Below are 55,381 nucleotides of genomic sequence, written 5' to 3'. Positions count from 1 at the left end.
GGGCATCAAAACCGCGAGCGCGACCATCGTTTCAATCGCCGCGCCAAATTGCGCAATGATGAAACTTGCGACCATCGCCGTGCCCAAATTGGCAATCAGCCAGCGGACGCGCGCCTTGTAGCTTTCCGAAATCGGCTCGTTAATGTCGCCTTCGCCAGCACCCGACAGGCGTAGGATATCTTCGTCGGCTTCTTCCTGCACAATATGGACAATGTCATCGGCGGTGATGACCCCCACCAACCGGCCAGAACCATCGACGACAGCCGCAGAAATCAGGGCATATTTCTGGAAACGTAACGCGACCTCTTCCTGATCCATATCGACCGGGATGAGCGTTTGTTCATGCATCATGATTTCGCTGACCGGCACCTTGCGCTGGCTGCGCATGATCCAGCTCAATTTGCATGTGCCAACAGGCTTATGCTGCGGATCGACGACAAAGATTTCCCAGAATTCGGTGGTCAGGTCTTGGCGATCGCGCAGATAATCGATGAGCTGACCCACGGTCATATGTTCCGGCACCGCGACCAATTCACGCTGCATGATACGGCCAGCGGATTCGTCGGGATATGACAACGCATCTTCAATGACGGCGCGGTCTTCGGGGTCCAGCTCGGCCAAAACGGCTTGCTGGTCCTCTTCCTCCATATCCTCGATAATCGCGACCGCGTCATCGGTATCCAACTGTCCGGCAAGTCCGGCAACTTGCGATGCGGGCAGGGCGTCGATGATGTCTTCGCGGACATAATCGTTGACCTCGGCCAACACCTCGGCGCTCATCAGGTCGCCTAGGCTAATGGCGAGTATACCGCGCCGTTCGGATGGCGTCAGTTCGAGAAGGTCGGCAATGTCGGCTTCGTGCAGGGGTTCCACAAGCCTGTAGACTTCGTCGAGATCGCCGTCGTCAACAGCGTCGAGAACGCGGTCAACATAATCGCGCGTCAGGCGATTGTCTTCGTCCAGCGTTTCCATGATTTCGGGGTCAATGATGGCCGGGTTGGCGATGTCGCTGGTCAATTGCGGGCCTCCCGTTTTTCAATCTGAGACGTTATAGTAAGAATTCGCCCCTCCTACGCAGGCGGCGTCAAAAAGCAATGATTTTGGCTTTGCACCTATGCGATGCATCCCCTAGGGCGGCCATCATCCATTTTAAAAGCCTGAAGGAATATCAATATGGCCGATGAAACACTTACCCTTTCGCTCGACAGCGGCGACGTTGTTATCAAGCTGCGTCCTGATCTTGCCCCCAACCACGTAGCCCGCATCACCGAACTTGTCGGCGAAGGTTTTTACGACGGCGTGAAGTTCCACCGCGTCATCCCCGGCTTCATGGCGCAGGGCGGTTGCCCCAATGGCACTGGCATGGGCGGTTCGTCGAAGCCAAATCTGAAGCAGGAATTTAACGCAGAACCGCATGTGCGCGGCGTTTGCTCCATGGCGCGGACCAATGATCCGAACACCGCCAATAGCCAGTTTTTCATCTGCTTTGACGATGCCAGCTTTTTGGACCGTCAATACACCGTCTGGGGCCAAGTGATCAGCGGTATGGAGCATGTTGACGCTTTGCCAAAGGGTGAGCCACCTGCGAACCCTGGCGTAATCCGCAAGGCGACCGTAGCTTAATAATCAAGACTATAAGCAAAAGCGCGCGGGAGGCTTATTGGCTTCCCGCGCGTTTTGTTTGCTTATAATCGGGTAGTGATTAGTCGCTGCCACCTTGTGTGGGCTCAGGCGGACGCATCGCGGCCATTGCGGCTTTCAATTCGTCCATTGAAATCTTGTCGTCCTTATCGGCATCAATATTCGAAAAATATTGCACCAACGGACCTTGCGCCTCGTCTCTGGCAATGAAGCCGTCCTTATTGGCATCGAGAAAAGCGAAAATCTGCTCTGGCTGTGGCCCGCCACCGCTTGGCGCGGGCGGCGGTGCATCTTGCGCCATTGCGGCGGATGAAAGCAGGAGTGCCGATACGACGGCGAATGACTTTAGCATGTTTGATCCTTTGAACTATGGAATGTCGTTGATGGTCAGCGCAAGCTGAACACGCCCTTTACTACCGTAAAACAATGGCCTGACAACCAAACTTTGTCATTCTCTAGCTGGCAACCCAAATATCCGCCGCGCGCCGATGCCTGATAGGCGGTGAAGCTGTCGCGGCCGAGCACGGATGCCCAATATGGCGCGATGACCGCATGGGCGCTGCCCGTGACGCTGTCTTCATCGACGCCTGCACCAGGCACGAATACGCGGCTGACGATGTCGGTGTCGTCGCCGCGTGCGGTGGCGGTGAAGCTGTCATCGCCCAAGGTCGCCAGCGCCTTCATATCTGGCTTGAGCGCCAATATTTCGGCTGCGGTGGCATAGACGAACATATTATAGCTGTCGGGGTTGCTGCGCATCGACAAAGGTGTGCCACCCATCGCCGCCATCATCTCCGCATTGTCGACTTGCTCGGTCGGAATGGCGGGCAGGGCGACAGCATAAGCATCGCCTGCGCGGCGCACTTCCAATATCCCCGCCTTGCGCGTGCGCAATGTCACGCGGTCCAACGCCGGGTTTTGGCTCAAAATGACATAGCCGCTTGCCAATGTCGCATGACCGCACAGGCGAATTTCCACGGCTGGGGTAAACCAGCGCAGTTCATAATCCGCCGCGCCCGTTGCGTCGGGCACATAAAAGGCCGTTTCGGCGAAGTTATTTTCCTCCGCAATCGCCTGAAGCACGGCGTCATCCAGCCATTTAGTCAGCGGCATAACGGCGGCTTGATTGCCCGTGAAGGGACGGTCCGCGAAAGCATCTACGTGGAAATACGGAAGTTCAGTCGTCATGTTTCTCGCCACGTTCTATGGTTTCCGCCGGGATATAGCCCATTTCATCCTTATGCCCTTCGGGGTCAGGGTGAATCAGGACTTCGACGCCCGGAAACGCGTCCATCAACGCTTGCTCCACCTCGTCCATGATATCATGTGCCGCCGCAACCGTCATATTCGGATCGACCCATGCATGGAATTGGCAGAAATCATGCGTGCCGCTGGAACGGGTGCGCATATCGTGAATGCCGCGCAATTCAGGATGACGCAGTGCGACTTCAATGAAACGCTGGCGTTTTTCTTCCGGCCATTCGCGGTCCAGCAACTGGTCGAGCGCCAAGCCCGCGGCGCGATAGGCACCCCATGATAACCATAAGGCAATCGCAATCCCGAATGCAGGATCAGCCCCGCGCACATTCAGCATATTGTCGAGCAGTATCGCAACGATCACCGCGATGTTGAGCAACAAGTCGCTTTGATAATGTACATGGTCGGCTTGAATCGCGATCGATCCGGTTTGGCGGACCACCTGCCGTTGATAGGCCAGCAAACCCAAAGTGGCGACGATGGCAATGACCGAAACGCCAATGCCATATTCGGGGTGGGCGGTCTGTTCCTGCGCGCCAAAGCGCACGATGGCGCGCCATGCGATCAATATGGCCGATACGGTAATCAACACGACCTGAAGCAGCGCAGACAGCGCCTCTGCCTTGCCATGGCCGAACCGGTGATCATCATCGGCGGGCATGGCGGCATAACGGACGCTGAATAATGTCAGCACCGATGCCAAAACGTCAAAGCCAGTATCCGCCAATGAGGCCAATAAGGCGACTGAGCCGGTTTCGGTTGCCGCAAATATCTTCAGCGCCAACAGAAACAAAGCTACCGATACGCTGGCTATGGCCGCGCGCTTGGTTAAATCACCATGCGCATGGTGATGGTGATTATGCGCAAGGCTCATCGTGATAATGTCATGGGTACAGCATGCCAGTGGTCCAGCCGTCCCCATCCCGTTCATACAGCCAGCGTTCGTGCAGGCGGAATTCGCGGTCTTGCCAAAATTCGATACGGTTCGGGCTGACCATCCATCCCGACCAATGCGGCGGGCGTGGGACGTCTTGACCGTCAAAACGGGCCTCTACTTCGGCAAAGCGTGCTTCAAAAGTGGCGCGGTCGGCAAGCGGGCGCGACTGGTCAGATGCCCATGCGCCAAGTTGGGAATTGCGCGATCGGGTGGCGAAATAGGCATCAGCGGTCGCATCATCGACTGGACTAGCCGCACCCTCAATCCGGATTTGCCGTCGCAAGGATTTCCAATGAAACAGCAAGGCGACATTTTTATTGTCGGACAATTGCGTCGCCTTGCGGCTTTCAAAATTGGTGTAGAATATAAATCCGCCATGCGTGCCAAGATCGCGGCCATGGCCTTTCAACAGCACCATCCGCACCGACGGCTGGCCATTGGCCCCTGTGGTGGCCAATGCCATGGCGTTGGAGTCATTTATTTCGCTCGTCCGCGCTTCGGCAAACCAGTCGTCGAACAGGCTATAGGGATCAGGTCTTTCCATAATCCACCGATAGGCTAGACTGATGCGGGTTAAAAGGGGCTAGGCAATAAAATGAACTGGGACATGATATTTGGGCTCGCCAATCTATGGGCGTTGCTGTGTTGGGTGATTTTGGCACTTGTGCCGAAACGCGAGATTATTGTTCCTTTGGTATTTTTTGCAGGCACGGTGTTGCTTGCATGTCTCTACGCTGGCTTGATCATTCCGTTGATGGCAGGCCTGATTTCGGATGGTGGACCCGTGGGGCGTCCGTCAGCGGATTTTACGACTTTGGCAGGCATAATGGCGCTGTTTGACTCGCCTGGCGGTGCAACGATTGGCTGGATCCATTATTTGGCCTTTGACCTGTTTGTCGGCATATGGATTGCGCGCAACGCCGACGCGCATAAAATATCTCGCTGGCTGCAGGCCCCGATTTTGTTTTTTACCCTGATGTCTGGACCGATTGGCTTGCTGCTCTATCTTCTGCTACGCCAATTAAAGGGTGAAAAACCCAATAATGCAGTGCTTCCAAGTTGAATCCCGGGGCTTTAATGCCAATCTAGAACGGGTATTAAGATAACAGGGACAAGAATGGCAGATCCTTATTCCATATTAGGTGTGTCCAAGGGCGCGGACGACAAGGCGATTAAGGTCGCCTATCGCAAGCTGGCGAAGGAATTGCACCCCGACAAGAACAAGGACAATCCCAAAGCGTCGGACCGGTTCAGCGAAGTGACGCAGGCTTATGATCTATTGTCCGACGCCAAAAAACGCGGTCAATATGATCGCGGGGAGATTGACGAAAACGGGCAGCCGCGCTTTGCGGGTAATCCTTTTGGCGGCGGTGGCGGCCATGGCCAAGGTGGCCCAGCAGGTGGCAATTTCGACTTCGGCAGCGGCGGCATTGACTTGGGCGATATCTTTGATGGTCTGTTTGGCGGCGGGGCCGGTGCACGTCCCGGCGCTGGTCCCGGCCCACGTCCGCAGCACGCACCGCCGCCCAAGGGCGCGAATATCGCCTATGCACATCTGGTGTCATTCACGGACGCGGCCACGCTTGCGCCACAACGCATGACGCTGGGTGAGGGCAAGACAGTAGAATTCAAACTGCCCGCTGGCATAGTTGCCGGACAGCAAATCCGTATTCCCGGCAAGGGACAGCCCGGCCCCGGCGGCCATGGCGACGCGATGGTGACGTTGAAAATCGGCAGGCATCCGCATTTGGTGCGGGATGGTGACAATATCCGTATCGACCTGCCGATTTCACTGAAAGAGGCGGTGGCGGGCGGCAAGGTCAAAGTGCCGACGGTTGATGGCGCCGTGATGTTGACCGTGCCGCCGCGCACCAATTCAGGTGCTGTCCTGCGGATCAAGGGGCGCGGCTTTACCCTTAAGACCGGCGCGCGGGGGGATCAGCTTGTGGCGCTCATGATATATTTGCCGACAGACCCGGCGGAACTTGCGCGGATAAGTGATGTTCTTTCGGACAGCCCTGTCAGGGAGAATATGGGTGTCTGAAATTTCGCCTCTGTCACCGGAGGCGCGGGCGCATCTTCCGGCGACAACGCATGCCGAGATAAGCGAAGCCACATGGTTTGCGCGGCTTGGCCTTCCGGGTCAGGTCGTTGAAGTGGCCAAGCGCGTTGGCATGGGCGTGTATAGTGACGGTTTCATTCATGCCGGCAATTTTGCCTATCTGTCCTTGCTGTCCTTATTCGCCTTTTGCGTGGTGGCTGCGGCGATCGCGGGTGCCTTTGGCCAAACCGAGTCTGGCCTTGCGTTAATCGAAGCCTTTTTTAAAACTGTGCCGCCAAGTGTCGCGAGCGCCCTTCAAGTCCCCGTCCAGTCCGCGATGACGGCGCGCTCGGGTCCGTTATTGTGGTTGAGTGCGGGGGTCAGCCTGTGGACGGCGGCCAGTCTTATCGAAACCTTTCGCGACGTTTTGCATCGCGCTTATGGTGCAACACCCAGCCGTGCGTTTTGGCATTACCGGCTGGGCTCGCTGGGTGCGATCATCGCTTCGGTCGTGCTGGCGATGGTCGCGTTTTCCGCGCAGGTGATGGTCACTGCGGCGGAGGATCTTGTCTATCGCTACATCCCCACGGCGCAGACGGTGGCGAGCTATTTTGCGTGGGGTCGTATCATTCCTTTTGTCGTTTTATGTGCGGCGATTTACGTCATTTTCGCTGGCCTCACACCGTCCAAATATCGCTCTGCCGATTTTCCAAAATGGCCTGGGGCCGCCTTTGTAAGCATTTGGTGGCTGGGGCTAACCGCGTTGCTGCCCATGTTCCTATCGAGCGTTAACAATTATGATCTGGCTTATGGCAGCCTAGCAGGCGTGATGCTGGCGCTTATTTTCTTTTACCTGATCGGCCTTGGCTTGGTAACAGGGGCGCAGTTGAACGCGGCGCTGGCCAACGCCCATGAAAATGGACTAAGGCAAGCCAACGCCAATATAGCTGATGAATGAGGATATTATGACCGGATTGATGGCTGGTAAACGCGGGCTGATTATGGGGCTTGCCAATGATAAGTCGCTCGCATGGGGTATCGCAAAGCGTTTGCATGCCGAAGGCGCGGAACTGGCCTTCAGCTATCAAGGCGAAGTGATGGAAAAACGGGTGCGGCCATTGGCGGCGCAGCTTGGTTGCGATTTCCTGATCGATTGCGATGTCGCTGACATGGCCAATCTCGACCGCGCGTTTGAAACGCTGGCGGACAAATGGCCAACTATCGACTTTGTGGTGCACGCCATTGGCTTCACCAATAAAGAGGCGTTGCGCGGCAAATATTTTGAGGTCGGGTTGGACGACTTCCTGATGACCATGAACATCAGCGTTTACAGCTTTACCGCCGTTGCCAAGCGTGCCGCCGCGTTGATGAAGCCGCTCGATCCCGAAACCGGCGAAGGCGGCGGGTCGTTGCTGACATTGAGCTATTATGGCGCGGAAAAGGTTATGCCGCATTATAATGTCATGGGCGTAGCAAAGGCTGCGCTGGAAACGTCGGTCAAATATCTGGCCAATGACGTGGGGCCGCAGGGCATTCGCGTCAACGCCATTTCGGCTGGCCCCATCAAGACGCTGGCGGCGTCGGGCATTGGCGATTTCCGCTATATATTGAAATGGAATGAGCTGAACACGCCGCTGCGCCGTAATGTCACGATTGATGATGTCGGTTCCTCGGCGCTGTATTTCCTGTCCGACCTTGCCGCAGGGGTAACGGGCGAAATCCACCATGTTGACGCAGGCTATCACACCGTCGGCATGAAGCAGGAGGATGCTCCTGATGTTGCTCTCTCCTAATGTTTGAGGGGCATAGCGTTTGGCGCATATGAAGAAAACGGAAACAGCAAATGAGCTTTAATACCTTTGGCCGCGTCTTCCGTTTTTCGACTTGGGGCGAATCGCATGGTCCGGCGCTGGGCGCGTTGGTCGATGGCTGTCCTCCGGGCCTTGCTTTGTCTGAGGCGGATATTCAGCCATTTTTGGACCAAAGGCGTCCCGGCACGTCGCGCTTCACCACGCAGCGGCAGGAACCCGATGCCGTGCGTATCTTGTCCGGCGTATTTGAAGGCCGGACGACAGGCACGCCGATTTCGCTGATGATCGAAAATGTCGACCAACGGTCGAAGGATTATTCCGACGTCGCAAAGGCCTATCGTCCCGGCCATGCCGATTACAGCTATGACGCCAAATATGGCTTTCGCGACTATCGCGGCGGTGGCCGGTCGAGCGCCCGTGAAACTGCGGCGCGGGTTGCGGCGGGTGCAGTGGCGCGCGCTGTCATTCCGGATGTGGGCATCATGGCCTATGTCGCCGAAATCGGCGGCGATGCGATTAATCGCGATAATTTTGAAGCATCACAAATTGATAAAAACCCGTTCTTTTGCCCCGATGAAGCGGCGGCGGGGCGCTGGGAAAAATTGGTGGATGAAGCGCGCAAGGCTGGCTCCTCCTTGGGCGCGGTCATCGAATGTGTTGCTACGGGCGTCCCCCCCGGTTGGGGCGCGCCGCTTTACGCCAAACTCGACAGCGAGCTGGCGTCAGCGATGATGAGCATCAACGCGGTAAAAGGCGTGGAGATTGGCGCAGGCTTTGGCGCAGCGCGGTTGCGTGGTGAGGAAAATGCCGACCGGATGCGGCCAGCCAGCGCAGGGTCAAACCATCCTGAATTTCTGGCGAATAATGCAGGCGGCATCGCGGGCGGCATTTCAACGGGGCAACCTATTTTGGTGCGCGTGGCGTTCAAGCCGACCTCTTCCATTCTTACGCCGGTTGAGACGGTCACGAACGAAGGCGAGGCTACGGACATCGTCACCAAGGGCCGCCATGACCCTTGCGTGGGCATCAGGGGCACGCCCGTGGTCGCGGCGATGATGGCGCTGGTGCTGGCGGATCAGAAGCTGCTGCACCGCGCGCAATGCGGTTAGAGGTGGATTAAGTAAAAGCACTCTCGATGCGGTCTATCGTCCATGGCTCTTGCGCTGCGGCGGCATAATATTGTTCCATCCATGGATGCGTCAGGATGGCGTCGGCATAGGCCTGGGCAAAGCCGGGAAGCGTAAAGCCGTACGTCACAAAGCGCGTGACCACGGGTGCAAGCATGATGTCGGCCGCGCTGAAGGTGCCGAACAGATATGGCCCTTCCTTGCCAAAGCGCGAACGTGCCTCTGCCCAGTTTTGCAATATGCGGACAGCATCGGCGCGGGTTTCTTCGGACAGTGTTACATCGGTAACCGTCCTGCGCGTGTTCATCGGGCATTCGCGGCGTAAGGACAAATAACCCGCATGCATTTCCGCAGCCATGGAACGCGCCATGCCGCGCGCGACTGCGTCCTTGGGCCAATAACGGTCACGCCCGACCTTGTCGGCGAGATAATCGATGATCGCAAGGCTGTCCCAGACCACCGCCTCTCCATCCCACAAAATGGGCACCTTGCCCGACGATGGCGCAAGGTCTGCCGCGCGTTTGCGCTCGTCCCAGTTCTGGTCAAATAAAGGAACAATGACCTCTTCAAAATGCAGGCCGGATTGTTTCGCCGCGAGCCAGCCGCGCAGCGACCAGCTTGAATAGGCTTTGTTGCCAATGATCAGTTTCAAGGTCATGCGCTTATTCATGGCGGCTGTTTGTGATTGTGTCGAGGGGCAGAAAAGCAAAGCCTGCGCAAATGTCGCCTAAGACGCCACGGCTTCCAACACCGCCGTGCGCAGTTCCTCAATCCCGCCGCGTTTTTCGGCGGAGGTCACCGATAGGTCAGGATACGCCGCAACATGCTTACGCAGCTTTGCCATCGTATCGGTTTCAACCGCGGCTAAGTCGCTGGCCTTGATCTTGTCGGTCTTGGTCAGCACGATACGGTAACTGATCGCGGCGCTATCGAGCATCGACATGATGTCATGATCGACCTCCTTAATGCCGTGGCGACTATCGATCAGGACGAAGACACGTTTCAACACCACGCGGCCACGCAGATAATCATTAATCAGGTACCGCCATTGCTGCACGGTCTTGATCGGTGCTTTGGCATATCCATAGCCCGGCATATCGACGATCCGAAATACGGCAGGGTCGCCCACATCAAAGAAGTTCAATTCCTGTGTGCGGCCCGGCGTATTTGAGGCGCGCGCCAGATTGTTGCGGTTGACGAGCGCGTTGATCAGGCTGGACTTGCCGACATTAGACCGACCCGCAAACGCGATTTCTGGCACCGTTGGTTCGGGCAGAAATTCAAGTTTCGGCGCAGATTTCAGGAAGCTGATTGGCCCTGAAAAGATTTTGGTCGTCGTTTCGGTCACGCCTTTGCGTTCGCCTTCGCCTGCGCCTTTTCGTCGGCGTCGCGCGCCATTTGTTCGCGCAACACTGGGTGGCGCGAATATAGCCATTTTTGCTGGGCAATCGACACGAGGTTCGACATCACCCAATACAACTGAAGACCAGCGGCAAATGGGGCCATGATGAACATCAGGAACCATGGCATGACGGCAAAAACCTGCTTTTGCACTTCGTCCATCGGCTGCGGATTAAGCTTCTGCATCAGCCACATCGTCACGCCAAGCAGGATCGGCAGAACACCGATGGCGATGAAGGCTGGCAGGGTGATGCCAGTGCCCAGCAGATTGAACAGCAACTGCGCCGAAGGATCGGGTGCGGACAAATCCTGAAGCCACAAGACAAAGGGCTGATGACGCATTTCAATCGACAGCAAGAGTATCTTATACAGCGCAAAGAAGATTGGAATTTGAAGCACAACCGGCAGGCAGCCCGCGAGCGGGTTTACTTTCTCTTCCTTGTACAAAGTCATCATTTCCTGCTGCAGACGCGGCTTGTCGTCTTTCCAGCGTTCTTGCAGCGCCTTCAACTTAGGCTGCACCGCACGCATCTGCGCCATGGACGCAAATTGTTTTTGCGCGACCGGATACATGAACAACCGGACAATGATGGTCAGCCCAATGATCGCAAGGCCGAAGTTACCGAATACGCCAAACAGCCAATGGAGAATCCAGAAGAACGGAATGGCGATGAACCAGAACCAACCCCAGTCAATGGCATAGTCCAAATAGGGAATACCCAAATCTTGCGAATAAGCGGCGAGGACAGCCATTTCCTTGGCGCCGGCAAACAGACGTGAATTGCTGTCATATGCCGCGCCTGCGGCAACGCTGGTATAACGCGTTGGGATTACCTGTGCCTGATAGACGTCGCCGCTTGCGCGGAACTTGGCCGATACTGGCGTTTTCTGATCCGGAATCACCGCGCCGAGCCAATATTTGTCGGTGAAACCAAGCCAGCCGCCCGTGCTGGTAAACGATGCTTCGCCTTTGTTTTCGGCAACATCGACATAGCCCCAGTCATAATTGGGCTTGTCATCGAAAACGCCCATGGGGCCGATATGGATATGCGTGAATATGGAGCCGCCTGACGTTGCGTCGGCGGGCTTGCCTGTGCGGCTGAGCAACGCGAAATTGGCGATTTCGGCAGGGGCCGTGCCTCCATTGGTGAAACGCTGCTTTGCCGTGATCATGAAATTGTCGTCAATCGACAATGCGATTTCAAACTTCTGACTTTGCCCATTGGTCCAGCTTAAGGTCACAGGCGTAGACGGCGTCAGCTTGTTGCCGCTGGGTGTCCACACGGTCTTGTCGTCTGGCGCTATGATGCCCGTACCGGCCCAGCCAAAGCGCGCGAAATAGGCGTTTTTGGTGCCAGATGGCGCGAAAAGGCGAACCGGAGCCGAATCCTTGGCCAGCTCTGTGCGGTGGGTCAGCAACACGAGGTCGTCGATTTTCGCGCCCTCAAGATTGATTGAGCCCTTCAGCTTTGGTGTTTCGACCATGATTCGCGCCGAAGATTGCAGCGCATTGCCCAGTGGAACGGCCTGCGCCTTGGCAGGTGCAGCTTCGACAGACACATCAGAGGTTGCCGCGCCTGCGGGGTTGGCGGCGGATGATGCTGTGCTGGCGACGGGCGCTGGTGTGGGGAAGAAATAGCTGGCGACATAAGGCCAGCCGAACAGGATGAGGCCCGTCAGCAATACTGCAAATATCAGGTTGCGTTTATCGTCCACGTCTAAAATTCCCCGTTAATCCGTAAGTTGAGCGTCATGGCACGGGATCATGTCCGTGCCCACCCCAAGGTTGGCAGCGCAATAGCCGTTTGATGGCCAGCCAGCCACCCTTAATTGCGCCATATTTTTGCAGCGCATTAATCGCATAAGCCGAACAGCTTGGGCTGTAACGGCACGTCGGCGGCAAAATGCGCGATGGGCCGATTTGCCAGGCCCGTGCGATTAGGATGAAGAGGCGCGCTAGCATCTTTTTATCCTCACCATCGACTTGCGATGGGGAGGGGGACCGTTCGCGCAGCGAAGGGTGGAGGGGCCTCTATGCTTGAAGACCCCTCCGTCACGCCGTTGGCGTGCCACCTCCCCATCGCAAGTCGATGGGGAGGATTCGGGTTATTGTTCGTCAGCCGCATAACTTCCCCAACGCCTTGACCATGTCGCTGCGCAATGCGTCAAAGTCCCGTTCGATGCCGCTGTCGCGGCCAATCAGGATATGATCCGCGCCTGCCTTGCCTTTGTCCGCCAGCATTTCCTGCGCTAAGGCGCGAAAGCGGCGACGCATGCGGTTGCGGATGACGGCGTTGCCCACTTTCTTGGTGATGGTAATGCCCAACCGAATCTCGGCGGTTTCGTCCTGCCTGTCTTTCACAAGCAAAACAAAACCGGGAGTTGCATATCGCTTCCCCCGGTTGGCAGTCAGAAAGTCTGACCTTTTTGTGATGACGCTATAACCGCGCATGTCGCGGTCCGCCTGCTCGCTTATTAAGCCGACAGCTTCTTGCGGCCGCGTGCGCGACGGGCGTTCAGGATGTTGCGGCCCGCAGCGGTTGACATGCGGAGACGAAAACCGTGGCGACGGGCACGCACGAGATTGCTCGGCTGAAAAGTGCGCTTCATGACTGTAATCCTTAAATTTTTTGCGTCTTAAAATGAAAATGGTCGCCGAATCTGCGCAGCGACCCTTTCTGTTGCAGTGGCCGTTACGATTGGCATGGCGAAAAGTCAATACAAGTCAGGGCATTTTCATTTCGATGTCGTCGCGCCGGAACAGGTACAAGATGTCGCGTTTGATGTCGGGAAATGGCGGGCGGCCTTTGACCTTGTTGCGCCGCAGTGCCCAATTTGCCCAGCGGGCATATTCGGGATGTTGCTTGGAAAGCCGCGAATATCGTTTCTTTGCCCAAAGCGAATGTTTAAGGACCACGCCGAGTCCTATGATGAACTGCGCTATTCCGCCTGGGCCTGGAAGCCAGCTGACCAAAGGCGCCGCAACGATCAGCACCCAACCCAAAACGACCATCGACCAGCGATAGGCAGGGATGTCGCCCCAGTTTTTTCGTTTCGAGCGGTGCATATGTGTCATGTGGGATACAGAAACGGGTGCTGCAAGTTCATGTCGCGACCAAGCAGTTTCTGCAGAAATAAAAAATCTGTAGCATTGTCCGTAACCGCCAGCATTTATGCATCGTTTCACCGCAATAGGGCTGTATCTCCCTGTATAATCGCTTATAATGAAGATATAATGACATTCGCTCTCTCTCATCTTCACCGCATAGGCGTTGTGCCTGCTGACATCGACTTCATGGGGCATGTGAACAACGCATGTTATTTGACCTGGGTGCAAGAGGCGGTTCTGGCGCATTGGAACAAGCTTGCCCCGCCAGAAACGGCGGCGAAATATCTTTGGGTCGCGCTTAAGCATGAGATTACATACCGCAAACCAGCATTTCTTGATGATGAGGTGATTGCATCGGTGGTGCTTGAAAAGGTGCATGGCGCGCGGTCATTTTACGAAACGGTGATTAAGCGTGGCGAGGACGTTCTTGCCGAGGTGAAGTCGAGCTGGTGCTGCGTTGATGCAAAAACACTGCGGCCTGCGCGGATTGCCGCCGATGTGCAGGCGTATTTTTTCAGCAGGGATTGATTCTGGATTGGCCGCGCGGCGTTTTGGCTGACATGTGTTGCCAAAGCCCCGTCATCCTGCACTTGTTTCAGGATGACGAATGGGGTGCGTTCAGGATGACGCATGGGGTGCGTTGCAAGTCCTCAAAAAATAGGGTCGTCTGCGCCATCTCCAATTGGCGTCACGGCATTGTGTATGCCACATTCCACCTTGTCCCAGCCCTTCCAACGACCCGAGCGCGGGTCTTCGCCTGGCGCAACTTTAGTGGTGCAGGGGGAGCAGCCAATTGAGGGATAGCCCAGTTCCACTAAGGGATGCGCAGGCAAAGCATGCTGGGCCATATAAGCGTCGATTTTGGCGTGGTCCCAATCGGCGAGCGGATTAATCTTCAAACGGCCATTTTCGATTTCAAACCGCGGCAAGGCGCGGCGCGTGGACGATTGAAACGCTTTGCGCCCCGTAAACTGTGCATCAAAGCCAGCCAAAGCGGCATTTAGCGGCTGCACTTTGCGGATTTCGCAGCAACCATCAGGGTCATAGGACCAACGCAGGCCCGTTTCGTCTTTTTGCTGGAGCAAAATTGGGTCGGGGGTCAGGATACGTAAATCTAACAAACCGAGCTTGGACCGGAGCTCTTCCCGATACTGTATCGTCTCCGGAAAATGCTTGCCCGTGTCCAAAAACAAGACGGGTATCGTTGGATCGATGCTTGCGATGAGGTGGAGCAAAACCGCGCTTTCCGCGCCGAAGCTAGAGACCACAGCCGCATCGCCCAACATATTCTCGCGCAGCAAGATGGTCAGCATCTCAAATGTATCGCGGCCCCGGAACATGTTATTCAGGCGAACCGCGTCGCCGTCTGTATAACGCGGGACGGTGTTGATACGATCGGCGATGCGGACCTTGCTACCCATGCCGTAGCTTCCAAATAGGCACGACGCTATCGGCGGCCCCTTGATAGGCATGGTCATAATGTGCGAGCGCTCGTGCCACCGCGTCCGGATTTAACGAAGCTTCGGGGGCGAAGCTGTCAAAGCCGCAGCGGCGCATATACGCAATCTGGTCAACCAAAACGTCACCTTGCGCGCGCAACTCGCCTTGATATCCAGCCTCCCGCAATATGCGTGCGGCGCTATAGCCCCTGCCATCGCGAAATTTGGGGAAGGCCACTTCGATCAGCGTCAGCCGGTCAAGGAAAGGGATTAAAGCCCGTGCATCATCGTCGGGTTCCAACCGAACAGCGGTCGCGTTGGACTGGTCCAGAAACGCATCCAGCGTGACCGAGGGCTGTTCGGTGACTTCGTCGGTGCGATAACGAAACTCAACCATAAATCGCCTCCTTAAACGGTTCGAGGCCGACACGGCGATAGGTATCGACGAAACGTTCATCGCCCTCCCGCAATGCTTTGTAGACCTCTGTCGCTTTTTCCACCGCGTCGACAACGCCGTCTTCGTCAAAGCCGGGGCCAATGATTTTTCCGATGCTGACGTCTTCCGCGCCAGAGCCGCCAAAGGTTAGCTGGTAATTTTCCACGCCTTTTTTATCGACGCCCAATATGCCGATATGCCCTGCATGATGATGTCCGCAGGCATTGATGCAGCCCGAAATTTTAAGCTTCAACTCGCCCAAATCGCGCTGCCGGTCCATGTCGGCAAAACGTGTCGCAATTTTCTGTGCGACGGGGATCGAACGGGCATTAGCAAGGCTACAATAATCAAGGCCGGGGCAGGCGATGATATCGCTGATCAGGTCAAGATTGGCGTCGGCCAATTCGGCCTCACGCAACGCTTGCCACACGGAATAAAGGTCACGCTTTGCCACATAAGGCAGGACGATATTCTGTGCATGGGTGACGCGCAATTCGTCAAAGCTATATTTTTCCGCGAGGTCAGCCATGACATCAATTTGCGTGGATGTCGCGTCGCCCGGAATGCCGCCAATAGGCTTCAGGCTGATGTTGACGATGGCGTAACCCGCTTGCTTGTGCGGCTTTACATTTTGGTCAAGCCACAGGGCAAAATCAGGATCATTGCGGTCCGGTTCTACATTTGCGGCATCATAAGCCGGCGGGGCAAAAAAGGCGCTAATTCGTTCCAGCTCGGCCAAAGGCGGGTCGATCCCCAATGTTTTCACATGCGCGAATTCTTCTGCGACCTGACGGCGATATGCGTCCGCGCCGATTTCATGGATGAGGATCTTGATCCGCGCTTTGTAGATATTGTCCCGCCGTCCGTAGCGGTTGTACACGCGCAGGCACGCCTCCAAATAACTCAGCAGATCGTCCGCTTTTACAAAGGGATTGATTTCGGGCGCAATCATCGGCGTGCGGCCCATGCCGCCGCCGACAAAGACCCGCGCGCCCAATTCGCCATCTTGGCGGATCAGCTCAAGCCCGATGTCGTGTAAACGCATGGCTGCGCGGTCCTCGGACGACGCAATCACCGCAATTTTGAACTTACGCGGTAGGTAGCTGAATTCCGGATGGAAGGTGGACCATTGGCGCAACAATTCGGCCCAAGGGCGCGGGTCCGTGACCTCGTCAGCCGCAGCGCCTGCATATTGGTCAGACGAAATGTTGCGGATGCAATTGCCGCTCGTTTGAATGGCATGCATTTCGACCGTGGCCAGCTCTTCTAGGATATCGGCACAATCCTCCAGCTTGATCCAATTATACTGAATATTCTGGCGCGTGGTGAAATGGCCATAATCGCGGTCATATTTGCGCGCGATATGCGCCAGCATCCGCATTTGCCGTGAATCGAGCGTGCCATAAGGAATGGCAACGCGCAGCATATAGGCATGTAATTGGAGATAAAGGCCGTTCATCAACCGCAGGGGTTTGAACTGATCTTCCGTCATGTCCCCGGCAATGCGGCGGGTTATTTGGTCACGAAATTCGGCGACGCGCGCGTCCACCATCGCTTGGTCATAATTGTCATATTTATACATATCAGATTATCCAGTCACCAGCCGCAGGATCGGCAGGCTTGAGTGTGAGGTCTGTGCGCACGGTTGGTCCCAGCGCGCGGATGCGGTCCTTAATATGTGCCGGGCGCGGACCGTCTCCGGTTGGCAGCGCGTCGATGATGTAAGGCGCGTTAACCCGGCGTGCGCCTTCCTCGGCGTGGAGTATCGCCTCACCATGTTCGCCAACATCGGCGGCATCTTCGACATGGAGGGACCAGCCATTGCCCGTCCACCAGGTCACGGCGCCAGAGACCAAATCATTTCCCGTCAGTAATTTCACGCAATTTTCTCCGCCTGCTTGGCAAAATGGAACAACCGGTTTTCGGCATCGGATTTCAGGACGACATCGCCGACAATGATGATGGCGGGCGACATAACGCCTTCGCGCGCGATCATGTCGCCAAGGTCGGTTAATATGGTACGCATGGCGCGGGAATCGGGCCGTGTCGCGCGCTCCAACACCGCCACAGGTGTATCGGGTGATAGGCCATCGCAAATGAGCTTTTCGGTAATATCCGCCGCCGTCGCGATACCCATGTAAATCACCAATGTGCGGTCTTTACCCGCAAGGCCCGCCCAATTCTGGTCGGTCAGGCCCTTGCACTGGCCCGCGACGAAGGTCACGGCGCTTGCGGCATCGCGGTGGGTCAGCGGCAACATCGTCGCTGCTGCACCGCCCATCGCGGCAGAGATGCCGGGAACAACCTCCACGTCGATGCCAGCGTCGCGGCAGGCTTCCGCCTCTTCGCCGCCGCGTCCGAAAATGAACGGATCGCCGCCTTTCAAACGCACGACCATATGGCCAGCCTGCGCCTCACGCACGAGGATGTCGTTGATGCCGTCTTGCGGCACTGAATGGCGGGAGCGCCTTTTGGCGACGGAAATGAGCCGTGCGGCAGGATTGATGAGCGCCATAACCGCGTCATCGACGAGGCCGTCATGCACCACAACGTCCGCGGTCGAAATCAACCGCACGGCCTTCACCGTCAACAGTTCGGGGTCGCCAGGGCCAGCGCCCACCAAATATACGCGTGCTTGTTCCATCTTGTCATGATGGGTAATATCGCCGCCAGCATCAAATCAGGATAAGTTGGCCAAGGCTTAGAAGAACTTTAGCGGATGCTTTTGTCGCTAAAAGCTGGGCGAAATATGGGCTTGCCCCATCTCCCGAATAGCACAAATTTTGCGCTGCAACACGTGCCAGTCATCCTTTTGCGATATGGCCTGCCAGATATCTTCCACCTCGTTGATCACCATCGAACAGATTGCGCCCTTCGCCCAATAATCGTGGCGATCACCGTCCACTGGCGCGTAATCGCGCAGCAAGGCGGCAAAGGCCGCCTCATATTCGCCGGGCGCTTCGCACGCATCAGCGTTGCCGTGGCGATAGCGATAGAAGAATTGATCGATTGCAATTTTCTCCCGCGACATGCTGCGTTCTGCGGCTTCGACCAATTGCCTGTCCAATGCCTCTCCGCGTGACGCAACGCCCAAGCGCCAGAGAAAGCGCCGGATGATGGCTTGCTGATACAGAAGGGGAAAACGCTCCAGCGCCGCAATCAACGGGGGCGCATCCGATACCAAGCGCAGCGCAACTGCCAATTGCCCCAAATTCCAATGCAGCGCTTCGGCCTGTCGGCCAAAGGCGTACAGACCAGATTCGTCGAAATAGGCGGCCGTGAATTGCGGGTCCCAATATTCGGTGAAGCGCCAAGGCCCATAATCGAAGCTTTCGCCGGTAATATTGATATTGTCGGTATTGAGGACGCCATGGACAAAGCCCGCGACCATATAGGATGCGGCAAGATCAGCGACCCGTTCGACCGCCAGCCCAAGCAATTGCGCCGCAGGATTTTCCGCCGGGGCGACATCATAGAGCTGCGTCAGGCAGTAAGTGATAAGCTGCTGCATGAAGTCGGCATCACCCTCTGCGGCGACGCGCTGAAAACTGCCAATGCGGATATGGCTATGGCTCAACCGGACCATCACCGCCGACCTTGTGGGTGAGGGTTCATCACCGCGCATCAATTCTTCGCCGGTTTCAATAATCGAAAATGTTTTGGAGGTGTTGACGCCCAAAGCCTCTAGCATTTCGGTCGCCAATATCTCGCGCACCCCACCTTTTAACGTTAGGCGGCCGTCGCCACGGCGGCTATAAGGCGTGGTGCCCGATCCTTTGGTGGCCAGATCAAGCAAGCGGCCGTCGCCATCGCGCATTTGCGCAAACAGGAAACCGCGACCATCGCCAATGTTAGGATTATAGACGCGAAACTGGTGGCCATGATAGCGCAAAGCCAGTGGTTCAGGCATATTGTCGGGCAGGGGTTCGAAGCGGCCAAAATGGCGGATCCATGCGGCGTCGTCATAATCTGCTAGGCCGACGGTCGCTGCCCAACGATCATTACGAAAGCGCAAGATCGTCTCCGGAAAATGTGCAGGCCGGACAGCATCGCCGATTTTTGCACCAAGACTGGCGATTATTGGATCAGGGCGGTAGGGGGAATGAGACGGTTTCATATTCATCTAACGCATCTGGACGGTGCATGAGGTAAACACAAGTATGGCGGCGGTTCGCATCCTGCATTTGCATAGCAGCTTTGATTTAGGTGATCCGCAAGCGCGCACGGTGCGCCTGATGAATCATTTTGGCGATCAGGCCGAACACACGGTATTGTCGGCCATTCCCGATGCCTTTGGCGCATCGCATGACTTAGATCGGCGTGTGAAGGTCAGCTTCCCCAAAGACGCAGCACCTTCGCTTGCCGGAATGCCTAGCATGGGCCGCTATCGCCGCTTGGCCAGCTACATGAAGAAATTCCACCTCGTGCTCAGTTATAATTTCGGCGCGATGGATGGCGTGATGGCGCATACCTTGTTTACGCGCAGCATGAAATTGCCGCCGCTCATTCATCATGAGGATGGGTTTGAGCATGATGAGGTGGATCGGCTGAAATGGCACCGCAATTGGTTCCGCACTATCGCGCTGCAACGGTCTGACGCGCTTGTCGTGCCATCCAAAACGCTTGAGCACATTGCCCGAACCGTCTGGCATCAACCGCTGGAGAAAATCGCCCGCTTTCCCAACGGCATTGATACCAAACATTATAACCGCCGTCCGCAACGCGGCTCCTTTCCGGGGTTTCAGAAACGCGATGGAGAAATTGTCGTTGGCACGATTGCCGGGCTGCATAAGGTAAAGAATTTACCCCGATTATTGCGTGCGGTCGCGGCGGCTGGCCCGCATATCCGGCTGGCCATTGTCGGCGAAGGGCCGGACCGTGACGTCATCCTATCAGAGGCCACGCGGCTTGGCATCGCCGACCGCGTGATGATGCCCGGCTATTTGCGAGACCCGGCCCGCTATATCCGGCTTTTCGACATTTTTGCGCTGTCGTCGGATAGCGAACAATATCCCGTTGCATTGGTTGAAGCGATGACCAGCGCGCTGCCCATATTGTCCACGGATGTGGGGGATATCCGAACTATCGTGTCGCGCGAGAACCGCCCCTTCATCGTTGCCCGCGCTGATGAGGACGCGCTGGCTTTGGCTATCGCTAGCCTGGCAAAGGATGCGGCACTTCGCGAAACATTGGCCGCTGCAAACCGCTTAGTGGCCTGTTCTCAATATGATGAGGAGACGATGTTCGCGCGCTATCGGCAGCTTTATGGCTCTGCCATGAAACGTGCCGATTTTGCGCGACAAAGCTGAACATTTGCGATAGCGCCAATGGAGAGAAGCGCACGAAACCGCGCTTTAACGCGTATTTTAAAGGTAATCTTTGTGTTCAAGGGTCTCAAACCCATTATCTATGGTGGCCGTGAAGTATGGCCATTGGTCGAAGGCGGCAAGGGCGTTGCGGCGACCAATCATGCAAGTTCTGGCGCGTGGGCGGCGGCCGGCGGCATCGGCACAGTATCAGCCGTAAATGCCGACAGTTACGACGAAAATGGCGACATGATCCCGCAAGTCTTCCTTGGCAAAACGCGTGCCGAACGGCATGAAGAACTTGTCGAATATGGCATTCGCGGCGGCATCGCGCAGGTGAAGCTTGCGCATGAAATGTCCCATGGGCGCGGCGCCATTAACATCAACATACTGTGGGAAATGGGCGGTGCCCAACGCATCTTGCACGGCATCCTTGAAGCCACCAAGGGCATGGTCACGGGCGTCACCTGCGGCGCTGGCATGCCATACAAGCTATCCGAGATTGCCGCGCAATATGGCGTCTATTATCTACCCATCGTCAGCTCCGCGCGCGCGTTCCGCGCCTTGTGGAAGCGTGCCTATCACAAGGTGCCGGAATGGCTCGGTGCGGTCGTTTATGAAGATCCATGGCTTGCCGGTGGCCACAACGGCCTGTCCAATGCCGAAGACCCGCGCAGCCCCGAAGACCCCTATCCCCGCGTAAAGGCCCTGCGCGATGTCATGCGCGTTGAAGGCATTTCGGATGATGTGCCCATCATCATGGCCGGCGGCGTGTGGTATTTACGCGACTGGAACAACTGGATTGATAATCCCGAACTTGGGCAGATTGCGTTCCAATTGGGCACACGTCCGCTGCTGACGCAAGAAAGCCCCATTCCCGCCGGTTGGAAAGACGCGTTGACGAAAATTCCAGAAGACGGCGTGCTGCTGCATCAATTTTCGCCAACGGGCTTTTACTCCAGCGCGGTCATCAACCCGTTTCTTTTGGAGCTTCAGGCGCGTTCGGCACGACAAATACCCTATGTGCAGGCCGCCGACGCGGAACATACCGCGCAATTGGATGTGGGCGTGAAGGGTAAGAATTTCTGGGTTACCCAAGCCGACCTGATGAAGGCCCGCGAATGGGATGCGCGCGGGTTTACCGTGGCGCTGAAAACGCCGGACAATTCGCTTGTGTTCGTCACGCCATCTTCCGGCGATGTTATCCGGAAAGACCAAAAGGACTGCATGGGATGTTTGTCGCATTGCGGTTTTTCGTCGTGGAAGGACCATGACAATAACTCCACAGGCCGCCTTGCCGACCCGCGCAGCTTTTGCATTCAAAAGGCGCTGCAGAACATCGCCCACGGCGCGCCCATTGACGAAAATCTGATGTTCGCCGGACACAGCGCCTATCTGTTCGGGAAAGATCCGTTTTATTCAAACGGCTTTGTCCCGACGGTGCAGCAATTGATAGACCGTATTTTAACGGGCGATTGATGTTGGGTCATGTCAGGCCCAAGGGGTGATGGCGCAGGGCTGTTTTGGAGATGACGGGCCTGTTGGCGGGATTTAAATTCCGGTGACAATTGCGTCATCCCCGAAATAGCTTTGTACTATGACGGTAGTTTGCTCCATGCGCCATTTCCCCAAAACGCTAAGTCATTCCCGCGCAGGCGGGAACCCAACTCCCACGCAAGAATGCACCATCACCGTTGCTGAGAATGCCGCTGTCATGAGTTGGGTTCCCGCCTACGCGGGAATGACGAGGAACTAAGGAATTACGGTGACAGAGGAATTACGCCGACAATTGCGATAACCCCGAAACAGCTTTCGCTTGTAATGTAGGATTTGGTTTGAGATTCTGTGCGCCACGCCCGCAATATTTGCGGGACCGGCTCTTTGAATATGTTGACCCCAACCCCCGCTTTCGCACGCTGTAAGCCAAATTCGCAACGTTGCGGTAAGTTTACAGAAATACCGCGTTTTGCGTATAAGTTTGTAAACTTAGGGGCCGGAATTAATGTGAAAATCACCTTATCCCCGTCACACGCAAACCGCGTGATGCCCGCCGCGCCGCCGCTGGTTTCATAGAAGGCGGCGCTTCGTTTATTGCCAGCCTTCCAAGACTTGGTCTGGCGGTCTGTGGCCGTCTGCCCACATGCGGATGTTGGTAATCACGCGTTCGCCCGAGGCTTCTCTGCCTTCAAAGGTTGCGCTGCCCAAATGGGGGAGCAACACCACATTGGGAATGTTGAATAGCCGCGAATCCACCGCGGGCTCATGCGTATAGACGTCCAACCCGGCGCCCGCGATACGGCCCGTTTGCAGGGCTTCAATCAACGCATCCTCGTCAATCAACTCCCCGCGCGAGCTGTTGATGATATAGGCGTCCGCTTTCATCTGTGCGATGCGGTCGGCATTGATGATATTGTCGGTTTCTGCGGTTAACGGGCAATGCAGGCTGATAATGTCCGACCGCGCCATGATCCGGTCAATGTCGGGTTCAAAGACTATGCCCAATTCATCCTCGACACTGGCCGGCAAGCGATGGCGTTTATTGTAGAGGATATTTAGGCCAAAGGCCTTGGCGCGCACCGCTACGGCCTCCCCAATACGGCCCAGCCCGATGATGCCCAACGTCTTGCCGCCAATCCGGTGGCCAAGCATGCCCGTTGGGCTCCAGCCGCGCCATTCGCCGTTGCGCATGACTTGCTGGCCTTCGCCAAGGCGGCGGGGGACGTTGAGGATGAGGGCCATCGTTAGGTCGGCGGTATCGTCCGTGAATACCCCTGGCGTATTGGTGACCATGATCCCCTTCGCCTTGGCAGCGGCAAGGTTGATATGGTTGACGCCTGCGCCATAGCTGGCGATGAGCTTGAGCCGGGGCGGGGCGGCGGCGATAATCTCTGCATCGATGCTGTCTGTGACCGTAGGCACAAGCACGTCGCAATCGGCCATCGCGGCGACCAATGCGTCACGGCTTAATGGGATGTCGTCGGCATTGAAACTGGCGTCGAACAACTCCGCCATGCGTTTTTCAACCGCAGGGAGCAAGCTGCGGGTGACGCGGATGGATGGACGTTCGATGCGGCTTAGTTCTGGCATAGACTGACTAAAGCGGAATTTGCGATAAGGTCAAGACAGGATGGTTGCGCTCGCCACAACGCTTGCCGTATAAGATGCAAACGATGGTAAAGAATATGGCTCATCAGAACAAATCGATCCTGCGCTACGGCGCAGTTGCGCTCGCTTTTTTGGGTGCGGCGTCTGCCGCTGGACAGGCGCAGCGAAAGCCGCCTTATTGGGCGTCCATTCAGAAGGCTGAAGCCCGCATGCGTTCAGGGCCGAGTACTGAATTTCCAGTTAGTTGGGTGTACAAAAGACAGAATTTGCCAGTGAAGGTTGTCGCGGTCCACAGCGTCTGGCGCAAAGTCCAAGACTCCAATGGCGACCAAGGCTGGCTCCACGTCCGGTTGCTAAGCCCCAAGCAGACCGCCATCGTTATGGGAAAACAGATCGGCGCATTGCGCGACTCGCCTCAAGCCAACGCGCATATTTCATGGCGCGTTGAACCCGGTGTGGTCGGCGTCATTGATGCATGCGAAAAGGGTTATTGCCGTTTTGAAACCAATGGTCGGTACGGCTATATCGAAACGGCGCGTATTTGGGGCGATGAGGCGCTGTAAACAAGCGCTACAAACGCGCGAAGCTTACGCTTCGACGCGTTCCGCGAGAACCGTCAGACCGCTCGCGTTCACTTCGGCAAAACCACCCGCGATCATCAGGCGCTCCGGCGTTGCGCCTTGCGTTTTGTAAATCTCCAGCGCCGCATCGTTGCGCAATGTGCTCATCATCGGGCTATGGCCCTCCAACACGCCGAAATCGCCCTCAGTGCCCGGAACGACGACCATATAGACGTCGTCCGAGCGATAGAGCTTCTCAGGGGTTACCAGTTCGAATTTGAGTGCCATTTTCTATCCTTCTCCCCTCCCGCAGGCGGGAGGGGCCGGGGGTGGGCTTCAACGATGAGGTAGCAAGCGAGCCGCTGGCTCGCCCCACCCCTAACCCGTCCCGCAGGCGGGAGGGGAATTGAACTTATGCCGCTTCCGCAGCCATTTTGGCTGCCTTTGCAACCGCTTCTTCGATGCCGCCGACCATGAAGAACGCCGCTTCTGGAAGATGGTCATATTCGCCGTCGACGACTGCCTTGAATGACTTCACGGTGTCTTCGACCTGAACGAATTTGCCGGAGATGCCGGTGAAGACTTCCGCAACATGGAAAGGCTGTGACAAGAAACGCTGAATCTTACGAGCGCGGGTTACGGTCGTTTTGTCGTCTTCTGACAATTCGTCCATGCCCAAAATCGCGATAATGTCCTGCAGCGATTTATATTTTTGCAGCGTTTCCTGAACGCGGCGGGCGGTGTCATAATGCTCTTGGCCAACAACGGCTGGCGTCAAAACGCGGCTGACCGAGTCAAGCGGGTCAACGGCGGGATAAATGCCAAGCTCCGAAATCGCGCGGTTCAGCGTCGTCGTTGCATCCAAGTGGGCAAATGACGTGGCTGGTGCAGGGTCGGTCAAGTCATCTGCGGGAACGTAAATGGCTTGAACCGAGGTAATCGAACCCTTGGTGGTGGACGTAATACGCTCCTGCAACTGACCCATGTCGGTTGCCAAAGTTGGCTGATAGCCCACAGCCGAAGGAATACGGCCCAAAAGTGCGGACACTTCGGAACCAGCCTGCGTGAAGCGGAAGATGTTGTCGACGAAGAACAATACGTCCTGACCTTCTTCATCGCGGAAATATTCCGCCATGGTCAGGCCCGACAAAGCAACGCGTGCACGCGCACCGGGAGGCTCGTTCATCTGACCGAAGACCAACGCAACCTTGGAACCTTCTGGGGTTGGGTTGCCATCGGCATCCTTGGCGATAACGCCAGCGTCGAGGAATTCGTGATACAGATCGTTTCCTTCGCGGGTACGCTCACCCACGCCAGCAAACACCGAAACGCCGCCATGGCCCTTTGCGATGTTGTTGATCAGTTCCTGAATCAAAACGGTCTTGCCAACGCCAGCGCCGCCGAACAGCCCGATCTTGCCGCCCTTTGCATATGGCGCGAGCAAGTCGATAACCTTAATACCGGTGACGAGAATTTCAGCTTCCGTCGACTGGTCGGTGAACAAAGGCGCTTCTGCGTGGATTGGGTTGGACTTTGCCGCGCCAACGGGGCCACGTTCGTCAATGGGTTCGCCAATCACGTTCATGATACGGCCAAGGGTCATGGGACCAACGGGCACAGAAATCTGCGCGCCGGTGTCACGCACTGGCTGACCACGGGTCAGACCTTCGGTTGCGTCCATGGCGATCGTGCGAACGGTGTTTTCGCCCAAATGCTGCGCAACTTCGAGGACCAAGCGGTTGCCGTTATTGTCGGTTTCAAGTGCCGACAAAATCGATGGCAACTGGCCAGTGAATGTTACGTCGACAACAGCGCCAATGACCTGGCTGATACGGCCAGTTGCACCAGCGACGTTAATCGCGGTTTGGCCAGCGCCAGCCTTTGGAGCGGGAGCCTTGGTTGCAGCGGCCTTTTTCACAGGCGCCTTTTTAGCGGCGGTCTTTTTAGGGGCGGTAGCCATGTGTTTCTTCCTTGCCTTTGGATGTCGTTAGAGCGCTTCGGCGCCCGCAATAATTTCGATGAGTTCAGTGGTAATCGCCGCTTGGCGCGTGCGGTTATATTGAATGGTCAGCTTGTTGATCATGTCGCCCGCGTTGCGCGTTGCGTTGTCCATGGCCGTCATTTTCGAACCCTGCTCCGACGCCGCATTTTCGCGGTTTGCGCGCAGCAGCTGTACGGCCACATTGCGCGGCAGCAATTCGGCGAGAATTTCTTCTTCGTCGGGTTCATATTCCACCGTCGCGGACAGGCCAACCACGTCACCTTCATCAGCGGTCACTGCAACGGGCATCAGCTGAATCTGGGTTGGTGTTTGTGTCAGCACATTGTCAAATTTGCTGAAGAATAAATGAGCGACGTCGAATTCATCCGCTTCAAACCGCGCGGTCAAATCTTCGCCCCAATTTTGCACATCGGCAAAGGTCAGCTTGCCCAGATCGCCGGGTTCAATGCTGTGGATGATATCACCACGGAAAGTGCGGCTCAGCTGATCGCGGCCCTTTTTCCCGATGGTATAGAATTTGACGGTCTTGCCTTCGGCCTTCAATGCTTCGGCCTGACGGCGGGCGAGGCGGACGATGTTGGTGTTGAACGCACCGGCAAGGCCCTTGTCACTGGTCGCGACAACGAACAAATGCACGTCATTCTTGCCGCTACCTGCAAGCAGCTTTGGCGATTGCGGGCCAACAGAAACCTTGGACGCGATGCTTGACACCACTGCCTCAAGCCGCTCGGCATAAGGGCGCGATGCTTCGGCCGCTTCGGTTGCCCGACGCAGCTTTGCAGCGGCGACCATCTTCATCGCCTTGGTGATCTTCTGAGTCGACTTGACCGAGTTGATCCGCATTTTGAGGGCCTTAAGAGACGCCATCTAACTTCCTCACTGTCGTCATTCCCGCGTCTGCGGGAATCCAACTCCTGAACTATAGGCCTGAACCGATGGCTCAGGGGTTGGGCCCCCGCCTGCGCGGGGGTGACGGTTAAAATAGGTTACGCAAAATTCTTCGTGAACGTGTCGAGTGCGGCCATCAGCGCTTTCTTGCTGTCGTCGCTGAAGTCGCGGCTGTCGCGAATGGTCTTCAGGATGCCAGCATGGTTGGCGCGCAAGTCGGCGAGCATCGATTCTTCGTAGCGGGTCACGTCGGTGACAGGAATGCCATCGAGATAACCGTTGGTGCCTGCGAAAATCGACGCAGTTTGCTCTTCGAACGGAAGCGGCGAGAATTGCTTCTGCTTCAACAATTCGGTCAAGCGTGCACCACGGTTCAGCAACTTCTGCGTTGAGGCATCAAGGTCGGAACCGAACTGCGCGAACGCGGCCATTTCGCGATATTGCGCAAGCTCAAGCTTAATCGAGCCCGAAACCTTCTTCATCGCCTTTGTCTGTGCGGCCGAACCCACGCGGCTAACCGACAGACCGACGTTAATTGCAGGGCGAATGCCTTGGAAGAACAGGTCGGTTTCCAAGAAGATCTGACCGTCAGTGATCGAAATCACGTTGGTTGGGATATAGGCCGACACGTCACCCGCCTGCGTTTCGATGATGGGCAAAGCCGTCAATGAACCGCCGCCATTGGCGTCGGACATCTTGGCAGCACGCTCCAGCAAGCGGCTGTGCAGATAGAAAACGTCGCCGGGATAAGCTTCGCGGCCTGGAGGACGACGCAAGAGCAACGACATCTGGCGATAGGCCACGGCTTGCTTTGACAAATCGTCATAGACTATGACGGCGTGCATGCCGTTGTCGCGGAAAAATTCACCCATCGCAACGCCAGTGTAAGGCGCGAGATATTGAAGCGGTGCAGGCTCTGAAGCGGTTGCGGCAACAACGATGGAATATTCCATCGCGCCCTGCTCTTCCAATGCGCGGACGATTTGCGCCACGGTGGAACGCTTCTGACCCACGGCGACGTAGATGCAATATAGCTTCTTCGATTCGTCAGTACCCTTGTTGACTTCCTTCTGATTGATGAAGGTGTCGATAGCGACAGCGGTCTTACCCGTCTGACGGTCGCCAATGATCAATTCGCGCTGGCCACGGCCAACAGGCACGAGGGCGTCAAGCGCCTTGAGGCCCGTTTGCACAGGCTCCGAAACCGATTGGCGCGGGATGATGCCGGGCGCCTTGACTTCAACGCGGCTGCGCTGCGTGGTCTTCAATGGGCCCTTGCCATCAATGGGGTTGCCCAGGCCGTCCACAACGCGGCCAAGCAATTCCTTGCCGACAGGAACGTCCACAATCGTGCCGGTGCGCTTTACAACGTCACCTTCACGGATTTCGCTGTCGGAACCGAAGATAACAACACCGACATTGTCCGCCTCAAGGTTCAGCGCCATGCCCTGAACACCATTGGAGAATTCGACCATTTCACCAGCCTGCACATTGTCGAGGCCGTGAATACGGGCGATGCCGTCACCAACCGACAATACGCTTCCGACTTCCGAAACCTGAGCTTCGGTGCCGAAATTGGCGATCTGGTCCTTAATGACCTTGGAAATTTCTGCGGCGCGGATATCCATGTTGCTACTTAGCCTTTCACCAACGGCGGATGCCGTCAGCCTTTCATCTGGTTAGCGAGGGTGTTCAAACGGGTTTTGATAGAATTGTCGATCATCTGGCTACCGATTTTAACGGTCAGCCCGCCAAGAAGTGACGGATCGACTTTAGTCTGTATGGCGACATTGCCGCCGACGCGCGTTTTTAGTGAGGCCAATAATGCCTTGGTCTGCGCAGCGCTGAGCGCGTGGGCGGAGGTCACTTCGGCAGTGACTTCGCCGCGATGAGCCGCCGCAAGCGATGAAAACGCGCGGGCAACAGCAGCTGTTTCGTTCAAGCGGCGGTTGTCGGCGAGCACGCCCAATGTCTTTGCAGTCAATGCATCGAGCTTCATGGCTTTTGCCACAGCGGCGATGGCTTTTTTCGCATCACTCCGGCTGAGCACAGGATTGCTGGTGAGTGCTTTCAGATCAGCCGATTCGCGCACGGCTTGCGCAATCGCCCGCATGCTCTTTTCAACGGCATCAATCGCCTTCGCATCGCGGGCCAGTTCAAACAATGCCGTTGCGTAACGGCCAGCAAGACTGGCTTGAATGTTAGCGCTTGTGCCGCCGGAATGATCCACGCGTCTAATTCCTAAAATGTAAGACTGAAAAACTTTTTGAGCGCACCGAAGAGTTGCCCCTTGCTGGCGTCGCGCCGCGCCTAGCAGGGGTTTTGCTGCGATGCAAGATGGCGATTGTCGCTTGTTTAAATGGAATCGTCATCCTGAACTTGTTTCAATATAACAAACTGCCGTAGGACGTTTTTCTGAAGCAAGTTCAGGATGACATGACGGAGAGTGTAATGGGTGAAATGATTCGCATGACGATGTCGGATGGCGCGGAAATCGCGGTTTACCATGCCGAAGCAGTGGGTGAACGTCGCGGCGGGCTCGTCCTTGTCCAAGAGATATTTGGGGTGACGGACCATATCCGCGAATTGTGCGACGAATACGCCGCCGATGGATATGAAATATTGTCGCCGGCCATTTTTGACCGCGAGCATCCGGGATTTGAGGCCGCCTACACTGGGCCCGATTATCACCGCGCTGTCGAGTTGGCCCGGGACCTGCATCCGTTCGCGCAATCGCTCGATGATGCGCAGGTCTGCATAAATGCGCTCAAAGACAAGGGGCCAGTGTTCATAACCGGCTATTGCTATGGCGGTTCAGTCGCTTGGGCCATGGCGGGGATCAGCGATGATCTTTCCGCAGCCAGCTGCTATTATGGCAGCCTCGTTCCAACGCTATACGCTGACACTACCCCCAAATGCGCGACTATTGCCCATTTCGGCCGTTATGACGCGGGCATACCGATGGAGGGCGTCGAGGCACTTATTGAAAAGGCGCACCCGACCGCGCAAATATTTGTCTACGATGCCAATCACGGGTTCAATTCCGACCGACGCAAGGATTATCATGAAGCCAGCGCTGATCTGGCACGCGAGCGCACCTTGGCGCTGTTTCGCGCCTGTGGTGGATGACGGCGGCGATGACATCAAGCGTCTGGAACGACGGCGGTGCAGGCGTTTCCATATATTGGGCGGTGGCTGAAACCGCGCTTGGCTCGATGCTACTGGCCGCGACAGACAAAGGGATTTGCCGCCTGTCGTTTGACGAAAATGAAAGCACGCTAAAGCGCCGCTTTCCGAACGCGACCCTGTTGCGTAAAGGCGGTTCGCTCGCCGCCCTGATCGACGGCGCGGTCTTTGCGATTCAAAACCCTAGGCAGATGCCCCAATTACCCCTGGATATCGGCGGCACGGATTTCCAAATGGCCGTGTGGCGGGCGTTGCTGCAAATACCCGCGGGCGAAACGCGCAATTATGCCGAAATCGCTGCGGCAGTTGGAAAGCCCGATGCGGTGCGCGCGGCGGGTTCGGCCAACGGCGCAAACCCAGTGTCGGTGCTCATACCCTGCCACCGCGTCATCCGGTCCGATGGCGGCCTTGGCGGCTATGCTTATGGGCTGGAACGCAAGCGCCGTTTGCTGGCGTGGGAAAGCGGGCAGGACGGTCTGTTTTCAGTTTAGGGTCAGGACCACTGAAATCGGGCATGCGCGCAGTCGCCAATTTTTAAGGATAAAGCGCCCGCACGAAATAAAGCCCTTCAGGGGGCGCATTTTCTGCCAGAGCCGAGCGGTCGGCGGCATCTAACGCAGCCTTTAGGTCTGCCGCTGTCCAGCGCCCAAGCCCAACGGCGACAAGGCAGCCGACCATGGACCGCACTTGATGATGCAGGAAGGACAAGGCCGCTGCCTCGATAATCACATGCTGCCCCTCCCGCCGCACGTTGAGGCGGTCGAGTGTTTTGATTGGGCTGGCAGATTGGCACGCGGTGGAGCGGAAGGTGGTGAAATCATGCAGGCCGACAAGTATCTGCGCGGCGTCCTGCATTGCCTCGGCATTCAGCTCCGGTCCGACGCGCCAGACGCGACCCTTCTCTAAAGTCAGCGAGGCGCGGCGGTTGAGGATGCGGTATGCATAAGACCGGCCAATGCAGCTATAGCGCGCATGCCAGTCGTCGGCGACCTCTTCGCATGCCAATATCGCGATGGGGTGCGGACGCAAATGGGCGTTAATGGCCTCCATCAAGCGGAAGGCGGAAAGGCCTTTTTCCACATCGACATGCGCCCGCATGCCAAGCGCATGGACCCCTGCATCGGTGCGGCCAGCGCTGTAGACCAAAGTCTTTTCGCCGGTGGTTTTGAATATGGCCTCTTCGATCGCCCCTTGGACCGAGGGGCCATGGTCCTGCCATTGCCAGCCCATATAGGGACCGCCGTCAAATTCGATGGTGAGCGCGAAGCGAGTCAACTGCGGGTCGCTTTCGTGCGCGTGGTCACATCTCCGTTGCTCCAGCCTGCGCCGGGGCGACGGTTATTTGGGTTCACGCAGAGGCGCAGAGGTCGCAGAGGCGTGCTTCTCGCCGCGTCATGCTGAACGTGTTTCAGCATCCATCGTGCCGCAAAGACCGAAGGGGTAAGAGGTAAATCTTCCTCTCCATACCCACCAGCCTGTGCTGGTGCGACGAATTTGAGAGTGAGCGGTGTCATGTTAGGATCGTGCCAGCAGGAATGGCCTTGCCGCGCAGGAGGTCGGCGGTCGGCATAGCGGGCTTGCCAGCGCGTTGGATGAGCGTTGGGCGGATGGCGTTAACGCCGCAGGCGATGGTGAGCGCGTCATCTATAATCATGCCTGCCGCGCCATTGGCTACGACGATGTCAGCGGCCAATACCCTATATCGTTCGCCTTCAAATTCGAACCATGCGCCCGGTGCCGGGTTAAAGGCGCGGATTTGGCGTTCGACGGCTTCGGCGGATTGGGAAAAATCCAGCTTCGTTTCGGCCTTGTCGATCTTGGCGGCATAGGTAACGCCTTCGTCCGGCTGCGCCACGCAGGGAAATGCCTCCAAATCTGCCAAAACCCGGACCATCAATTCCGCGCCAAGTTCCGCCAGCGCCATGGTCAGTTGGCCCGTTGTTTTGTGCCCGATTTCGATTTCCGTTGTCGCGCGGACGGCGCCCGTATCAAGGCCAGCCTCCATCTGCATGACCATGACGCCACTATTAACATCGCCCGCCAATATCGCACGCTGCACAGGCGCGGCACCCCGCCAGCGCGGTAGCAAGGATCCATGGACATTCAGGCAGCCATGCAGAGGCGCGTCCAAGACCGCTGGCGGCAATATGAGGCCATAAGCCGCAACGATAGCCACATCGACGCCCAAGGCAGCGAAATCAGCCTGTGCCTCCGCCTGACGCAGCGACAGGGGGCATCGCACGCGCAACCCCAGTTCTTCGGCGCGCTGTTGCACAGCGGACGGAGTCAGCTTCTTGCCACGATTGGCGGGGCGCGGCGGCTGCGTATAGACAGCGACCACATCATGCCCAGCCGCCACCAACGCATCGAGCGTCGGCACGGCAAATTCGGGGGTTCCCATGAAGGCAAGACGCATCGTCACTTTTCCTTTGTTCAAAAGCCCCCTAAGACCCGCCGCATGGCATCGCAAGAAATAGACGCATTGGCACAAGCATTGTCGAAGCTACCGGGGCTTGGCCCGCGGTCGGCGCGCCGCGTCGTGCTGCACCTCATGAAAAAGCGTGAGAGCGTGTTGCAACCGTTATTGCGTGCGTTGCAGCAGGTTGAGCAAAGGCTGTTGGTTTGCAGCACCTGTGGCAATATCGACACCAGCAACCCATGTGGCATTTGCGTCGACCCGCGCCGCGACATCCGGTCCATTTGCGTGGTGGAGGATGTATCCGACCTGTGGGCGCTCGACCGCTCGCGGCTTTTTCCAGGCAAATATCATGTTTTGGGCGGCCGCCTGTCCGCATTGGATGGTGTCCGGCCAGAGGATTTGAACATCGACGGATTGGTCAGCCGCATTGCCGAAGGCGGCATTGACGAGGTGGTGCTGGCGATGAACGCAACGCTTGAGGGGCAGACAACGGCCCATTATTTGGCCGAACGGTTGGAACAATTCCCCATTCGCCTGACCCAATTGGCGCATGGCGTGCCGGTGGGCGGGGAACTGGATTATCTCGACGACGGTACTTTGGCGCAGGCGTTGCGCGCCCGACGACCCGTCGGTTGATTTATCCAAAGACCGTCCCTATTTGCGACCCATGGCCATATTATCTATTCTTGAAGTGCCCGATCCGCGGCTAAAAACCATTTCGAAGCCTGTTGAAAGCTTCGACGGCGATTTGAAAACGCTCGTTCATGATATGATCGAGACGATGTATGCTGCGCCCGGCATTGGCTTGGCGGCGATTCAAGTGGGTGTGCCCAAACGCGTATTAGTGATCGACTTGCAAGAAGACGAAGCCGAAGGCGAAGAACCTGTCCGCAACCCGCGCGTTTTTGTGAACCCCGAAATTTTGGACCCGTCCAACGAACATAGCCTGTATAATGAAGGTTGCCTGTCCGTACCCGACCAATATGCCGAGGTGGAGCGCCCAGCCCAAATCCGCGCCCGTTGGCAGGATTTAGACGGTAAGGTGCATGAAGAGACGATGACTGGCCTGATGGCGACATGTTTGCAGCATGAAATGGACCATCTGGAAGGTATATTGTTCATCGACCATCTGTCGCGGCTCAAGCGTCAAATGGTGCTGAAGAAGATCGAGAAAGCCCGCAAAATGGGCGGCGGTCATGTGCATGGGCCGGATTGCCGCCACTGATGTGGTAGTTTGACACCCCGTCAAAAGCGGGGTGTCGTTATTTTGCGAACTGTGAAGGGGCGGCGCTAACCGTCACAAACTTGCCTGCCTGAATTTCCTGCACCTCAAGCATACGGTCGGTCAGGCCATTGGCGTTGAACCGGAACGCGCCGTCGACGCCAATGAAGCCTTGCGGATCAGTCAATTGCCCCACGGGAAAACGTGTTCCCGGAACCCAGTTGCGGGCGACGCGGGCCACTAGCAACACCGAGTCATAGCCAAGGCTCGACAGGCGCAAGGGTGCCTTGCCAAAACGGGCGCGATATTTGGTCGCATATTGCGTGTAGAGCGTGTCCGACACACTTGCGAACATTGCGCCATACATAGGCGGACTGCCCGCGAGCGTACCGTCGATATTCCACAAATCAGTGCCCAAGATTTTGGCCGTGCGCAGCCCGCCACGGCGCAAGGCAGGCACGGTTGTGATGGCTGCGCGGCCGGTATCGGCAACCAAGATGGCGTCAATAGCGCCCATCTGTGCCAGACGACGCGCGGCGGCTTCGGCTGATGCGGCCGTTCCGTTTGATTCTTGAATGCCCACCAAAATGCCGCCGGCTGCGCGCACGGCTGTCGTGATATTCGATTGCGCACGCTGTCCATAGACATTGGATGCAACCACGCCAGCAAAGCGGTTCAGGCCTCTCGACTTGGCATATAGCACCACGCGTTCGATCGATTGGTTCGGTAAATGGCCCAGCAAGAACACATTCTGTCCGGCAACGCCGATATCATTGGAAAAGCTGATGATCGGCACGGCTGCGGGACGTGCAATTTCTGCGACCTCAATGACATTGTCGGCGCGTAGCGGGCCCAAAATCAGATTGTTGCCATCTGCAATCGCGCGTTGTGTCGCGGCGGCCACACCAAGGCCCGTGTCATAAGTGACCATGCGGATATTGGTGACTTTGGTATCGGCAAGCGCCAGTGCCGTCGCATTGGCAATCGATTGCCCCATTTCGGCGTCAGGGCCAGTCACGGGCAGCAAAAGCGCGACACGGTGCATGCCATCGGACGGTTCGGCGACGACAATCGGCGCCTTGCTGCGCGGGACTGTGCTACAGGCCGCCAGCAGGATGACAGATGCTAATATCAGCAGCTTTTTGAATTGGCCTGCTAAAGCTTGCGGCTGCGCGCGCGTTGCGGCAATGGTTGCGCTCATTTTGTGTTCCTTGGGAAGAAGCTGCATATTCCGATGACTTTCGAATCAGGCTTATATGTCGTTGCGACCCCCATCGGCAACCTTGCAGATATATCGCAAAGGGCAATCGACCTCCTGACCGCCGCCGAAATAGTCGCGGTTGAAGACAGCCGTGTGACTGGCAAATTATTGCATCACTTGGGCATTAAGAAGAAAATGCGCCGTTACAACGACCATAGCGGGGGCGTTGAGCGCGAGTCCTTGGTCGCTGCCGCGCGTAATGGGGTTGTCGCCTTGGTGTCGGACGCTGGCACGCCGTTAATTTCCGACCCGGGATATAAGCTTGTCCGTGCCGCCCGTGACGCTGGCGTGCCGGTGTTTACCATTCCGGGTGCCAGTGCGGTGACAGCAGCTTTGTCGATCTGCGGCATTCCTACAGACCGTTTTTTGTTTGCAGGCTTTTTGCCCAATAAAGCCAAAGCGCGGGTCGAGACATTGACGGAGCTGGGGCAGGTCAAGGCGACATTGGTGTTTTACGAGGCCGGCCCGCGTCTGGCCGCAAGCTTGGCCGCCATTGCCGACACCTATGGCAACCGCGAAGTTGCTGTGGCCCGCGAGTTGACCAAAAAGTTTGAAGAGGTGGTGACTGGAACAGCCGCAGAGCTGGCGGCGTGCTATGCCGAACATGAACCGAAGGGCGAAATCGTCCTAATCATTGGTCCGCCAGCCGACGATGTGGTGACGGAAACGGGGGATGTCGATGCGGCGTTGCAAGCGGCGCTTGAAACCATGTCCGCCGCCAAGGCCGCTGGCGCGATTGCCAAGCGGTTCGGGCTGGAACGCAATGCCGTCTACGCCCGCGCCACGGAATTGAAGGCAAAGTGAGCCGCCTTGCCGCCGAAAAACGCGGACGGCGCGGGGAGGCGATTGCCGCGTGGTTCCTGCGCCTGAAAGGATGGCGTATCTTGGCCGCGCGCGTAAAAACCCCGCGCGGTGAAGTGGATTTAATCGCACGGCGCGGCAAAAGCATCGCCTTTGTCGAGGTAAAGGCGCGGACGAAAGCCGCAGACCTTGCCACGGCGATTGATGCCAGTCGGTTGCGCCGTGTGGCCGCAGCGGCGGAAATTCTCTTGCCCAAATATGGCAAAGAATGTGAAAATACGCAGATTGATGTGATTATGGTTGCGCCGTGGCGCTTCCCTCAGCATTTGCCAAATGTCTGGCACGGATAGGAACTCGCGAAATGGCAATCAAAATGGCGGTCCAAATGGACCCTATGGACGGTATCAACATCAATGGTGATTCCAGCTTTGCACTGATGCTGGCGGGGCAATCGCGCGGATATGATATCTGGCATTATGATGTCGGCACGCTGACACTTGATGCCCAGGACCGGCTGACGGCTTGGGCGCATCCGGTGCATGATGTGCAACGGGTGGACGGCGCGCATTATCGTTTTGGCGCACCGAAGAAAATCGACTTGGGCGCGGACATTGAGGTAGTTTTGATGCGGCAGGACCCGCCCTTTCATGTCGGCTATATCACCGCGACCCATTTGCTGGAACGTATCGCGCATGAAACTTTGGTGGTCAACAACCCCGTCAGTGTGCGCAATGCGCCGGAAAAAGTCATGGTGCTCGATTATCGGCAATATATGCCGCCAACGATCATCACCCGTTCCGCAGACGAGGTGCGCGACTTCCAACAAATATATGGGGCAGTCGTCGTAAAACCATTGCACGGTAATGGTGGCAAAGCCATTTTCCGCATTGACGCCGATGGCAGCAATCTGGGCGCCTTGTTTGAGGTGTTCAACAACACATGGCCCGAACCGCATATGGTGCAGCCATTCCTGCCCGATGTCGCATTGGGTGACAAACGTATCGTCATGATCGACGGTGAAGTAACGGGCGCGATCAACCGCCGTCCGGGCGAAGGCGAATTCCGCTCCAACTTGGCGGTTGGCGGCAGCGCGGAGCCGACTGAGCTGACCGCGCGCGAACGCGAAATCTGCGCCGCGATGGGCCCGCGTTTGAAGCAGCTTGGCCTGATATTTGTCGGCATTGATGTCATTGGCGGGCAGTGGCTGACCGAAATCAACGTGACCTCGCCCACCGGCATTGTCGCGATTGATCGCTTTAATGGAACGGACACACCCTCGCGCATTCTCGACGCGATTGAACGCAAATTGTCGGGACAGAAATAATGGAAGATTGGATCATTCGCTTGGTTGAATGGGGCCATTATTGGGGCGTCGCTTTGCTCATGCTGCTCGAAACCATATTCCCGCCGATCCCGTCCGAAGTGATCATGACCGTGGCTGGCGTATCATCGGCGCGCGGGACTATGAACCTTGCTGGCACCATTGCGGCGGGCACGGCGGGCGCGATGCTGGGCAATTGGATGTGGTATTGGGTGGCGGTCAAATTTGGTGAAAAACGGATGCAAATCTTCATCGACCGCTACAGCCGTTGGTTGACGCTCGACTGGGATGAGGTGGAGCGCGGCCAAAGCCTGTTTCGCAAGCATGGATCGATCATCGTGCTGATCGCGCGCATGTTGCCCACATTACGGTCGCTGATTTCGATACCGGCGGGCTTGTTCGGCATGACGTTTCGCCGCTTCATGATATTCTCGACGATCGGGACCGCCGGATGGACCGCGGCCTTGGCCTGCGCAGGCTATTTTCTGGGATCGCAATTCGACGATGTGGAAAAATGGCTTGGGCCATTGTCCACCTTAGTGATCGCAGGCATCGTTCTGACCTATGTTTGGCGATTATTGCGCTGGAAACCTAAGCCCGTGCCTACGCCCGGGGATGCGCGTTCTGATATTCATCCAAAAGCATAGCGGTATCAACAGCCGTATAAACTTGAGTCGACGACAGGCTGGCATGGCCCAATAATTCCTGCAGGCTCCGCAAGTCCGCGCCGCCCGCTAGCAAATGCGTGGCAAAGCTGTGGCGCAGCGCGTGCGGCGTGGTCCGGTCGGACAAGCCCAATCGCGTGCGTGCGCCCTGAACCGCGCGGCGCACCAATGCGGGGGATAATGGCCCGCCTTGCGCGCCGCGAAACAATGGCTGGTCGGCACCGGCGGCATAAGGGCAGAGCGCGAGATATTCTTGAATGGCCGCCCTGACTTGCTCCAGCAACGGCACGATGCGTGTCTTGTTGCGCTTACCGGTAACCCTTATCGTGCTGCCCATTGGCAATATGTTGCCCATCAGGCCAGTCGCCTCGCTGACGCGCAGGCCGCTGCCATAAAGCAGCAACAGCAACGCCCAATCGCGCGCGCCGATCCAACCGTCTTTTGCATTTTCGGCGACGTCATCGGCGAGTGCCAGAACATCATCGGGGTTCACTGGGCGCGGCAGGCTGCGCTGCACACGTGGCCCTTTCATCACAGGCAAAGTCACATCATCGCCCAAAGCAAAGCGCAAGAAATGGCGCGCGGCGGATAGTTCACGCGCCGTGGAACGATTAGTGAGGCCATCGCCGCGCCGGTCGGCCAAAAAGGCGCGCATATCTGCCGATGAAATATTGTGCAGCGTCACGCGGGTCACATCGCCGCCCCAATAAAGTTGCAGAAATCCCGCCAGCCGGTCCGCCGTCGCATAATAAGCGCGCACGCTGTGCGGCGACATCCGGCGGTTGTCGGTCAGGAACGCGAGATATTCGGCAAGTAAAGACGACATATACGCCAATCTATCAGGCGGCGGCGTCCGCCTCAATCTTTACTATTTGCGGTAGGATGGCGTCGAGCAATGGCATGCCTTGCGGTGTGACGGTGACATTGTTGTCATCGCGGGTGATCAGGCCAAGCTGTGCAATTTTGTCCACTGCATCCATGTCCAGCAGGTCCGCCGCAGCAATGCCCGTCCGTTGCGACAGGCGGCTGAGGTCAATGCCTTCCGCCAGCCGCAATCCCATAAGCAAGCTTTCTGTCGCGCGTGTTGCCGCATTCAGATGGTCTTCGCTGCTGATGCCATGGGCGTTACGTTCGACAGCAGACAGGAAATTCTCCGGCTTTTTATGGCGCTGGGTCGCGGCGTTCATCCGCCGCCCATGCGCCCCGGGGCCAATGCCGATATAATCATCATACCGCCAATAGCTTAAATTATGGCGGCTCTCGCTGCCAGGGCGGGCATGGTTGCTGATTTCATAGGCCGGGATGCCTGCGGCGGATGTCATCTGTCCGGTCAGTTCATATAATGTCGCGGCATCATCATCATCGGCGGGGATGAAATGGCCCGTGCGCACCAAAGTTTCAAAGCGCGTGCCGGGTTCAATGGTCAGTTGATATAGCGAGATATGATCGGTGCCAAAGGAAAGGGCACGTTGCAACTCGGCCCCCCACTGGTCGGCGGTTTGATCAGGGCGCGCGTAAATCAGGTCGATGTTGACGCGGCCAAAATGACGCTGCGCAATAGCCAAGGCGTCAAGGCTTTCCGCCACCGAGTGCGCGCGTCCCAGAAACGTCAGCGCGGTATCATCCAATGACTGAAGCCCAAGCGATACGCGGTTGACCCCTGCGGCCGCGAGGTCCGAGAAACGCGCTGCCTCCACCGAAGACGGGTTCGCTTCCAAAGTGATCTCGATATCTTCGGCAAAACCCCAATGCCGCTGCGCCGCGTCAATCAGCGCAGCGACAGTGGACGGCGGCATCAACGACGGCGTGCCGCCGCCGAAGAAGATGGAGGTGAGCTTACGATCCGCCGTCAGCCCCGCCTCATAGGCCATATCCGCCAGCAACGCCGCACACCATGCCGCATCATCCACCGTATCGCGGACATGGCTATTGAAATCACAATATGGGCATTTGGAAACGCAAAATGGCCAATGGATGTACAGGGCGAGCGGGGCGGGCTGCGATTGGCGTGTCATCGTCATCAGCCAACAACGACCGTAGCCCTGAGCAGCAGCCGAGGATCGGCTGCGTCCGTCGAAGGGCGCGTCGCTGTCAACCAAGACGCTATACTGAAAAGCGCCCTTCGACCATCGTCAGCGCTGTCGCACTGACGGCTCAGGGCTGCGGTGTATAGGCGCGCGGACTTGTTCAAAACACTGCCGCAACCAATTTGCGAAATGCGTCCGCGCGGTGGCTCATGGCGTGTTTCTCTTGCGGATCGATCTCGGCAAAGGTTTCGCTGCGGCCTTCGGGTACGAATACAGGGTCATACCCAAAGCCCAGCAAACCACGTGGCGGCCAAGTCAGGTTGCCCTGCACACGGCCTTCGAAAATTTCCTGATGCCCGTCGGGCCATGCGAGCGCCAACGTGCAGATAAAATAAGCGCTCCGGTCGGTGGCGGGGCCAAGTTCAGCTAACTTGCCCTCAACCTTGCCCATCGCCATATACCAGTCACGCCGGGGTCCGCCTTCGAAGACCTGGGTTTCCGCCCAATCGGCGGTGTAGACGCCTGGCGCACCGCTTAAGGCCGTAACGCACAGGCCGCTGTCATCAGCCAGCGCGGGAAGGCCGGAACCTTGTGCGGAGGCATGCGCCTTCAGCAACGCATTTTCGGCAAAGCTGGTGCCGGTTTCGTCGGGCTCTGGCAGGCCAAGTTCGCCTGCTGATACCGGCTCGATACCAAAAGGCGCAAGCAAGGCGCGGATTTCACGGACCTTGCCCGCATTATGGCTTGCGATGACCAACTTGCCGGGTTCAAGTTTGCGGTGAGTCATGCGCAGCTTCCGTCATGCTGAACTTGTTTCAGCATCTTAGTTCTGGGCTGTTCAAAAGTAAGACCCTGAAATGAGTTCAGGGTGACGGGTAATAAAAATTCGCAATGAATCATAAGCGTCGCCTCAAGTCATTGTGTCATCCCCGACTTGATCGGGGATCCATGGTCTAACCGTTCGGCCATGGGTTCCCGCTTTCGCAGGAATGACACAGAAATTTAAGTGGTCCTGACCCTAAGACTACTTTACTTAACCGCGTCGGCCTGCGCGGCGAAAATCCGGTCGGTTCCCATGCGGGCGAGGCGGAGCAAGCGCAGAAGGCCTTCTTCGTCATAGGTCGCGCCTTCGGCGGTGGCTTGCACTTCGGCAATCTGGCCACCTTCGATCAGAACGAAATTCGCATCGGCATCCGCGTCGGAATCTTCGATATAATCAAGGTCCAAAACCGGCGTACCTTTGAAAATACCGCAGCTCACGGCTGCTACCCGTCCGCTGATCGGATCTTCCTTGATCGCGCCTGAGGCCAACAGACCATTGACGGCAAGCCGCAACGCAACCCATGCGCCGGAAATCGCGGCGGTGCGCGTGCCGCCATCGGCTTGCAACACATCGCAATCGATAGTGATTTGGTTTTCGCCCAGCTTTTTCAAATCCACGACCGAGCGCAACGAACGGCCAATAAGACGTTGAATTTCCTGAGTCCGGCCCGATTGCTTGCCCTTGGCCGCTTCACGTTGGCTGCGCGTATGCGTGGCGCGGGGCAGCATCGAATATTCCGCCGTGACCCAGCCTTCACCCTTGCCGCGCAACCATGGTGGAATGCGATCTTCGACGCTGGCGGTTACCAGCACGCGGGTGTCGCCAAATCCGATAAGGCAGCTGCCTTCGGCATGCTTGGTGAAATGGGTTTCAATCGAAATGGCGCGCATTTCGTCTGGCGCACGGCCGGATGGACGCATGATAGTCTCCTGATAATAAGTTGCCGCCCGCATTAGCCTGCCCCGCTTGCTTTGCAAGTGCGCGGTGCGCTACACTATGGCGGTGAGCCAAACGCCCATCCATGAACTGAATGACCGGACACGCATGATTTTCCGGATGGTGGTTGAAAGCTATCTGGACAATGGCGCGCCCGTAGGCTCGCGGACCGTTTCCAAATTTGCAGGGTTAAACCTGTCGCCTGCCTCCATCCGCAATGTCATGCAGGATCTGGAGGAAGCAGGTTATCTTGCCTCACCCCATACCAGTGCTGGACGGGTGCCAACCGAAAGCGGTCTTCGCCTGTTCGTTGACGGCATGATGCAATCGGCGGCACCATCGGTTGAGGAACAGCGCGCGATTGAATCGCAAATTCGCGGCGATGGGCCGATTGAGGAGGCGCTGGCGGCCGCAACGTCGGTACTGTCGGGTCTGTCCGCCTGCGCCGGTATCGTGCTGGTGCCAAAGCGGGACGCGGTCCTAAAGGCCTTTAGCTTTGCGCGCCTGTCCCCATCGCAAGTGCTTGCGATCGTGGTCGGGTCCGACAACAGCGTTGAAAACCGGCTGGTGTCGATTGACCCGGCGATCAGCGAGTCCATGTTGGTGGAGGCTGCAAACTATATTTCGGCGCGCCTATCGGGATTGACTTTGTCCGAAGCGCTTGAGCGCCTCGATAGCGAAATTCGGGCCGAAAAGGCGGAGTTGGACGTGGCCAGCCAAAAATTGGTGCGCGATGGCCTCGCAATTTGGTCGCTCGATGCCAATGACCGGCCAGTGCTGATCGTGCGCGGGCAGTCGAACCTAATCGACGAAGCCGCCGCCGCCGACCTTGACCGCGTCCGGCAATTGCTTGACGAGCTTGAGAGCAAAGAGGAAATTGCGCGGCTGGTCGACAGTGCACGTGAGGCGCAATCGACGCGGATTTTTATTGGTTCGGAAAATAATCTTTTCTCGCTTTCGGGGTCATCCGTCATCGCCGCGCCCTATCGGGAGGCAGGGGGCAAAGTCGTCGGCGTCATTGGCGTCATTGGTCCGACGCGCCTGAATTATGCGCGCATTGTACCGATGGTCGACTTTACCGCGCAGGCGCTGAGCCGTTTAATTAAGTGATGCGCGGGTAATTAAATGATGCGCGGGTTGATGAAATAAAATTGCTTTCTATATGCGAGCAGCAACAAACGACCATGCCGTCGCAACGTAATTGGGTTAATCAGGTTTATGACAAAGAAGAAATCAGCCGCAGCCGATCCCGCTGTAGAACAAGAACTTGAAGGCGTACCAGAGCATATGAAAGACGATACGCCAGAAGGAACCGACGCTGCCGATGCGAAGGTTGCGGCGCTTGAAGAACTGCTCGCCGCTGCACAGCAGGATGTTTTATACGCGCAGGCCGAAACGCAGAATGTGCGGCGCCGTATGGAAAAAGAGGCGCAGGACGCGCGCGCTTATGCCGCGACGGGATTTGCCCGCGATGTGCTTTCGGTCTCCGACAATCTATCACGCGCTTTGGAAGCAATTCCGACCGAAATGCGGGAGAGCGAGGCGATGAAACCGCTTGTCATCGGCCTTGAAGCGACGGGCCGCGAGTTGGACAGCGTCTTTGCCAAAAACGGCATTACGCGCATTGCCGCAATGGGCATGCCGCTGGATCCCAATCAGCATCAGGCAATGGTTGAAATTCCCAGCGTTGATGTCGCACCGGGCACCATTGTCGCCGAAATGCAGGCGGGATATATGATTAAGGACCGCTTGCTGCGTCCTGCTTTGGTTGGGGTGGCGAAGGCTGCGGAGTAAGCCCGTCCACTTCTGATATATTAGGTCCTGACCCTCGGCCGGGGGTGGCGTAAGGTGACGCGCTCCGCTATCGAGCGCGTCATATGACAATAGCGGCAATTTCGATGGACCGTCAGTCCCCTTGGCGCGATGAACTTCGCGCGACCCTGTCGCTTGCCTGGCCTTTGATCCTGACGAACCTGTCGATGTCGTTGATTGGCGCCACCGATGTGGTGATGGTGGGTTGGCTTGGGCCGACCGAGTTGGCAGCGGCGTCATTGGGGTTCAACCTGTGCATGACGGCGGCGATTTTCTGCATGGGCCTCGTCACCGCGACCGCGCCGATGATGGCAAGCGAGCGCGGCGCAAAGGCGCATTCGGTGCGCGATATCCGCCGCACATTCCGGCAAGGATTGTGGGTCGCGGTTGCGGTCATGATCCCGATCTGGCTGATCTTGTGGCAGACGGAAGCCATATTGCTAACGCTTGGCCAGCAAGCCGAACTTGCGGTAAAGGCGCAAAGCTATGTTCGCGCCTATATGTGGTCGATCCTGCCATTTTTGTGGCTGATTATCGCGCGTAATTTCCTGTCGGCATTGGAGCAGCCCTTATGGTCGCTCGTCATCGGCATATTGGGCGTTTTTGCCAATGCGGCATTTAATTATGTCCTCATTTTCGGGAAGCTGGGCGTGCCGGCCTTGGGCATAATCGGCGCAGGCATTGGCAGCATATTGGCCAATATCTTCATGTTTTTGGGCATGGTCGCGGTGATCACCTATCATCCCAAATTCCGGCGATATCATCTGTTCGGGCGTTGGTGGCGCAGCGACTGGCCGCGGTTTCGGGCGCTGTGGAAATTGGGCCTGCCGATAGGCGTGACGATGGGCTTGGAAGGCGGCGTGTTTGGCGTTGCGGTTATGCTGATGGGGTTAATCGACACTGCGTCGGTCGCGGCGCATGCCATCGCGCTTCAGGTAGCAAGCGTGACTTTCATGGTGCCGCTGGGCCTTGCGCAGGCCGCAACGGTGCGTGTGGGCATTGGCTATGGCCGGCGCGATCTTGCGCTTATCCGCCGTGCCGGTTGGACCAGCTTCGTCATCGGAACGGGGTTCATGGCGGCGATGGCGGTGCTGATGTGGCTGTCACCAGACTTGTTGATTGCTTTATTCATCGACCGCGATGCCGCGATCAATGCAGAGGTTGTGCGACTGGCCGTCAGCTTCCTTGCCATTGCCGCCTTGTTCCAGATTGTCGATGGCGCACAAGTCGTGGGCGCGGGCATGCTGCGCGGGTTGCACGATACAACAGTGCCGATGTTGTTTGCCGCCTTTGGCTATTGGGTCGTGGGTATTGGCGTCGGCGCATGGCTGGCGTTTTCGCAAGGGTGGAACGGGGTTGGCATTTGGGTTGGCTTGGCGACGGGACTTGGCATTGTCGCGGTGCTTATGCTGGTGCGTTGGTCGATGCGCGCGCGGCTTGGGCTGTTGCCGTTAGAAGATTAGAACACCGTCATATTGCGCCAGCGGCGGCGCGCCTGCGACCTTCGCCCCGTGACGCAAAAGGAATATGTGCCGGACGATTTCGGCTTGCTGTTCCAACCCATATTGGTCGAGCGTCCATCCCGGCTTTAAGCTATAATCATAGCGGCAAAAGGGATGCCGCCGAAGTGGCAGGCATATGCCCTTTTGGTGCTGCCACACATGCACAAGTTCTTGGATGAACAGGCCTTGCGCGCTGAGATTAGCATCGCAAAAATCATCGCAGAATAAATTACCCTTGGGGTGAAACCATATATGGCCGTTTGGGGCCATGGTCACGCGGCGCGGCTGAAACCAAAAATATCTGCGGTTGTGGATGCGGATGCCATCATAATCGAGCGCGGACCCGAAAACGGATTCCGCCAGCGCCCGTTCCCGGACGGTCAGGGCCCTGCCAGATTTATGCGCGCCGAACATGTTCAACCATCAATGGCTTTCTTCTCGTCCGGGTCACTGCCGTCGATTTCTTGCACTCGCGCCTTTACCAATATGCGGACATTGTTCGAAAACAGGAATTCGGTCTCAATCACGCCCAAGCGACGGGGGATGACGTTGACGCCCCAGATCATCACATGCTTGCCACCTTTTTTGAAGGCAATTTTCTCGCCAGACGGGATGAGCACGCGGTTCATAGGCGCCATGGTCACGGCACCTGTTTTTGTATCGACCGAGACATCGTGCATTTCAATGCGAACGGCAGATGGAGAACTTACGCGCAGCAAATGCACATCCTCCGGCCCGCCATAGACGTTGAAGTGCAGGACCGACGGGTTGCTGTCGACAGGCGACAGCGTCAACACCGCCTCTTTCACTTTTAGCTGCGGTGTCGGGCCGCATCCGGCCAGCAAAAGGGCCGTCGCGACGGCGCTGATTGTGAATATACGTCGGTACATAACGTTCTCCTTTTGCTGTTGGGTGTGTGCGCCGAAGCGGGCAACCCATACAGAGTTTTCACTTAATATTTTCCCTATCTAGGAAGGCCGAAGTCTTGTGCCAAGAGAATTGGCTCCTATATCGCCGCTACAACGTCACGTTATGCAAAACCCCAGTGCCTGATAGGGCTGGTGCGAAACGCGACAGGGTAAAGTTCAATTTTTAAAATTTCGGGGTAAGTTTTTATGGCTAAAGTTATTGGTATCGACTTGGGCACGACAAACAGCTGCGTTGCGGTAATGGACGGCGGCAAGCCAAAGGTCATCGAAAATGCAGAAGGCGCACGGACTACGCCATCGATCGTGGCCTTTGCTAAGGACGGCGAGCGCCTAATCGGCCAGCCAGCCAAGCGTCAGGCTGTCACCAATCCGGAAAGCACCATTTATGCGGTGAAGCGGCTTATCGGCCGTCGCTTCGATGATCCTATGACCAAGAAGGATATGGGCCTCGTCCCGTATAGCATCGTCAAAGGCAAGACCGGCGATGCATGGGTAAAAGCCGGCGGTGAAGATTATTCGCCCTCACAAATTTCGGCATTCATCTTGCAAAAGATGAAAGAAACAGCGGAAGCCTATTTGGGCGAGACCGTTACGCAAGCGGTCATCACCGTTCCAGCCTATTTCAACGATGCCCAGCGTCAGGCGACAAAAGATGCTGGCCAGATTGCCGGTCTTGAAGTGCTGCGTATCATCAACGAGCCAACCGCTGCGGCGCTTGCTTATGGCATGGACAAGGATGAGAATAAAACCATCGCGGTCTATGACCTTGGCGGCGGCACGTTCGACATTTCGATCCTAGAGGTCGGCGATGGCGTGTTCGAAGTGAAATCGACCAATGGTGACACATTCTTGGGTGGTGAAGATTTCGACAGCGTGCTTGTCGAGCATCTGGCTGCCGATTTCAACAAGGCCGAAGGCATTGACCTGACGAAGGACAAGCTTGCGCTGCAACGTTTGAAGGAAGCGGCGGAAAAGGCGAAGATTGAATTGTCGTCAACACAGACGACCGAAGTCAACTTGCCGTTCATCACTGCTGACCAAAATGGTCCAAAGCATCTTGTGAAAACCATCACCCGTGCCGATCTTGAAAAATTGGTCGATGACCTGATCAAGCGCACGCTTGAGCCATGCAAAAAGGCTTTGGCTGATGCGGGTATCAAGGCCGATGGCATTGATGAAGTCGTGATGGTCGGCGGCATGACCCGCATGCCCAAGGTGCGCGACGTCGTGAAGAATTTCTTCGGCAAGGAGCCGCATACTGGCGTGAATCCGGATGAAGTTGTCGCCATGGGCGCCGCCATTCAGGCGGGCGTTTTGCAAGGCGACGTTAAGGATGTGTTGTTGCTTGACGTGACGCCATTGTCCTTGGGTATCGAGACGCTGGGCGGTGTATTTACGCGCATGATCGACCGTAACACGACGATCCCGACCAAGAAGAGCCAAGTATATTCGACGGCCGAAGACAATCAAAATGCCGTGACCATTCGCGTATTCCAAGGTGAACGTGAAATGGCGGCGGATAATAAGCTGCTGGGCAATTTTGACCTGGTTGGCATTCCACCTGCACCGCGCGGCGTGCCGCAGGTTGAAGTGACCTTTGACATTGACGCCAACGGCCTCGTCAGCGTGACCGCCAAGGACAAGGGCACAGGCAAGGAACAGCAGATCAAAATTCAGGCATCGGGCGGTTTGTCCGATGCGGATATTGAACAGATGGTCCGCGATGCCGAAGCCTTTGCCGAAGAGGACAAGAAGCGTCGTGAATCGGCAGAAGCCAAGAACAATGCTGAAAGCCTTGTCCATTCCACCGAGAAGCAGTTGGAAGAGCATGGCGACAAGATTGACGCTGCGTTGAAGGGCGAGATTGAAGCGGCTGTGGCGGAAACCAAGACCGCTATCGAAGGCGGCGATGCAGAAGCGATGAAGGAAAAGGCAACCGCCTTGGCCCAAATCGCGATGAAGCTTGGCGAAGCGATCTATAAAGAAGAGCAAGCCGCCGGCGCATCGGCAGATGCCGCATCGGAAGAAGCGCCAGCCGACGATAATGTTGTCGATGCTGAATTCTCCGAAGTCGAAGACGACAAGAAAGACTGATGTTGAATATTCCCGACCGTCGGCGCCGAAACGCAGCGACGGTCGGGAAGACCGGGGGGTTAGTCATTCATGAATCTCGACATTGATTATTATGAATTGTTGGAAGTCGAGCGGACAGCCGATGAGAAGACGCTGAAAACCGCGTATCGCCGGATCGCGATGGAATGCCATCCCGACCGCAATCCCGGCTGCGACAAATCCGAAGCCAAGTTTAAAGCCATTAGTCAGGCCTATGACGTGCTGAAAGATCCGCAAAAGCGCGCAGCCTATGACCGGTTCGGCAAGGAAGCGTTTGAAAATGGGGGCATGGGCGGCGGCGGTGGCCAAGGCGGCGCTGGCTTTGGTGACTTCTCCGATATCTTCGAAAGCTTTTTTGGTGACGCCTTTGGCGGCCGTCAGCGTGGCCCTGCGCGTGGCGCAGATTTACGCTATGATCTCGAAATCTCGCTCGATGAGGCCTTCCACGGCAAGGAAGCGGAAATCACCATCGACGTTGCAACGGCGTGCGGGACCTGTAGCGGCAGTGGCGCGACGCCGGGGTCCGGCAAACGTCGCTGCAACCTGTGTGCTGGCCATGGCAAAGTGCGGGCGCAGCAAGGCTTTTTCGTGGTCGAGCGCACATGTCCGACCTGTCACGGTCGCGGCGAAGTAATTGAGTCGCCATGCCGCGCTTGCGGCGGGGAAGGGCGGGCGGATGAACGCAAGACCATCGCCGTCAATATTCCGCCTGGCGTCGATGAAGGCACGCGCATTCGCGTGGCGGGCCGCGGTGAGGCTGGGCCAAATGGCGCGGCGGCGGGTGATCTGTACATCTTCATCCATCTATCGCGTCACAAGGTGTTCGAACGCGATGGTACAACATTGTTCTGCCGTGTGCCCGTCAGCTTCACCACAGCGGCGCTGGGTGGCGAAATCCGCATCCCGGGCCTCGATAGCGCGGAACATATCATTATCGTTCCAGAAGGCATACAGTCGGGCAAACAGCTTCGCCAACGCGGCGCAGGCATGCCCGTGTTGCAAGGGCGTGGTCGCGGCGACATGGTCATTCAAATCGACGTCGAAACGCCGTCCAAATTGTCCGCGCGGCAGAAAGAAATCTTGCGCGAGTTCCGCGAAACCGAAACGGGTGCAGAATGTCCGCAATCAACCGGCTTCTTTGACAAGCTTAAAGGCATTTGGGACGGCATCACCGATTAGGCTGGAGTGCGGTTGAAGCTCAGATCTGCATCTGATCCACCTCGGTCCGTAAGGACATAATGAGGGGGCGGATTTGCGTCAGCCGATCCTGCTCCTCATCCAGTATCGCGTGAAATACGCGTTTTTTGTAACTTTGCGCGCGGCCCGCCGAAAATTCATGGCCGGGCGGAAGCGACGATATCAGGATATCAATCATTCGCTCCGCGCCATGCAAACGGCCCCATAGATAGTCGTTTTCACGATAAGCGCGGCTGAAAAATGCCCCGAAATTGTTGAACTCGATACCCTTTAACATCGCTGCCGTGCCGCCTTTGCGGATAGAGGCGCAGTCGTCGGGGGATATGCGGTCCACCTTGACAGGGTCGAATTCGTCAAAGCCTTCATCCTGCAACAAAGGTAGGGTGGCGATGTCATATAATGCATAGCCCAAATAGCCGAGCAGCATGATCCGGCGTGCCTCAACCGGCAGGGTCAGCATGGCATCGCACAATATTTTGTCGACCTTGGCATCGGTGCGTACCAGACCCCGTTGTGCCGCAAGATGGTTCATCAAGCCTGCGGGATCGTCAATGCCAGATTTAACAGCCTGCGCAAAATCGGCGCCTAAAAACTCCGCCGTTTCCAGATCGAGGAACAAGGCAAGGCAATTGTAAATGGCATCGCGCATTTTGGCGACATCATCGTCCGGCATATCGATGACATTTTCGACCTCTTCGGTCAGATGCCGGGCGAGAGAGCGCAAGCGCCGAATGCGGAAACGCAGGTCGTGTGCGCGGAAAAAGGCAATTTGGCGCGCGGTGGCCTTGCCCTTATGCGGCGGCAAATGGTCGAGATCATAGGAGCCGATTTCTGTCCAAAGCGCAGCGCGCAAGTTGCGGAAAAACGCGTTTGATGCATCGGGCAAGCTGCGGCGTGCGGTGGCGACAATATCGTCAACCACGCCAGCGATTTTGAGATGGTTATAGGCGCGGTAACCGAAACCAGCGGCAATAATCGCCTTTTCCTGCGCCGAATTGCGCCATTTTTGCATGCGACTTGCGTTTGGCTGGGTGAGGAACCATGTCTTACCCAGCAGCGTCTCCACCATATGTTCCACCTCGCTACGCAAGCTGTTGATGACGCGCCGCGTTCGTTCAATACGTTCCGAACGGCCAGTGATTTTTTCAAGGCTGTCCCGAATGGGCTGTTCGCGCGGAATGTTGGACGACGCTCCCAATATCGTCGAAAAGAACCCCGGTGGTTTGCGCGGCATATTAGCGGTGCCGTCTGCATTGCGTTGGCCAAAACGGAAACCGGGGCGGCCGGGCGTGGGGTCGATATAGACAAAGCGCCGGTCCACTTCGCGGCGTGCGGGGCGGTTGCGCAAGGCGGAAATTGCCTGATTAAACGGCGCATTGGCCAATACCGATCCGTCGATCAACATCGTATCTTCGGCGGCATTGGCGGCAAATTGTTGCGGCAATATGCGCTTCAAAAATGCACTCCGGCCAAGCCAAGGGACATTTTGCCGCGCCAATAAACGGTCAAGTTCACGCACAGAAAATGGCGGGAAAGCGCCCGGGAAACTGGCCGTGGCACGTGCCGCAAAAATCAGCTCGGGAATGTCGGCGAGCCCCGTTCGCCCGCGTGTTGAAAAATCGACGGTGATGCGATGTTCGGACTCGGTAACTTCTTCAGGACTGTTGAGGCGAAGTACCCGATCATGCCCGTAATAGTCAGTTACCGTGACAAACAAATCCAGCGGCTGACTTGTGGGTAAAAGTGGCGGCTCTTTAGTGCTGGCACGCATGGCGTTCAGCGCATCGAGCAACAATTTCGAAAACACATTCCCGCCAAAGGGCGGCGCGAACCAGCGGGCGCGGACAAAGCGGGACAGCTTGGCGGCGACTTCCTGCTGCGCCTCTTTCGCGACTGTCCTTTCAACCGCGCCGCCGCGCCGACGCAAGATCATCCATGCAATCGGCGTTGCCCAAAATTTGGTGAAGCGCGACAGCGGGCGGGCGTCAGGATCAAGCAGTATGTCGACATCTGCCATTTCAAGCCACATATCGGTCAACGGCTCTAGCGATTGGCCCGTGACGATAGCCTGCGACAGGAATATGCCGTTGATGCCGCCCGCGCTTGACCCTGCAATAATGTCTGTCAAAACCCGTAACTTGACGCCGCTAACCCGCGACAATTCCGCAAGCAGGTCGTGATAGACACTCTCGCTGCGGCGGGTGGGGGGCGCGCCATCATGAAAAGCGCGGCTCGCGCGGACCATGTGCCAAATCTCGCGCGTGACGCCATGCATGTAAATGGCAAGGCTGACCCCGCCATAACAAATGAGCGCCAGCCTGAGTTCTTTTTCGCGCATAGCCATGATGTGGCATTAGGCCGCGCCACACGCAAGCGCTGATACAGAACACTTATGTCTTGAGTTCTTGATTTGTTCTGTTAACTATCCGGCATGGCAAAGGCAAAGCGCAAATATGTGTGTCAGGCATGCGGTTCGGAATCCAACCGCTGGCAGGGGCAGTGCGACGATTGCGGCGAATGGAACACCTTGACGGAAGAGGCCAAGGCCACTGTTTTTGAGCTAAAGCATCATTTGCACTCGGGCGGGCGTGCGGTTGAATTGTCCGGATTGAACACGGACATTAAACTGCCTGAACGTGCCTCGACGGGTATATCCGAATTCGACCGCGCTTTGGGTGGGGGGCTTGTGCCGGGTTCAGCAACCTTGCTCGGTGGTGATCCGGGCATTGGTAAGTCGACCTTATTGTTACAAGCCGCCGCAAACCTCGCGCGGCGCGGGCTGTCCGTTGCGTATATTTCCGGCGAAGAAGCGGTTGACCAAGTGCGCCTACGTGCCCGTCGGCTTGGCCTTGGCGATGCGCCGGTGCAGTTGGCTGCTGCAACCTCTGTGCGCGACATATTGACGACGATGGCCCAAGGCGCGCCGCCCGCTTTATTGGTTATCGATTCCATTCAGACGATGCACAGTGACCTTATCGAAGGCGCGCCGGGCACGGTCAGCCAAGTTCGCGCTTCGGCACAAGAACTTATCCGCTTTGCCAAGGAGCGCGGCACGGCGTTGATGCTCGTCGGCCATGTTACCAAGGACGGGACGATCGCCGGACCCCGCGTGCTGGAACATATGGTCGACACCGTATTGTCGTTCGAAGGCGAACGCAGCCATCAATATCGCATTTTGCGCGCGTCCAAAAACCGCTTTGGCGGGACAGACGAAATCGGTGTGTTTGCGATGGTAGAAGAAGGCTTGACTGAGGTTGGCAACCCAAGCGCTTTGTTCCTGACCGACCGGGCCGAACAGGTTACGGGGGCAACGGTGTTTCCGGCGTTGGAGGGGACGCGGCCAGTGCTGGTGGAAATTCAGGCGCTGACCGTGCGGCTATCCAGTGGCGCAACACCCCGCCGCGCCGTTGTGGGCTGGGACAGCGGCCGCCTTGCGATGATATTGGCGGTGCTTGAGGCGCGATGTGGCCTAAGCTTTTCAACCGCAGAGGTCTATCTCAACATCGCCGGCGGCTATCGCATTTCCGACCCCGCTGCCGATTTGGCGGTGGCGGCGGCGCTGGTTTCAGCTTTGGCGGAACGGCCATTGCCGTCCGATGCGGTATTGTTTGGTGAAGTCGCCTTGTCCGGTGAAATCCGTCCCGTCGCGCATGGTGCGTTGCGGCTGAAGGAATCGGCGAAGCTCGGGTTTGCCAGCGCATTAGTCCCGCCGTCGGTGAAAGGTCAGGCGGGCATTTCAACGCAAGAGTTCCGCACGCTTGCCAATCTCGTTGACCATATGCTGGGACGCTCCTAAATCTCATATAGGTGGTTGCAGGGGCGTTGAAATAGGACGCGTCCTGCCTTTTAATCGCGACGCATTTACGTAATTGGGGCAACAGGAATAGATGACCGCACTTGATATCATTGTCCTGTTCATGTTGGGCAGCGGGGCCGTATTCGGTGCCCTGCGCGGCTTTGTGCAAGAGGCTTTGTCGATGATCGCATGGGTGCTGATCATCTTGGCCGTTCGCATGTTCCACGCGCCCGCGACTGCGGCTTTGGCAGAGACTGTGGGTTCTGACTCCGGCGCTGCTGTGCTCGCCTTTTTGGCGCTGGTCATCGTGATTTTTGCATTGGGTAAATGGATTGCGAAATCGATTGGCGCCAGATCGCGCAGGTCCTTGCTTGGCCCCATTGACCGCATGCTTGGTTTTGGCTTCGGTATGGTGAAGGGCCTGATTATCGCGACCCTCCTTTTCCTGCTGTTCGTGATGGGATTTGATTTGGTCTATGGCGCGGATGAAGAGCGACCCGAGTGGATGACCAGTTCGCGCACCTATCCTCTGCTCAACGCCAGCGGTGATGCATTGTCAGAATTTGTCCGCGAACAACGCCTCGCTGCCGATAGTGGCACGGAAACGGCAAACTGATGGACTCAGCGCTCTACAATCGCGACATCTTGCGGTTGGCGACGTCTTTGGTCGCTGACCATCGCCTTGCAGAGCCGGATGGCAGCGCCGAAGTGCGTTCGCCCTTATGTGGCAGCCGCATTCAAGCGGATGTTGTGACGGACGCAGAGGGCATATTGCGCGGCCTTGCCCTGCGCGCCAATGCCTGCGCGCTTGGGCAGGCTTCTGCGGCTATTTTGACGCACAACGCCATTGGGACAGCTATGACCGAAGTTGCCAAATTGCGCGATGGCGTGGCGCAGGCGTTACAGCGGAAGGGCGATATGCCAAGCTGTTGGCCTGAACTCGCCTTGCTGGCCGCGGCATGTGATTATCCGTCGCGCCATGCTGCGATCTTATTGCCTTTTGACGCGATCCTTGCGGCCGCCGCGCAGGCCAAAGAGAAAAGCTGATGGAAACCGCGCCACACCATCTTGTCGCTGATGTTATGTTAGGCGGGGTGGTGTTGCTCGGTGCGGCGCTGTTGGCGGTTTTGATTTTCAGGCGTCTTGGCCTTGGCGCGGTGCTTGGCTATCTGGTCGCGGGCATTGCCATTGGGCCCGATGGCCTTGCGTTGATTGACTCACCCGAAACGATATTGGCCTATTCCGAAATCGGCATCATCTTGCTGCTGTTCCTCGTCGGGCTTGAGCTATCGCCGAGCAGGCTATGGCTGTTGCGGCGCGACATTCTGCTTTTTGGGCCGTTGCAGGTCATTTTATGCGGACTTGGCATGTTTGCCGTCATCCATTTCGCAATGCCCAGCTTTAGCTGGCAAGCCGCCTTAGTCCTTGGGCTTCCATTGGCCTTGTCTTCCACTGCGCAGGTGCTGCCCTTGCTGCAATCGCGCGGCCGGATGAAGACCGATTATGGTGAGAAAAGCTTTTCCATATTGTTGTTTCAGGACATTTCCATTGTTCCCCTGCTAACTATCGTTGCCGCTTTGTCGCGCGCGCCTGCCGAAGAAGGCGCGATTGAGGGATGGTATCTGGTATTATATGCCGTGTTGGCGATTGCCGGACTGGTGTTGGCCGGACGCTATCTGCTGTCACCGCTGTTGCGCTTGGTCGGCAAGATTTCAGAGCGCGAACTGTTCATCGTCACTGGCTTATTCACCGTCTGCGTCAGCGCCGCGGTGATGCAGGCGATTGGCGTTTCGCCAGCCTTGGGCGCATTTGTCGCGGGCGTTATGTTGGCGGAATCACCCTATCGGCATGAGTTGGAGGCCGACATTGATCCGTTCCGTTCGATCTTGCTTGGTCTGTTTTTCCTCGCGGTTGGCATGTTGCTCGACGTTGATGTCATTCTTTCGCGGCCCTTTTTCGTGGCGGGTCTGGCGCTGGCGCTGATCACGGTCAAGATCGCCATCATTTATGCGCTTGGTCGGGGCTTTGGCCTTCAAAACAAGCCGTCGATCATCATGGCGATGCTGTTGAGCCAAGGTGGTGAATTCGCCTTTGTGTTGTTTGCCGCCGCGCAGCAGGCCCTGTTGATTGAACCGGAGGCGGCGAGCCTGTTTGGCGCGGTCGTCACCTTATCGATGGCAACGACACCTTTCCTGATGATTTTTGCCGGCAAGCTTGCGGCGCGAAAGGTCAAGGGCGATGTCGCGCTTGATGACCCGGAATTGGCGGCACAAGCCAATGTCATCATCGTTGGGCATGGACGTTTCGGACAG

General features: G+C 57.0%; 60 protein-coding genes and 1 pseudogene (1 of these 61 cut by a window edge). 27 read left to right on the top strand and 34 right to left on the bottom strand.

The features are described 5' to 3' along the window. A protein-coding gene (mgtE, locus tag Q0O07_RS08200) for a magnesium transporter (protein WP_295492406.1) crosses the window boundary here: on the bottom strand, positions 1–972 show its 5' portion. The gene continues 393 nt to the left of window position 1, outside the view; the window shows 972 of its 1,365 coding nt (coding positions 1–972); it begins with the start codon at positions 970–972; its stop codon lies off the left edge, out of view. A gap of 201 nt (positions 973–1,173) precedes the next feature. On the opposite strand from mgtE, the gene Q0O07_RS08195 reads away from it, so the two are divergent. Continuing rightward, on the top strand, positions 1,174–1,623 hold the full coding sequence (locus tag Q0O07_RS08195; protein ID WP_295492374.1) for a peptidylprolyl isomerase: 450 nt from the start codon (positions 1,174–1,176) through the stop codon (positions 1,621–1,623). A gap of 79 nt (positions 1,624–1,702) precedes the next feature. Here Q0O07_RS08195 and Q0O07_RS08190 read toward each other — a convergent pair whose 3' ends face one another. The 4 genes from Q0O07_RS08190 to pdxH are packed head-to-tail and all read right to left on the bottom strand — an operon-like array spanning position 1,703 to position 4,379. Next, a complete protein-coding gene (locus Q0O07_RS08190) occupies positions 1,703–1,993 on the bottom strand; it encodes a hypothetical protein (protein ID WP_295492372.1) in 291 nt (96 codons plus the stop codon). 35 nt (positions 1,994–2,028) lie between these two features. Further along, positions 2,029–2,829 carry a PhzF family phenazine biosynthesis protein gene (locus Q0O07_RS08185; protein WP_295492370.1) on the bottom strand — a complete coding sequence of 267 codons (801 nt, stop codon included), beginning with the start codon at positions 2,827–2,829 and terminating at the stop codon, positions 2,029–2,031. Then, positions 2,819–3,772, bottom strand: a complete 954-nt coding sequence (locus Q0O07_RS08180; RefSeq protein WP_295492405.1) for a cation diffusion facilitator family transporter — start codon at positions 3,770–3,772, stop codon at positions 2,819–2,821. Before Q0O07_RS08180 ends, Q0O07_RS08185 begins: the two co-directional genes overlap by 11 nt. Positions 3,773–3,782: 10 nt before the next feature. After that, positions 3,783–4,379, bottom strand: a complete 597-nt coding sequence (gene pdxH, locus Q0O07_RS08175; RefSeq protein ID WP_295492368.1) for a pyridoxamine 5'-phosphate oxidase — start codon at positions 4,377–4,379, stop codon at positions 3,783–3,785. 51 nt (positions 4,380–4,430) lie between these two features. On the opposite strand from pdxH, the gene Q0O07_RS08170 reads away from it, so the two are divergent. From Q0O07_RS08170 to aroC, 5 genes are read left to right on the top strand one after another with little or no spacing between them, the layout of a single operon-like run. After that, the gene (locus Q0O07_RS08170) at positions 4,431–4,898 is read left to right on the top strand and encodes an ABA4-like family protein (protein ID WP_295492366.1); all 468 of its coding nucleotides are present in this window, start codon (positions 4,431–4,433) and stop codon (positions 4,896–4,898) included. Positions 4,899–4,952: 54 nt separating this feature from the next. Further along, the gene (locus Q0O07_RS08165) at positions 4,953–5,879 is read left to right on the top strand and encodes a DnaJ C-terminal domain-containing protein (protein ID WP_295492364.1); all 927 of its coding nucleotides are present in this window, start codon (positions 4,953–4,955) and stop codon (positions 5,877–5,879) included. Further along, a complete protein-coding gene (locus Q0O07_RS08160; RefSeq protein ID WP_295492362.1) occupies positions 5,872–6,834 on the top strand; it encodes a YihY/virulence factor BrkB family protein in 963 nt (320 codons plus the stop codon). The genes Q0O07_RS08165 and Q0O07_RS08160 overlap by 8 nt, the downstream gene beginning before the upstream one ends. 7 nt (positions 6,835–6,841) lie before the next feature. Continuing rightward, positions 6,842–7,669, top strand: coding sequence for an enoyl-ACP reductase FabI (gene fabI, locus Q0O07_RS08155; protein ID WP_295492360.1), 828 nt, complete (start codon positions 6,842–6,844; stop codon positions 7,667–7,669). Positions 7,670–7,719: 50 nt separating this feature from the next. After that, on the top strand, positions 7,720–8,796 hold the full coding sequence (gene aroC, locus Q0O07_RS08150) for a chorismate synthase (protein WP_295492358.1): 1,077 nt from the start codon (positions 7,720–7,722) through the stop codon (positions 8,794–8,796). Positions 8,797–8,803: 7 nt separating this feature from the next. Here the strand turns inward: aroC and Q0O07_RS08145 are convergent, their stop codons facing one another. From Q0O07_RS08145 to Q0O07_RS08115, 7 genes are all read right to left on the bottom strand, one after another. Continuing rightward, complete coding sequence (locus Q0O07_RS08145) at positions 8,804–9,466, bottom strand: glutathione S-transferase family protein (RefSeq protein ID WP_295492403.1); 663 nt, start codon at positions 9,464–9,466, stop codon at positions 8,804–8,806. Positions 9,467–9,541: 75 nt separating this feature from the next. Next, positions 9,542–10,162 carry a ribosome biogenesis GTP-binding protein YihA/YsxC gene (gene yihA / locus Q0O07_RS08140; protein ID WP_295492356.1) on the bottom strand — a complete coding sequence of 207 codons (621 nt, stop codon included), beginning with the start codon at positions 10,160–10,162 and terminating at the stop codon, positions 9,542–9,544. Next, entirely contained in the window at positions 10,159–11,931 is a 1,773-nt protein-coding gene (gene yidC, locus Q0O07_RS08135; protein WP_295492354.1) for a membrane protein insertase YidC, read from the bottom strand. Before yidC ends, yihA begins: the two co-directional genes overlap by 4 nt. A 34-nt stretch (positions 11,932–11,965) precedes the next feature. Then, positions 11,966–12,178 (bottom strand): membrane protein insertion efficiency factor YidD, encoded by a 213-nt coding sequence (yidD, locus tag Q0O07_RS08130; protein WP_295492352.1) that lies wholly within the window; start codon positions 12,176–12,178, stop codon positions 11,966–11,968. 153 nt (positions 12,179–12,331) lie between these two features. Continuing rightward, positions 12,332–12,667 (bottom strand): ribonuclease P protein component, encoded by a 336-nt coding sequence (gene rnpA, locus Q0O07_RS08125; RefSeq protein ID WP_295492350.1) that lies wholly within the window; start codon positions 12,665–12,667, stop codon positions 12,332–12,334. 23 nt (positions 12,668–12,690) lie between these two features. Continuing rightward, positions 12,691–12,825, bottom strand: coding sequence for a 50S ribosomal protein L34 (gene rpmH, locus Q0O07_RS08120; RefSeq protein ID WP_125230634.1), 135 nt, complete (start codon positions 12,823–12,825; stop codon positions 12,691–12,693). Between the two features lie 115 nt (positions 12,826–12,940). After that, positions 12,941–13,519 (bottom strand): hypothetical protein, encoded by a 579-nt coding sequence (locus Q0O07_RS08115; RefSeq protein ID WP_295492409.1) that lies wholly within the window; start codon positions 13,517–13,519, stop codon positions 12,941–12,943. Here Q0O07_RS08115 and Q0O07_RS08110 point away from each other — a divergent pair. Then, positions 13,451–13,852, top strand: a complete 402-nt coding sequence (locus Q0O07_RS08110) for a thioesterase family protein (RefSeq protein WP_295492348.1) — start codon at positions 13,451–13,453, stop codon at positions 13,850–13,852. The genes Q0O07_RS08115 and Q0O07_RS08110 overlap by 69 nt on opposite strands. Positions 13,853–13,974: 122 nt before the next feature. Here Q0O07_RS08110 and Q0O07_RS08105 read toward each other — a convergent pair whose 3' ends face one another. From Q0O07_RS08105 to Q0O07_RS08080, 6 genes are all read right to left on the bottom strand, one after another. Then, complete coding sequence (locus tag Q0O07_RS08105) at positions 13,975–14,745, bottom strand: phosphoadenylyl-sulfate reductase (RefSeq protein WP_295492346.1); 771 nt, start codon at positions 14,743–14,745, stop codon at positions 13,975–13,977. Next, positions 14,738–15,160 (bottom strand): DUF934 domain-containing protein, encoded by a 423-nt coding sequence (locus Q0O07_RS08100; RefSeq protein WP_295492344.1) that lies wholly within the window; start codon positions 15,158–15,160, stop codon positions 14,738–14,740. The genes Q0O07_RS08105 and Q0O07_RS08100 overlap by 8 nt, the downstream gene beginning before the upstream one ends. Next, entirely contained in the window at positions 15,153–16,781 is a 1,629-nt protein-coding gene (locus tag Q0O07_RS08095) for a nitrite/sulfite reductase (RefSeq protein ID WP_295492342.1), read from the bottom strand. The genes Q0O07_RS08100 and Q0O07_RS08095 overlap by 8 nt, the downstream gene beginning before the upstream one ends. 1 nt (position 16,782) lies before the next feature. Continuing rightward, positions 16,783–17,079, bottom strand: a complete 297-nt coding sequence (locus Q0O07_RS08090; RefSeq protein ID WP_295492340.1) for a DUF2849 domain-containing protein — start codon at positions 17,077–17,079, stop codon at positions 16,783–16,785. Further along, complete coding sequence (gene cobA, locus Q0O07_RS08085) at positions 17,076–17,843, bottom strand: uroporphyrinogen-III C-methyltransferase (protein ID WP_295492338.1); 768 nt, start codon at positions 17,841–17,843, stop codon at positions 17,076–17,078. Before cobA ends, Q0O07_RS08090 begins: the two co-directional genes overlap by 4 nt. 87 nt (positions 17,844–17,930) lie before the next feature. After that, the gene (locus Q0O07_RS08080; RefSeq protein WP_295492336.1) at positions 17,931–19,322 is read right to left on the bottom strand and encodes a protein adenylyltransferase SelO family protein; all 1,392 of its coding nucleotides are present in this window, start codon (positions 19,320–19,322) and stop codon (positions 17,931–17,933) included. A gap of 37 nt (positions 19,323–19,359) precedes the next feature. Between Q0O07_RS08080 and Q0O07_RS08075 the strand changes: the two genes are divergently transcribed. Both Q0O07_RS08075 and Q0O07_RS08070 read left to right on the top strand, forming a co-directional pair. Next, positions 19,360–20,508, top strand: coding sequence for a glycosyltransferase (locus tag Q0O07_RS08075; protein ID WP_295492334.1), 1,149 nt, complete (start codon positions 19,360–19,362; stop codon positions 20,506–20,508). 72 nt (positions 20,509–20,580) lie between these two features. Beyond that, on the top strand, positions 20,581–21,984 hold the full coding sequence (locus Q0O07_RS08070) for a nitronate monooxygenase (RefSeq protein ID WP_295492332.1): 1,404 nt from the start codon (positions 20,581–20,583) through the stop codon (positions 21,982–21,984). 609 nt (positions 21,985–22,593) lie between these two features. On the opposite strand, the gene Q0O07_RS08065 is transcribed toward Q0O07_RS08070, so the two are convergent. After that, positions 22,594–23,592 (bottom strand): D-glycerate dehydrogenase, encoded by a 999-nt coding sequence (locus Q0O07_RS08065; RefSeq protein WP_295492330.1) that lies wholly within the window; start codon positions 23,590–23,592, stop codon positions 22,594–22,596. Positions 23,593–23,687: 95 nt separating this feature from the next. On the opposite strand from Q0O07_RS08065, the gene Q0O07_RS08060 reads away from it, so the two are divergent. Further along, a complete protein-coding gene (locus Q0O07_RS08060) occupies positions 23,688–24,173 on the top strand; it encodes an SH3 domain-containing protein (protein ID WP_295492328.1) in 486 nt (161 codons plus the stop codon). A gap of 24 nt (positions 24,174–24,197) precedes the next feature. Here the strand turns inward: Q0O07_RS08060 and Q0O07_RS08055 are convergent, their stop codons facing one another. The 5 genes from Q0O07_RS08055 to Q0O07_RS08035 all read right to left on the bottom strand — a co-directional run bounded on the left by Q0O07_RS08055 (position 24,198) and on the right by Q0O07_RS08035 (position 29,290). Further along, a complete protein-coding gene (locus Q0O07_RS08055; RefSeq protein WP_295492326.1) occupies positions 24,198–24,458 on the bottom strand; it encodes an ATP synthase F1 subunit epsilon in 261 nt (86 codons plus the stop codon). Positions 24,459–24,582: 124 nt separating this feature from the next. After that, positions 24,583–26,130 (bottom strand): F0F1 ATP synthase subunit beta, encoded by a 1,548-nt coding sequence (gene atpD, locus Q0O07_RS08050; protein WP_295492324.1) that lies wholly within the window; start codon positions 26,128–26,130, stop codon positions 24,583–24,585. Positions 26,131–26,157: 27 nt separating this feature from the next. After that, positions 26,158–27,039, bottom strand: a complete 882-nt coding sequence (locus tag Q0O07_RS08045; protein ID WP_295492322.1) for a F0F1 ATP synthase subunit gamma — start codon at positions 27,037–27,039, stop codon at positions 26,158–26,160. A gap of 119 nt (positions 27,040–27,158) precedes the next feature. Beyond that, on the bottom strand, positions 27,159–28,688 hold the full coding sequence (atpA, locus tag Q0O07_RS08040; RefSeq protein WP_295492320.1) for a F0F1 ATP synthase subunit alpha: 1,530 nt from the start codon (positions 28,686–28,688) through the stop codon (positions 27,159–27,161). A 35-nt stretch (positions 28,689–28,723) separates the two neighbouring features. Continuing rightward, positions 28,724–29,290, bottom strand: a complete 567-nt coding sequence (locus Q0O07_RS08035; protein ID WP_295492318.1) for a F0F1 ATP synthase subunit delta — start codon at positions 29,288–29,290, stop codon at positions 28,724–28,726. Between the two features lie 221 nt (positions 29,291–29,511). Here Q0O07_RS08035 and Q0O07_RS08030 point away from each other — a divergent pair, with 221 nt between their 5' ends. After that, entirely contained in the window at positions 29,512–30,189 is a 678-nt protein-coding gene (locus Q0O07_RS08030) for a dienelactone hydrolase family protein (protein WP_295492316.1), read from the top strand. Between the two features lie 8 nt (positions 30,190–30,197). Further along, a pseudogene (locus Q0O07_RS08025) lies at positions 30,198–30,737 on the top strand (methylated-DNA--[protein]-cysteine S-methyltransferase); the annotation flags it as partial. A 43-nt stretch (positions 30,738–30,780) separates the two neighbouring features. Here the strand turns inward: Q0O07_RS08025 and truA are convergent. Both truA and fmt read right to left on the bottom strand, forming a co-directional pair. Next, positions 30,781–31,521, bottom strand: coding sequence for a tRNA pseudouridine(38-40) synthase TruA (truA, locus tag Q0O07_RS08020; protein ID WP_295492314.1), 741 nt, complete (start codon positions 31,519–31,521; stop codon positions 30,781–30,783). Between the two features lie 235 nt (positions 31,522–31,756). Next, positions 31,757–32,662, bottom strand: coding sequence for a methionyl-tRNA formyltransferase (gene fmt / locus Q0O07_RS08015; RefSeq protein WP_295492312.1), 906 nt, complete (start codon positions 32,660–32,662; stop codon positions 31,757–31,759). Between the two features lie 42 nt (positions 32,663–32,704). Here fmt and recR point away from each other — a divergent pair, with 42 nt between their 5' ends. Together recR and def are read left to right on the top strand one after the other, a co-directional pair. Further along, complete coding sequence (recR, locus tag Q0O07_RS08010) at positions 32,705–33,301, top strand: recombination mediator RecR (RefSeq protein WP_295492311.1); 597 nt, start codon at positions 32,705–32,707, stop codon at positions 33,299–33,301. 31 nt (positions 33,302–33,332) lie between these two features. After that, positions 33,333–33,890, top strand: a complete 558-nt coding sequence (gene def / locus Q0O07_RS08005; RefSeq protein ID WP_295492310.1) for a peptide deformylase — start codon at positions 33,333–33,335, stop codon at positions 33,888–33,890. A 37-nt stretch (positions 33,891–33,927) separates the two neighbouring features. Here def and Q0O07_RS08000 read toward each other — a convergent pair whose 3' ends face one another. Then, on the bottom strand, positions 33,928–35,088 hold the full coding sequence (locus Q0O07_RS08000) for a penicillin-binding protein activator (protein ID WP_295492309.1): 1,161 nt from the start codon (positions 35,086–35,088) through the stop codon (positions 33,928–33,930). Between the two features lie 33 nt (positions 35,089–35,121). Between Q0O07_RS08000 and rsmI the strand changes: the two genes are divergently transcribed. Genes rsmI through Q0O07_RS07980 form a run of 4 tightly spaced genes read left to right on the top strand, consistent with a single transcriptional unit; the run spans position 35,122 to position 37,917 of the window. Beyond that, positions 35,122–35,952, top strand: coding sequence for a 16S rRNA (cytidine(1402)-2'-O)-methyltransferase (rsmI, locus tag Q0O07_RS07995; protein WP_295492308.1), 831 nt, complete (start codon positions 35,122–35,124; stop codon positions 35,950–35,952). Beyond that, the gene (locus Q0O07_RS07990; protein ID WP_295492307.1) at positions 35,949–36,299 is read left to right on the top strand and encodes a YraN family protein; all 351 of its coding nucleotides are present in this window, start codon (positions 35,949–35,951) and stop codon (positions 36,297–36,299) included. The genes rsmI and Q0O07_RS07990 overlap by 4 nt, the downstream gene beginning before the upstream one ends. An 11-nt stretch (positions 36,300–36,310) precedes the next feature. Continuing rightward, entirely contained in the window at positions 36,311–37,273 is a 963-nt protein-coding gene (gene gshB / locus Q0O07_RS07985; RefSeq protein WP_295492306.1) for a glutathione synthase, read from the top strand. Further along, positions 37,273–37,917 (top strand): DedA family protein, encoded by a 645-nt coding sequence (locus Q0O07_RS07980; protein ID WP_295492305.1) that lies wholly within the window; start codon positions 37,273–37,275, stop codon positions 37,915–37,917. Before gshB ends, Q0O07_RS07980 begins: the two co-directional genes overlap by 1 nt. Here the strand turns inward: Q0O07_RS07980 and Q0O07_RS07975 are convergent. The 4 genes from Q0O07_RS07975 to rph form a co-directional block, all read right to left on the bottom strand. Continuing rightward, entirely contained in the window at positions 37,874–38,761 is an 888-nt protein-coding gene (locus Q0O07_RS07975) for a tyrosine recombinase XerC (RefSeq protein ID WP_295492303.1), read from the bottom strand. The genes Q0O07_RS07980 and Q0O07_RS07975 overlap by 44 nt on opposite strands. Positions 38,762–38,774: 13 nt before the next feature. Next, positions 38,775–39,950 carry a radical SAM family heme chaperone HemW gene (gene hemW / locus Q0O07_RS07970; RefSeq protein ID WP_295492301.1) on the bottom strand — a complete coding sequence of 392 codons (1,176 nt, stop codon included), beginning with the start codon at positions 39,948–39,950 and terminating at the stop codon, positions 38,775–38,777. A 172-nt stretch (positions 39,951–40,122) separates the two neighbouring features. After that, positions 40,123–40,749: an RdgB/HAM1 family non-canonical purine NTP pyrophosphatase gene (gene rdgB / locus Q0O07_RS07965; RefSeq protein WP_295492300.1), complete on the bottom strand. Its 627-nt coding sequence runs from the start codon at positions 40,747–40,749 to the stop codon at positions 40,123–40,125. A gap of 242 nt (positions 40,750–40,991) precedes the next feature. Next, complete coding sequence (rph, locus tag Q0O07_RS07960; protein WP_295492401.1) at positions 40,992–41,705, bottom strand: ribonuclease PH; 714 nt, start codon at positions 41,703–41,705, stop codon at positions 40,992–40,994. Between the two features lie 82 nt (positions 41,706–41,787). Here rph and hrcA point away from each other — a divergent pair, with 82 nt between their 5' ends. From hrcA to Q0O07_RS07945, 3 genes are all read left to right on the top strand, one after another. Continuing rightward, entirely contained in the window at positions 41,788–42,831 is a 1,044-nt protein-coding gene (gene hrcA / locus Q0O07_RS07955) for a heat-inducible transcriptional repressor HrcA (protein WP_295492399.1), read from the top strand. 108 nt (positions 42,832–42,939) lie between these two features. Then, the gene (locus tag Q0O07_RS07950) at positions 42,940–43,515 is read left to right on the top strand and encodes a nucleotide exchange factor GrpE (RefSeq protein WP_295492299.1); all 576 of its coding nucleotides are present in this window, start codon (positions 42,940–42,942) and stop codon (positions 43,513–43,515) included. An 83-nt stretch (positions 43,516–43,598) separates the two neighbouring features. Continuing rightward, on the top strand, positions 43,599–44,996 hold the full coding sequence (locus Q0O07_RS07945; RefSeq protein ID WP_295492298.1) for an MATE family efflux transporter: 1,398 nt from the start codon (positions 43,599–43,601) through the stop codon (positions 44,994–44,996). Here Q0O07_RS07945 and Q0O07_RS07940 read toward each other — a convergent pair. Continuing rightward, positions 44,985–45,449, bottom strand: coding sequence for a vgr related protein (locus Q0O07_RS07940; protein ID WP_295492397.1), 465 nt, complete (start codon positions 45,447–45,449; stop codon positions 44,985–44,987). The two genes, Q0O07_RS07945 and Q0O07_RS07940, sit on opposite strands and share 12 nt — an antisense overlap. A 2-nt stretch (positions 45,450–45,451) precedes the next feature. Beyond that, the gene (locus Q0O07_RS07935) at positions 45,452–45,925 is read right to left on the bottom strand and encodes a copper chaperone PCu(A)C (protein WP_295492297.1); all 474 of its coding nucleotides are present in this window, start codon (positions 45,923–45,925) and stop codon (positions 45,452–45,454) included. Between the two features lie 225 nt (positions 45,926–46,150). On the opposite strand from Q0O07_RS07935, the gene dnaK reads away from it, so the two are divergent. Together dnaK and dnaJ are read left to right on the top strand one after the other, a co-directional pair. Further along, positions 46,151–48,058 (top strand): molecular chaperone DnaK, encoded by a 1,908-nt coding sequence (gene dnaK, locus Q0O07_RS07930; protein WP_295492296.1) that lies wholly within the window; start codon positions 46,151–46,153, stop codon positions 48,056–48,058. A gap of 69 nt (positions 48,059–48,127) precedes the next feature. Further along, complete coding sequence (dnaJ, locus tag Q0O07_RS07925; protein ID WP_295492295.1) at positions 48,128–49,255, top strand: molecular chaperone DnaJ; 1,128 nt, start codon at positions 48,128–48,130, stop codon at positions 49,253–49,255. Between the two features lie 19 nt (positions 49,256–49,274). Here dnaJ and Q0O07_RS07920 read toward each other — a convergent pair whose 3' ends face one another. Next, positions 49,275–51,611, bottom strand: a complete 2,337-nt coding sequence (locus Q0O07_RS07920) for a patatin-like protein (protein ID WP_295492395.1) — start codon at positions 51,609–51,611, stop codon at positions 49,275–49,277. Positions 51,612–51,704: 93 nt separating this feature from the next. Here Q0O07_RS07920 and radA point away from each other — a divergent pair, with 93 nt between their 5' ends. The 4 genes from radA to Q0O07_RS07900 form a co-directional block, all read left to right on the top strand. Then, positions 51,705–53,069 (top strand): DNA repair protein RadA, encoded by a 1,365-nt coding sequence (radA, locus tag Q0O07_RS07915; RefSeq protein ID WP_295492294.1) that lies wholly within the window; start codon positions 51,705–51,707, stop codon positions 53,067–53,069. Between the two features lie 91 nt (positions 53,070–53,160). Next, the gene (locus Q0O07_RS07910) at positions 53,161–53,685 is read left to right on the top strand and encodes a CvpA family protein (RefSeq protein WP_295492293.1); all 525 of its coding nucleotides are present in this window, start codon (positions 53,161–53,163) and stop codon (positions 53,683–53,685) included. Further along, the gene (locus tag Q0O07_RS07905) at positions 53,685–54,116 is read left to right on the top strand and encodes an iron-sulfur cluster assembly scaffold protein (protein ID WP_295492292.1); all 432 of its coding nucleotides are present in this window, start codon (positions 53,685–53,687) and stop codon (positions 54,114–54,116) included. The genes Q0O07_RS07910 and Q0O07_RS07905 overlap by 1 nt, the downstream gene beginning before the upstream one ends. Further along, positions 54,116–55,381 (top strand): monovalent cation:proton antiporter-2 (CPA2) family protein (locus Q0O07_RS07900; protein WP_295492291.1); only part of this gene is annotated, 1,266 nt, incomplete at its 3' end. The genes Q0O07_RS07905 and Q0O07_RS07900, both read left to right, overlap by 1 nt.

Source organism: Sphingorhabdus sp. EL138 (assembly GCF_945890115.1).
Classification (GTDB): Bacteria; Pseudomonadota; Alphaproteobacteria; order Sphingomonadales; family Sphingomonadaceae; genus Sphingorhabdus_B.
Note: the sequence above shows the minus strand (reverse complement) of the source record. Positions and strands in the feature narration are given on the sequence as shown.

What these genes read in the sequence shown, in the direction of transcription:
- Q0O07_RS08100 (WP_295492344.1), bottom strand. Translation starts at nt 15,160, where the DNA reads ATGGTTGAGTTTCGTTATCGCACCGACGAAGTCACCGAACAGCCCTCG.
- rpmH (WP_125230634.1), bottom strand. Translation starts at nt 12,825, where the DNA reads ATGAAGCGCACTTTTCAGCCGAGCAATCTCGTGCGTGCCCGTCGCCAC.
- Q0O07_RS08195 (WP_295492374.1), top strand. Translation starts at nt 1,174, where the DNA reads ATGGCCGATGAAACACTTACCCTTTCGCTCGACAGCGGCGACGTTGTT.
- Q0O07_RS08080 (WP_295492336.1), bottom strand. Translation starts at nt 19,322, where the DNA reads ATGAATATGAAACCGTCTCATTCCCCCTACCGCCCTGATCCAATAATC.
- Q0O07_RS08165 (WP_295492364.1), top strand. Translation starts at nt 4,953, where the DNA reads ATGGCAGATCCTTATTCCATATTAGGTGTGTCCAAGGGCGCGGACGAC.
- Q0O07_RS07950 (WP_295492299.1), top strand. Translation starts at nt 42,940, where the DNA reads ATGACAAAGAAGAAATCAGCCGCAGCCGATCCCGCTGTAGAACAAGAA.
- rdgB (WP_295492300.1), bottom strand. Translation starts at nt 40,749, where the DNA reads ATGACTCACCGCAAACTTGAACCCGGCAAGTTGGTCATCGCAAGCCAT.
- Q0O07_RS07935 (WP_295492297.1), bottom strand. Translation starts at nt 45,925, where the DNA reads ATGTACCGACGTATATTCACAATCAGCGCCGTCGCGACGGCCCTTTTG.
- gshB (WP_295492306.1), top strand. Translation starts at nt 36,311, where the DNA reads ATGGCAATCAAAATGGCGGTCCAAATGGACCCTATGGACGGTATCAAC.
- dnaK (WP_295492296.1), top strand. Translation starts at nt 46,151, where the DNA reads ATGGCTAAAGTTATTGGTATCGACTTGGGCACGACAAACAGCTGCGTT.
- rsmI (WP_295492308.1), top strand. Translation starts at nt 35,122, where the DNA reads ATGACTTTCGAATCAGGCTTATATGTCGTTGCGACCCCCATCGGCAAC.
- Q0O07_RS08185 (WP_295492370.1), bottom strand. Translation starts at nt 2,829, where the DNA reads ATGACGACTGAACTTCCGTATTTCCACGTAGATGCTTTCGCGGACCGT.
- Q0O07_RS08190 (WP_295492372.1), bottom strand. Translation starts at nt 1,993, where the DNA reads ATGCTAAAGTCATTCGCCGTCGTATCGGCACTCCTGCTTTCATCCGCC.
- Q0O07_RS08105 (WP_295492346.1), bottom strand. Translation starts at nt 14,745, where the DNA reads ATGGGTAGCAAGGTCCGCATCGCCGATCGTATCAACACCGTCCCGCGT.
- atpA (WP_295492320.1), bottom strand. Translation starts at nt 28,688, where the DNA reads ATGGATATCCGCGCCGCAGAAATTTCCAAGGTCATTAAGGACCAGATC.
- Q0O07_RS08045 (WP_295492322.1), bottom strand. Translation starts at nt 27,039, where the DNA reads ATGGCGTCTCTTAAGGCCCTCAAAATGCGGATCAACTCGGTCAAGTCG.
- Q0O07_RS08030 (WP_295492316.1), top strand. Translation starts at nt 29,512, where the DNA reads ATGGGTGAAATGATTCGCATGACGATGTCGGATGGCGCGGAAATCGCG.
- pdxH (WP_295492368.1), bottom strand. Translation starts at nt 4,379, where the DNA reads ATGGAAAGACCTGATCCCTATAGCCTGTTCGACGACTGGTTTGCCGAA.
- rnpA (WP_295492350.1), bottom strand. Translation starts at nt 12,667, where the DNA reads ATGCGCGGTTATAGCGTCATCACAAAAAGGTCAGACTTTCTGACTGCC.
- hemW (WP_295492301.1), bottom strand. Translation starts at nt 39,950, where the DNA reads ATGACACGCCAATCGCAGCCCGCCCCGCTCGCCCTGTACATCCATTGG.
- yidD (WP_295492352.1), bottom strand. Translation starts at nt 12,178, where the DNA reads ATGCTAGCGCGCCTCTTCATCCTAATCGCACGGGCCTGGCAAATCGGC.
- Q0O07_RS08060 (WP_295492328.1), top strand. Translation starts at nt 23,688, where the DNA reads ATGGCTCATCAGAACAAATCGATCCTGCGCTACGGCGCAGTTGCGCTC.
- atpD (WP_295492324.1), bottom strand. Translation starts at nt 26,130, where the DNA reads ATGGCTACCGCCCCTAAAAAGACCGCCGCTAAAAAGGCGCCTGTGAAA.
- fmt (WP_295492312.1), bottom strand. Translation starts at nt 32,662, where the DNA reads ATGCGTCTTGCCTTCATGGGAACCCCCGAATTTGCCGTGCCGACGCTC.
- fabI (WP_295492360.1), top strand. Translation starts at nt 6,842, where the DNA reads ATGACCGGATTGATGGCTGGTAAACGCGGGCTGATTATGGGGCTTGCC.
- Q0O07_RS07980 (WP_295492305.1), top strand. Translation starts at nt 37,273, where the DNA reads ATGGAAGATTGGATCATTCGCTTGGTTGAATGGGGCCATTATTGGGGC.
- aroC (WP_295492358.1), top strand. Translation starts at nt 7,720, where the DNA reads ATGAGCTTTAATACCTTTGGCCGCGTCTTCCGTTTTTCGACTTGGGGC.
- Q0O07_RS07975 (WP_295492303.1), bottom strand. Translation starts at nt 38,761, where the DNA reads ATGTCGTCTTTACTTGCCGAATATCTCGCGTTCCTGACCGACAACCGC.
- Q0O07_RS08065 (WP_295492330.1), bottom strand. Translation starts at nt 23,592, where the DNA reads ATGCCAGAACTAAGCCGCATCGAACGTCCATCCATCCGCGTCACCCGC.
- Q0O07_RS08095 (WP_295492342.1), bottom strand. Translation starts at nt 16,781, where the DNA reads ATGTATAAATATGACAATTATGACCAAGCGATGGTGGACGCGCGCGTC.
- Q0O07_RS08180 (WP_295492405.1), bottom strand. Translation starts at nt 3,772, where the DNA reads ATGAGCCTTGCGCATAATCACCATCACCATGCGCATGGTGATTTAACC.
- Q0O07_RS08055 (WP_295492326.1), bottom strand. Translation starts at nt 24,458, where the DNA reads ATGGCACTCAAATTCGAACTGGTAACCCCTGAGAAGCTCTATCGCTCG.
- Q0O07_RS07910 (WP_295492293.1), top strand. Translation starts at nt 53,161, where the DNA reads ATGACCGCACTTGATATCATTGTCCTGTTCATGTTGGGCAGCGGGGCC.
- recR (WP_295492311.1), top strand. Translation starts at nt 32,705, where the DNA reads ATGGCATCGCAAGAAATAGACGCATTGGCACAAGCATTGTCGAAGCTA.
- Q0O07_RS07940 (WP_295492397.1), bottom strand. Translation starts at nt 45,449, where the DNA reads ATGTTCGGCGCGCATAAATCTGGCAGGGCCCTGACCGTCCGGGAACGG.
- Q0O07_RS08000 (WP_295492309.1), bottom strand. Translation starts at nt 35,088, where the DNA reads ATGAGCGCAACCATTGCCGCAACGCGCGCGCAGCCGCAAGCTTTAGCA.
- Q0O07_RS07945 (WP_295492298.1), top strand. Translation starts at nt 43,599, where the DNA reads ATGACAATAGCGGCAATTTCGATGGACCGTCAGTCCCCTTGGCGCGAT.
- Q0O07_RS07920 (WP_295492395.1), bottom strand. Translation starts at nt 51,611, where the DNA reads ATGCGCGAAAAAGAACTCAGGCTGGCGCTCATTTGTTATGGCGGGGTC.
- Q0O07_RS08115 (WP_295492409.1), bottom strand. Translation starts at nt 13,519, where the DNA reads ATGCCCCATGAAGTCGATGTCAGCAGGCACAACGCCTATGCGGTGAAG.
- Q0O07_RS08170 (WP_295492366.1), top strand. Translation starts at nt 4,431, where the DNA reads ATGAACTGGGACATGATATTTGGGCTCGCCAATCTATGGGCGTTGCTG.
- radA (WP_295492294.1), top strand. Translation starts at nt 51,705, where the DNA reads ATGGCAAAGGCAAAGCGCAAATATGTGTGTCAGGCATGCGGTTCGGAA.
- dnaJ (WP_295492295.1), top strand. Translation starts at nt 48,128, where the DNA reads ATGAATCTCGACATTGATTATTATGAATTGTTGGAAGTCGAGCGGACA.
- def (WP_295492310.1), top strand. Translation starts at nt 33,333, where the DNA reads ATGGCCATATTATCTATTCTTGAAGTGCCCGATCCGCGGCTAAAAACC.
- Q0O07_RS08075 (WP_295492334.1), top strand. Translation starts at nt 19,360, where the DNA reads ATGGCGGCGGTTCGCATCCTGCATTTGCATAGCAGCTTTGATTTAGGT.
- rph (WP_295492401.1), bottom strand. Translation starts at nt 41,705, where the DNA reads ATGCGTCCATCCGGCCGTGCGCCAGACGAAATGCGCGCCATTTCGATT.
- Q0O07_RS07905 (WP_295492292.1), top strand. Translation starts at nt 53,685, where the DNA reads ATGGACTCAGCGCTCTACAATCGCGACATCTTGCGGTTGGCGACGTCT.
- Q0O07_RS08110 (WP_295492348.1), top strand. Translation starts at nt 13,451, where the DNA reads ATGACATTCGCTCTCTCTCATCTTCACCGCATAGGCGTTGTGCCTGCT.
- cobA (WP_295492338.1), bottom strand. Translation starts at nt 17,843, where the DNA reads ATGGAACAAGCACGCGTATATTTGGTGGGCGCTGGCCCTGGCGACCCC.